The 56304-nt window shown below is 57.9% G+C and carries 55 protein-coding genes (1 of these 55 cut by a window edge); 21 read left to right on the top strand and 34 right to left on the bottom strand.

What is annotated here, in order from left to right; all coding sequences use genetic code 11:
• Window positions 1-61 precede the first annotated feature (61 nt).
• Window positions 62-724 carry a DNA-3-methyladenine glycosylase I gene (locus AC2FGC_RS04780; RefSeq protein ID WP_496724330.1) on the top strand — a complete coding sequence of 221 codons (663 nt, stop codon included), beginning with the start codon at window positions 62-64 and terminating at the stop codon, window positions 722-724.
• Window positions 725-765: 41 nt separating this feature from the next.
• Entirely contained in the window at window positions 766-1458 is a 693-nt protein-coding gene (locus AC2FGC_RS04785) for a hypothetical protein (protein ID WP_282151645.1), read from the top strand.
• A 3-nt stretch (window positions 1459-1461) separates the two neighbouring features.
• On the opposite strand, the gene AC2FGC_RS04790 is transcribed toward AC2FGC_RS04785, so the two are convergent.
• Complete coding sequence (locus tag AC2FGC_RS04790) at window positions 1462-1860, bottom strand: c-type cytochrome (RefSeq protein WP_496724328.1); 399 nt, start codon at window positions 1858-1860, stop codon at window positions 1462-1464.
• A gap of 92 nt (window positions 1861-1952) precedes the next feature.
• Between AC2FGC_RS04790 and AC2FGC_RS04795 the strand changes: the two genes are divergently transcribed.
• Window positions 1953-2390, top strand: coding sequence for a DMT family transporter (locus tag AC2FGC_RS04795; RefSeq protein WP_496724326.1), 438 nt, complete (start codon window positions 1953-1955; stop codon window positions 2388-2390).
• On the opposite strand, the gene AC2FGC_RS04800 is transcribed toward AC2FGC_RS04795, so the two are convergent.
• The 3 genes from AC2FGC_RS04800 to AC2FGC_RS04810 all read right to left on the bottom strand — a co-directional run bounded on the left by AC2FGC_RS04800 (window position 2374) and on the right by AC2FGC_RS04810 (window position 5399).
• A complete protein-coding gene (locus AC2FGC_RS04800) occupies window positions 2374-3060 on the bottom strand; it encodes an ABC transporter ATP-binding protein (protein ID WP_496724324.1) in 687 nt (228 codons plus the stop codon). The two genes, AC2FGC_RS04795 and AC2FGC_RS04800, sit on opposite strands and share 17 nt — an antisense overlap.
• Window positions 3053-4348, bottom strand: a complete 1296-nt coding sequence (locus tag AC2FGC_RS04805; protein ID WP_496767902.1) for a lipoprotein-releasing ABC transporter permease subunit — start codon at window positions 4346-4348, stop codon at window positions 3053-3055. The genes AC2FGC_RS04800 and AC2FGC_RS04805 overlap by 8 nt, the downstream gene beginning before the upstream one ends.
• 64 nt (window positions 4349-4412) lie before the next feature.
• Window positions 4413-5399 (bottom strand): DUF6492 family protein, encoded by a 987-nt coding sequence (locus AC2FGC_RS04810; protein WP_496724320.1) that lies wholly within the window; start codon window positions 5397-5399, stop codon window positions 4413-4415.
• Window positions 5400-5736: 337 nt separating this feature from the next.
• Between AC2FGC_RS04810 and AC2FGC_RS04815 the strand changes: the two genes are divergently transcribed.
• The gene (locus tag AC2FGC_RS04815; protein WP_496724319.1) at window positions 5737-6087 is read left to right on the top strand and encodes a hypothetical protein; all 351 of its coding nucleotides are present in this window, start codon (window positions 5737-5739) and stop codon (window positions 6085-6087) included.
• Window positions 6088-6092: 5 nt separating this feature from the next.
• Here the strand turns inward: AC2FGC_RS04815 and AC2FGC_RS04820 are convergent, their stop codons facing one another.
• Window positions 6093-6986: a glycosyltransferase family 2 protein gene (locus tag AC2FGC_RS04820; protein ID WP_496724317.1), complete on the bottom strand. Its 894-nt coding sequence runs from the start codon at window positions 6984-6986 to the stop codon at window positions 6093-6095.
• The gene (gene proS / locus AC2FGC_RS04825; protein WP_496724315.1) at window positions 6970-8310 is read right to left on the bottom strand and encodes a proline--tRNA ligase; all 1341 of its coding nucleotides are present in this window, start codon (window positions 8308-8310) and stop codon (window positions 6970-6972) included. The genes AC2FGC_RS04820 and proS overlap by 17 nt, the downstream gene beginning before the upstream one ends.
• Window positions 8311-8477: 167 nt before the next feature.
• Here proS and AC2FGC_RS04830 point away from each other — a divergent pair, with 167 nt between their 5' ends.
• The 5 genes from AC2FGC_RS04830 (at window position 8478) to AC2FGC_RS04850 (ending at window position 14265) form a co-directional block, all read left to right on the top strand.
• Window positions 8478-9842 carry an FAD-dependent oxidoreductase gene (locus AC2FGC_RS04830; RefSeq protein ID WP_496724313.1) on the top strand — a complete coding sequence of 455 codons (1365 nt, stop codon included), beginning with the start codon at window positions 8478-8480 and terminating at the stop codon, window positions 9840-9842.
• The gene (locus AC2FGC_RS04835; protein WP_496724311.1) at window positions 9842-10816 is read left to right on the top strand and encodes an isopenicillin N synthase family dioxygenase; all 975 of its coding nucleotides are present in this window, start codon (window positions 9842-9844) and stop codon (window positions 10814-10816) included. The genes AC2FGC_RS04830 and AC2FGC_RS04835 overlap by 1 nt, the downstream gene beginning before the upstream one ends.
• A 90-nt stretch (window positions 10817-10906) precedes the next feature.
• Window positions 10907-11980 carry an AI-2E family transporter gene (locus AC2FGC_RS04840; RefSeq protein WP_496724309.1) on the top strand — a complete coding sequence of 358 codons (1074 nt, stop codon included), beginning with the start codon at window positions 10907-10909 and terminating at the stop codon, window positions 11978-11980.
• A gap of 1 nt (window position 11981) precedes the next feature.
• On the top strand, window positions 11982-12671 hold the full coding sequence (locus AC2FGC_RS04845; RefSeq protein ID WP_496724307.1) for an HdaA/DnaA family protein: 690 nt from the start codon (window positions 11982-11984) through the stop codon (window positions 12669-12671).
• 49 nt (window positions 12672-12720) lie between these two features.
• On the top strand, window positions 12721-14265 hold the full coding sequence (locus AC2FGC_RS04850; protein WP_496781537.1) for a Ppx/GppA family phosphatase: 1545 nt from the start codon (window positions 12721-12723) through the stop codon (window positions 14263-14265).
• A 3-nt stretch (window positions 14266-14268) separates the two neighbouring features.
• On the opposite strand, the gene AC2FGC_RS04855 is transcribed toward AC2FGC_RS04850, so the two are convergent.
• From AC2FGC_RS04855 to scpA, 6 genes are all read right to left on the bottom strand, one after another.
• Complete coding sequence (locus AC2FGC_RS04855; protein WP_496724303.1) at window positions 14269-14643, bottom strand: hypothetical protein; 375 nt, start codon at window positions 14641-14643, stop codon at window positions 14269-14271.
• 37 nt (window positions 14644-14680) lie between these two features.
• Window positions 14681-15676 carry an endonuclease/exonuclease/phosphatase family protein gene (locus AC2FGC_RS04860; protein WP_496777970.1) on the bottom strand — a complete coding sequence of 332 codons (996 nt, stop codon included), beginning with the start codon at window positions 15674-15676 and terminating at the stop codon, window positions 14681-14683.
• Window positions 15677-15679: 3 nt separating this feature from the next.
• On the bottom strand, window positions 15680-16360 hold the full coding sequence (locus AC2FGC_RS04865; RefSeq protein ID WP_058275662.1) for a molecular chaperone DjiA: 681 nt from the start codon (window positions 16358-16360) through the stop codon (window positions 15680-15682).
• 9 nt (window positions 16361-16369) lie between these two features.
• The gene (locus tag AC2FGC_RS04870; protein WP_496724297.1) at window positions 16370-16894 is read right to left on the bottom strand and encodes a GNAT family N-acetyltransferase; all 525 of its coding nucleotides are present in this window, start codon (window positions 16892-16894) and stop codon (window positions 16370-16372) included.
• Window positions 16891-17493: a VOC family protein gene (locus AC2FGC_RS04875; RefSeq protein WP_496724295.1), complete on the bottom strand. Its 603-nt coding sequence runs from the start codon at window positions 17491-17493 to the stop codon at window positions 16891-16893. Before AC2FGC_RS04875 ends, AC2FGC_RS04870 begins: the two co-directional genes overlap by 4 nt.
• 104 nt (window positions 17494-17597) lie before the next feature.
• A complete protein-coding gene (gene scpA / locus AC2FGC_RS04880) occupies window positions 17598-19724 on the bottom strand; it encodes a methylmalonyl-CoA mutase (protein WP_496781538.1) in 2127 nt (708 codons plus the stop codon).
• A gap of 168 nt (window positions 19725-19892) precedes the next feature.
• On the opposite strand from scpA, the gene AC2FGC_RS04885 reads away from it, so the two are divergent.
• Window positions 19893-20339 carry a DUF4174 domain-containing protein gene (locus AC2FGC_RS04885; protein WP_058275658.1) on the top strand — a complete coding sequence of 149 codons (447 nt, stop codon included), beginning with the start codon at window positions 19893-19895 and terminating at the stop codon, window positions 20337-20339.
• 76 nt (window positions 20340-20415) lie between these two features.
• On the opposite strand, the gene AC2FGC_RS04890 is transcribed toward AC2FGC_RS04885, so the two are convergent.
• The gene (locus AC2FGC_RS04890) at window positions 20416-22461 is read right to left on the bottom strand and encodes an ATP-binding protein (protein WP_496781540.1); all 2046 of its coding nucleotides are present in this window, start codon (window positions 22459-22461) and stop codon (window positions 20416-20418) included.
• A 117-nt stretch (window positions 22462-22578) separates the two neighbouring features.
• Window positions 22579-22782 (bottom strand): hypothetical protein, encoded by a 204-nt coding sequence (locus tag AC2FGC_RS04895; protein WP_058275656.1) that lies wholly within the window; start codon window positions 22780-22782, stop codon window positions 22579-22581.
• 650 nt (window positions 22783-23432) lie between these two features.
• Between AC2FGC_RS04895 and AC2FGC_RS04900 the strand changes: the two genes are divergently transcribed.
• Window positions 23433-24590, top strand: a complete 1158-nt coding sequence (locus tag AC2FGC_RS04900; RefSeq protein WP_496724289.1) for a DcaP family trimeric outer membrane transporter — start codon at window positions 23433-23435, stop codon at window positions 24588-24590.
• A gap of 86 nt (window positions 24591-24676) precedes the next feature.
• Here the strand turns inward: AC2FGC_RS04900 and AC2FGC_RS04905 are convergent, their stop codons facing one another.
• The 3 genes from AC2FGC_RS04905 to AC2FGC_RS04915 form a co-directional block, all read right to left on the bottom strand.
• Entirely contained in the window at window positions 24677-25030 is a 354-nt protein-coding gene (locus AC2FGC_RS04905; protein WP_058276835.1) for a hypothetical protein, read from the bottom strand.
• 136 nt (window positions 25031-25166) lie between these two features.
• Complete coding sequence (locus tag AC2FGC_RS04910; RefSeq protein ID WP_496724287.1) at window positions 25167-25652, bottom strand: DUF6497 family protein; 486 nt, start codon at window positions 25650-25652, stop codon at window positions 25167-25169.
• A gap of 110 nt (window positions 25653-25762) precedes the next feature.
• Complete coding sequence (locus AC2FGC_RS04915; RefSeq protein ID WP_496724285.1) at window positions 25763-27295, bottom strand: acyl-CoA carboxylase subunit beta; 1533 nt, start codon at window positions 27293-27295, stop codon at window positions 25763-25765.
• Between the two features lie 183 nt (window positions 27296-27478).
• Between AC2FGC_RS04915 and AC2FGC_RS04920 the strand changes: the two genes are divergently transcribed.
• Together AC2FGC_RS04920 and AC2FGC_RS04925 are read left to right on the top strand one after the other, a co-directional pair.
• Window positions 27479-28684: a multidrug effflux MFS transporter gene (locus AC2FGC_RS04920; RefSeq protein ID WP_496781541.1), complete on the top strand. Its 1206-nt coding sequence runs from the start codon at window positions 27479-27481 to the stop codon at window positions 28682-28684.
• Window positions 28685-28749: 65 nt separating this feature from the next.
• Window positions 28750-30150 carry a helix-turn-helix domain-containing protein gene (locus AC2FGC_RS04925; protein WP_496724281.1) on the top strand — a complete coding sequence of 467 codons (1401 nt, stop codon included), beginning with the start codon at window positions 28750-28752 and terminating at the stop codon, window positions 30148-30150.
• 66 nt (window positions 30151-30216) lie between these two features.
• Here the strand turns inward: AC2FGC_RS04925 and AC2FGC_RS04930 are convergent, their stop codons facing one another.
• The 6 genes from AC2FGC_RS04930 to AC2FGC_RS04955 all read right to left on the bottom strand — a co-directional run bounded on the left by AC2FGC_RS04930 (window position 30217) and on the right by AC2FGC_RS04955 (window position 35993).
• Complete coding sequence (locus AC2FGC_RS04930) at window positions 30217-30456, bottom strand: HP1242/YdcH family protein (RefSeq protein ID WP_496724279.1); 240 nt, start codon at window positions 30454-30456, stop codon at window positions 30217-30219.
• Between the two features lie 91 nt (window positions 30457-30547).
• Entirely contained in the window at window positions 30548-32206 is a 1659-nt protein-coding gene (gene betA / locus AC2FGC_RS04935; RefSeq protein WP_496724277.1) for a choline dehydrogenase, read from the bottom strand.
• A 73-nt stretch (window positions 32207-32279) separates the two neighbouring features.
• The gene (gene betC, locus AC2FGC_RS04940; RefSeq protein WP_496724275.1) at window positions 32280-33788 is read right to left on the bottom strand and encodes a choline-sulfatase; all 1509 of its coding nucleotides are present in this window, start codon (window positions 33786-33788) and stop codon (window positions 32280-32282) included.
• Window positions 33785-34357, bottom strand: coding sequence for a choline-binding transcriptional repressor BetI (betI, locus tag AC2FGC_RS04945; protein ID WP_496777947.1), 573 nt, complete (start codon window positions 34355-34357; stop codon window positions 33785-33787). The genes betC and betI overlap by 4 nt, the downstream gene beginning before the upstream one ends.
• A gap of 87 nt (window positions 34358-34444) precedes the next feature.
• Window positions 34445-35353 (bottom strand): DMT family transporter, encoded by a 909-nt coding sequence (locus AC2FGC_RS04950; RefSeq protein WP_496777945.1) that lies wholly within the window; start codon window positions 35351-35353, stop codon window positions 34445-34447.
• Window positions 35354-35393: 40 nt separating this feature from the next.
• On the bottom strand, window positions 35394-35993 hold the full coding sequence (locus tag AC2FGC_RS04955) for a LysE/ArgO family amino acid transporter (RefSeq protein ID WP_496777943.1): 600 nt from the start codon (window positions 35991-35993) through the stop codon (window positions 35394-35396).
• A gap of 86 nt (window positions 35994-36079) precedes the next feature.
• On the opposite strand from AC2FGC_RS04955, the gene AC2FGC_RS04960 reads away from it, so the two are divergent.
• Complete coding sequence (locus tag AC2FGC_RS04960) at window positions 36080-36976, top strand: LysR family transcriptional regulator ArgP (protein WP_496781542.1); 897 nt, start codon at window positions 36080-36082, stop codon at window positions 36974-36976.
• Here AC2FGC_RS04960 and AC2FGC_RS04965 read toward each other — a convergent pair.
• A complete protein-coding gene (locus AC2FGC_RS04965) occupies window positions 36973-38244 on the bottom strand; it encodes an MFS transporter (protein ID WP_496724266.1) in 1272 nt (423 codons plus the stop codon). The two genes, AC2FGC_RS04960 and AC2FGC_RS04965, sit on opposite strands and share 4 nt — an antisense overlap.
• 156 nt (window positions 38245-38400) lie before the next feature.
• Window positions 38401-39141 (bottom strand): YebC/PmpR family DNA-binding transcriptional regulator, encoded by a 741-nt coding sequence (locus AC2FGC_RS04970; protein WP_496724264.1) that lies wholly within the window; start codon window positions 39139-39141, stop codon window positions 38401-38403.
• A gap of 110 nt (window positions 39142-39251) precedes the next feature.
• On the opposite strand from AC2FGC_RS04970, the gene AC2FGC_RS04975 reads away from it, so the two are divergent.
• The 4 genes from AC2FGC_RS04975 (at window position 39252) to AC2FGC_RS04990 (ending at window position 44378) form a co-directional block, all read left to right on the top strand.
• Complete coding sequence (locus tag AC2FGC_RS04975) at window positions 39252-41024, top strand: SLC13 family permease (protein ID WP_496724262.1); 1773 nt, start codon at window positions 39252-39254, stop codon at window positions 41022-41024.
• Window positions 41025-41040: 16 nt separating this feature from the next.
• The gene (locus AC2FGC_RS04980; protein WP_496781544.1) at window positions 41041-41775 is read left to right on the top strand and encodes a glutamine amidotransferase; all 735 of its coding nucleotides are present in this window, start codon (window positions 41041-41043) and stop codon (window positions 41773-41775) included.
• 72 nt (window positions 41776-41847) lie between these two features.
• Window positions 41848-42705 (top strand): bile acid:sodium symporter family protein, encoded by an 858-nt coding sequence (locus AC2FGC_RS04985; protein WP_496724258.1) that lies wholly within the window; start codon window positions 41848-41850, stop codon window positions 42703-42705.
• An 11-nt stretch (window positions 42706-42716) separates the two neighbouring features.
• Window positions 42717-44378, top strand: coding sequence for an FAD-binding dehydrogenase (locus tag AC2FGC_RS04990; protein ID WP_496724256.1), 1662 nt, complete (start codon window positions 42717-42719; stop codon window positions 44376-44378).
• A gap of 14 nt (window positions 44379-44392) precedes the next feature.
• Here the strand turns inward: AC2FGC_RS04990 and AC2FGC_RS04995 are convergent, their stop codons facing one another.
• From AC2FGC_RS04995 to AC2FGC_RS05005, 3 genes are all read right to left on the bottom strand, one after another.
• Window positions 44393-45133: a YbaY family lipoprotein gene (locus AC2FGC_RS04995; protein ID WP_496696020.1), complete on the bottom strand. Its 741-nt coding sequence runs from the start codon at window positions 45131-45133 to the stop codon at window positions 44393-44395.
• A 98-nt stretch (window positions 45134-45231) separates the two neighbouring features.
• Entirely contained in the window at window positions 45232-47010 is a 1779-nt protein-coding gene (locus tag AC2FGC_RS05000; RefSeq protein WP_496781546.1) for an SLC13 family permease, read from the bottom strand.
• Between the two features lie 90 nt (window positions 47011-47100).
• The gene (locus AC2FGC_RS05005; RefSeq protein ID WP_496781548.1) at window positions 47101-47916 is read right to left on the bottom strand and encodes a TIGR00282 family metallophosphoesterase; all 816 of its coding nucleotides are present in this window, start codon (window positions 47914-47916) and stop codon (window positions 47101-47103) included.
• 89 nt (window positions 47917-48005) lie between these two features.
• Between AC2FGC_RS05005 and AC2FGC_RS05010 the strand changes: the two genes are divergently transcribed.
• Complete coding sequence (locus tag AC2FGC_RS05010) at window positions 48006-48239, top strand: putative hemolysin (protein ID WP_058275635.1); 234 nt, start codon at window positions 48006-48008, stop codon at window positions 48237-48239.
• A 5-nt stretch (window positions 48240-48244) separates the two neighbouring features.
• Here AC2FGC_RS05010 and AC2FGC_RS05015 read toward each other — a convergent pair whose 3' ends face one another.
• The gene (locus tag AC2FGC_RS05015; RefSeq protein ID WP_496724251.1) at window positions 48245-48808 is read right to left on the bottom strand and encodes a 5-formyltetrahydrofolate cyclo-ligase; all 564 of its coding nucleotides are present in this window, start codon (window positions 48806-48808) and stop codon (window positions 48245-48247) included.
• Complete coding sequence (mgtE, locus tag AC2FGC_RS05020; protein WP_496781550.1) at window positions 48805-50199, bottom strand: magnesium transporter; 1395 nt, start codon at window positions 50197-50199, stop codon at window positions 48805-48807. The genes AC2FGC_RS05015 and mgtE overlap by 4 nt, the downstream gene beginning before the upstream one ends.
• A 140-nt stretch (window positions 50200-50339) precedes the next feature.
• Between mgtE and guaD the strand changes: the two genes are divergently transcribed.
• On the top strand, window positions 50340-51629 hold the full coding sequence (guaD, locus tag AC2FGC_RS05025; protein WP_496781552.1) for a guanine deaminase: 1290 nt from the start codon (window positions 50340-50342) through the stop codon (window positions 51627-51629).
• Here the strand turns inward: guaD and AC2FGC_RS05030 are convergent.
• The 3 genes from AC2FGC_RS05030 to AC2FGC_RS05040 all read right to left on the bottom strand — a co-directional run bounded on the left by AC2FGC_RS05030 (window position 51626) and on the right by AC2FGC_RS05040 (window position 54282).
• Window positions 51626-52960 (bottom strand): 8-oxoguanine deaminase, encoded by a 1335-nt coding sequence (locus AC2FGC_RS05030; protein ID WP_496724247.1) that lies wholly within the window; start codon window positions 52958-52960, stop codon window positions 51626-51628. The genes guaD and AC2FGC_RS05030 overlap by 4 nt on opposite strands.
• 114 nt (window positions 52961-53074) lie before the next feature.
• The gene (gene hisN, locus AC2FGC_RS05035; RefSeq protein ID WP_496724245.1) at window positions 53075-53866 is read right to left on the bottom strand and encodes a histidinol-phosphatase; all 792 of its coding nucleotides are present in this window, start codon (window positions 53864-53866) and stop codon (window positions 53075-53077) included.
• 44 nt (window positions 53867-53910) lie between these two features.
• Entirely contained in the window at window positions 53911-54282 is a 372-nt protein-coding gene (locus AC2FGC_RS05040) for a helix-turn-helix domain-containing protein (RefSeq protein WP_109313179.1), read from the bottom strand.
• A gap of 319 nt (window positions 54283-54601) precedes the next feature.
• Here AC2FGC_RS05040 and AC2FGC_RS05045 point away from each other — a divergent pair, with 319 nt between their 5' ends.
• On the top strand, window positions 54602-55558 hold the full coding sequence (locus AC2FGC_RS05045) for an NADPH:quinone oxidoreductase family protein (RefSeq protein WP_496724243.1): 957 nt from the start codon (window positions 54602-54604) through the stop codon (window positions 55556-55558).
• Between the two features lie 7 nt (window positions 55559-55565).
• On the opposite strand, the gene AC2FGC_RS05050 is transcribed toward AC2FGC_RS05045, so the two are convergent.
• On the bottom strand, window positions 55566-56304 hold the 3' portion of the coding sequence (locus AC2FGC_RS05050; protein ID WP_496724241.1) for a LysR family transcriptional regulator. 143 nt of this gene lie beyond the right edge of the window; 739 of the gene's 882 nt are visible here — the last part of the coding sequence; the start codon falls outside the window, past its right edge — the gene reads right to left on this strand; its stop codon occupies window positions 55566-55568.

The following is a 56304-nucleotide window of genomic DNA, read 5'->3' on the forward strand; positions in this document are numbered from 1 at the left end:
CTCTTTGAGACCTTGCAACGAAGCGATCAACAAGCAACTTTATCGGTGGAGGACATGATTTATGCATCATTTCGATGAAATTTTTGTAATGGCTGCCAATCGCCATGGTGGCCCGGATGCGTTGAATGAAAAGTTGAGCAAACCCAAAAGCCTGGTCGAGCTTTCTGAGATGCCGGAAGATCGCTGGCTGTCGATTATCACCAAGACCATCTTTCAGGCGGGGTTCAACTGGAAGGTCATCGAAAACAAGTGGGACGGGTTTGAAATCGCATTTGACGGTTTCGATGTCGGACGCTGCGCCTTCATGGACGATGAGAAATTCGACGCCTTGCTGCAGGATACTCGCATTGTGCGCAACGGGACCAAGATCGCGACCGTTCGTGACAATGCCGCATTTTTGCTGGAGCTTCGTGATGAAGGCGGTGCGGGTCAGGTTCTTGGGGGTTGGCCATCTGACGACTTTGCCGGGCTGCTGGCGATGCTGGGCAAGAGAGGGTCGCGTCTGGGCGGGGCTTCGGCCCAATACGCCATGCGATTTGCTGGGCGCGACAGCTTTATCCTCTCACAAGATGTGACCGCGCGGCTGATTGCCGAAGGCGTGATCGACAAATCCCCCACCTCGAAAAAGGCAATGGCTGCGGTGCAAGCGGCCTTCAACACATGGATGGATCAATCAGGCCGGTCGCTGACGGAAATCAGCAGGGTTTTGGCGATGAGCCTGTGAAAACGGGTTGCAGCGCGGGCGCTTCGCATTAGGCTTTGATTATGGCCTTTCGTATTTTGATGACGCTACTAATTTTGCTTGCTGCCTGTGGTCGCCCTTTGACGGATCAGGAACGCGCATTTGCAAGTGCCGTTCAAGGCGACACGCTGGATCTGGATCGCGTGCGCCTTGTTGAAGGTGCGCCGGTAACGCCGATCACGTTTTACCGCAAGGACCGGCCGCGCCTGGCCTGTCGGGAACGTATCCTGCCACCAACCGAAGAAGGTGTCGTCACCGCAAAACCCGCCGCTGTTGCGTTGTTCAATAAGGTCTATTTTAACAAGGACTGGTACCTTGAGGACTATATGTCCGACTTCCCGGAACAAATGGACCTGATTGCCGGGATGTTGCTTGCACACGAGCTGACACACGTCTGGCAATGGCAGAACCGCCAGTCCACTGGTTACCACCCCCTGCGAGCCGCCGCCGAACATGGCGGAAGCAAGGACCCCTACTTGTTCGACCTGCAGACATCGCCTGATTTTCTATCCTATGGATTCGAACAACAGGGGGCGATCGTCGAGGAGTACGTCTGCTGCCGGGCGTTGGACCCTACCGCGCCGCGGACCCAGCGCCTGCATGACATGTTGGGGACGCATTTCGACTTGTCCCCGCTGCCCGGCGCACAACGCGAGCGTGCCGTTGTCATTCCGTGGAGCGGAGCGAAGGTCGAAGGGATTTGCCGCGAGGGTTAAGCCTTATTGCAGCGTCTCCAGATAAGCCACCAGATCCACAATCGGCTGACTGGTCAGGATCGGCTGACCGTCTGGGGTTTTCATCGTGGTATCCTGCCCGTCGAAATAGGGACCGTAAACCGGCATCGGGCTGCCATGACTGACCAAGGGATCACGCCCGTCGATACGCGCCACAACACGGGCTGTTGGGAATACTCCATCCCCGGATGCCAGCTGGGTCAGATCAGTCGGCTGTATCACCAACACACCAGCCATTGGCCCATGCCCGGTCGCATCGATCCCATGACAAGTCGCACAATAATGCTGATAGAGTTCGGCACCGGTTTCAACGTTCTGCGCCATGGTCTGAGACGCCAACGCAGCTACACTCGCACAAACGGCCCCGAACATCGGTTTGATCATCGCATCCTCCTGTCACGATTGACATTTGCAGGCTTGCCCGCCGGGCGGCTTGGCGCAATGATCCAGATCAACGAAGCGGGAGGATACGGGCAATGACACAATACGCAGCCATTATGCTGGCGGCCGGGATCGGCGTTCCGATTCTGGCGGCTTTGAATGCCGCACTGGGCAAGCTGATCGGGTCCCCGACAACCGCCGGCGTAGTCCTGTTTGCCATCGCGTTCGTGGCGTCAGCCCTGGTCATGCTGCTGTTTCCAGGAATAGAAGCGCTATCCAAGGTGGCCCAAGCCCCGAAACACTTGTTGCTGGCCGGTGTTTTGATTGCGTTTTATGTTCTGTCGATCACGCATGTCGCCCCCCATTTCGGAGTCGGCAACGCCGTGTTCTTTGTTCTGCTGGGACAGCTAATCAGCACGGCGGCCATCGATCATTTTGGCCTGTTTGGTGCTCAGGTCACGCCGCTGACATGGATACGGGCCGGGGGCATAGCCGTGATGGCGGCCGGTGTCGCCATCACTCAACTGGCTTAAGAACACCCGCCTCCAGTCGCAGTTTACGGTCCATTCGCGCGGCCAGATCCATGTTATGCGTGGCAATCAACGCTGAAAGCCCTTCATCCCGGACCAGCGACATCAAAGCACCAAATACCTGATCCGAGGTTTCGGGATCCAAGTTTCCAGTCGGCTCATCCGCCAGCAAAACGCGCGGCTTGTTTGCCAAGGCCCGACAAAACGCAACACGTTGCTGCTCGCCCCCCGATAAGGCGGCGGGGCGGTGATCGGCCCGTGCCGCCACTCCAACGCGGTCCAGCAAGGCCATCGCCCTGTCCTGTGCAGCCTTTTCGGATACACCGTTAGCCAGTTGCGGCAGGGTGATGTTTTCCAGCGCGGTAAACTCGGGCAACAAATGATGGAACTGGTACACGAAACCAACGTCCTTTCGTCTAAGCGCTGTACGGGTTCGATCCCCCCTGCCAGCTACATTCTGGCCCGCGATCTCGACCGATCCTTCATCTGGTTTGTCCAGTAGTCCGGCAATGTGCAACAGTGTCGATTTGCCTGCCCCGGATGGCGCGACCATCGCCACGGCTTCGCCAGCACGCAGTTCCAGATCGACACCGCGCAACACCTGAACCTCGCCCGGAGTGCCCTTGAGGTAGGTTTTGGTCAGACCGTTCAGCCGCATTGTCAGGTCATTCATAGCGCAGCGCCTCAACCGGGTTCAGCCGCGCCGCGCGGCGGGCCGGGAAATAGGTGACGATGAATGACAGCCCCAACGACAGCCCAATCGCCTTGAGCACATCGGAAAGGTGCAACTCGGCGGGTAAGGAGTAGATGCCGCGAATGGACGGATCCCAGACGCCGCCGCCCATGACGTAGTTCACGAATGAGAATATCGGGTCGATATAGATGGCAAACAGGCAGCCGAGGATCACGCCCATAACGGTGCCGATGATGCCTGTGAACGCACCGCAGATGAAAAAGACCCTCAGGATCGACCCTTCGCTCAGGCCAATGGTGCGCAGGATACCGATATCGCGCCCCTTGTTTTTCACCAGCATGATCAGGCCCGACACGATATTCATTGCCGCAATCAAGACGAGGATCGACAGGATGATAAACATCACGTTGTCCTCAACCTCAAGCGCACGCAGAAATCCGCCCGACGCATCCTGCCAAGTCCAGATCTGGCTGCGCCCGCCTGCGGCCTCGAGGATGGGAATCAGAACCGGGGTCATTTCCTCGGGCCGTTCGACCATCACTTCGATCTCGTCGGCCACACCGTCGCGGTTGAAAAAGCTCTGAGCTTGCGTGAACGGCATATAAACGCGGGTGCGGTCGATGTCATACCGCCCGGCCGAGAACACATAGACCACCTGATAAGCGTTCACGCGCGGAGACGTCCCAAAGGCGGTTTTCACCCCATTGGGTGAGGTCAGTTTGACCGTGTCACCAACCGCCGCTCCGATGCTGCGCGCCACACCGGACCCAATGGCAATCACATCCTCTCCGTCTTGAAACTGGGTCAGATCACCGACGGCTTGTTCGCTTTGCGCGACGCCCGGCAGATCGCGCAAGTCGTCGGGGCGGATACCAAAGACCTCGACCCCGCTGCTGCGATCGCGATTGGTAATCAGGACCTGCCCTTTGACCAGCGGGGCCGCGCGTTCCACGCCCGGAACCTGCGCGATCCGGCTGGTCATCTCTTCATATTCCGCGATTGTGCGGTCAACGCGCCCCTGCGCATCAAACTCTCCGGCGGAGTACACAGTCACATGGGCGTTTGCGCCCAGAATAGTGCCGACGAATTCGGACCGAAATCCAGAACGGACGGCCAGAGTGGCAATCAGGGCAAAGACGGCCAGCGTGATCCCGATCAGGGAAATCCACGTCATAACGCTCACGCCACCTTCGGCACGGCGCGCGCGCAGGTAACGCCACGCGATTTTCCACTCAAATGGGGCAAAGGGCGGGGGTGTTCTGGCCATGCCTGCTCCGGTTATTTTGTTGTCGCGACCCTTTCGGCATTTCACCGGATGGTCAAGCCGGTTGTCAGCCGGTCAGCGTTGCCGCGCGGTTTAGCACCTCTTCGGCGCGCGGTCGGGTACAAATACCCCTGTCTTCCAACTCGGAAAACACACGATCCCGCAGATCGCCGGGCAACAGCGACAAGGCGCGGTTATGCAGACCCAACGTCAATGCAGCGGGATCATCCAGCATCGCCAACTGCGATGCCATTTCCTCGGGCGAATAGGTCGGCCAGAGCCCGATATTGCATTGCGCGTGGTCCTCGAACCACTGTGCATAGCCATCCGGCGATTTGAGGCAGAACGCATTCAGCAACATGAACTCGGACGGTCGCCTGCGCGATCCGAACAGCGCCTGAACCGAACCGTAGCGATCATTGATCTCGTCCAACAGCGCCAAGGCCAAGGATCGGCGCATCGCGAAAGGGGTCGCAAATGTCGTGGTCCTTAACCCTTTAAGGTCGGTACCTGACGCGCCCAGCGCATCAAGACTCTCGACCAGCCAATTGCGGTGGTAATCGCTTTGGACGTCGATGAAAGCGATACGCGCCGCACCATTGTCAGCAAAGAACTCAGTCGGGTCAAAGCTGCGCAGAAAGACGTTCTTGGTGTCAAGGATAACCATGTTCTCGGACGCCGCAACGCGCGCGGCACCCAGCTTCAGAACTTGCTGACTGCGATACCCGTTGGACCCGCGCCACCCCTGCCTGCGAATGCCTGGAATACGAAACCGGTTTTCGATCAGGATCCGATCCGACAAGGATCGCCGCGCGTACTGGCCGGACTGCAACAACAGGTCATCGCCGCCCAGGACCTGAACCTTGGATCGCAGTGGGCCGTATGAAGCCAATAGGGGTTCAATTTTTGCCCTGAGCGTATCTTCATCGCAGTCATTCATGATCACGTGAATCGACGAAACTATGTCCGGATCGACAAAACGGGCAAAAGACAGCGCCTGAAGTTCCAGCAGGGGGAAGTCCTTGGAATACACGACGGTCGCGAAACTCAGCACAGCGCGGGCCCTTTCATCGTTTTGCCCGGTTTATCAGCAATTTCGGCGCGGTCAAATTCGCTCTCAAAGCCCCGAAATTGCGAATCAGCAACCCCACCGGTCAAACGGACACTCGAACTTAAGGAGATCATCCGCCATTAAAATATACCGCCGGTTGTGACGCTCTTCACAGACAGCCCGGTATTGTTTCAGGTATGAAGTTAATGTGAGCATGGCGAGGCAAACTGACCTCAAAATGCAACATTTTTAGCGCAATTTTATTTCGCGTTTTGCTTATTTTTGGAAACTTTGTCACCCTGACTATGGGGGAATTCATTTTACAGAGCGGGGGTCGCTCATGAGTATTCGAATTGAAACTGAACAACCGGACGCATTTTCGGTCCGACAAACATCAACAGAACTGGATTGTGAATCCGCAGTTCTTCTGCGCGCAACCATCCTTCCGGTCTTTGCCAGCGCGGCAAGCTGGGCTGGTCTGACCGACATCCTGAACGACAAGGGATATTGTCTGGCGTTCCGGGATGGACGGATGTGCATCACCGATCAAACCACCGGAGACCGGGTTTGCGGTCTGCGTTTCCTGGGCCTTGAATTCAGGGATCTGGTGCGACAGCTGGGCCGTCCGATCGTCGTGGCACGGGGCCATGAGGCCAACGGAGATGTTCTGACTGCCCGACCGACGGTCTGACGCGCCTAAAAGCTGCGCCAGAACTGAACGGATCGGCGTGTGGTCTTCCACAGACTGTGGCGCGCGGCGGCTTTGATGGCATCCGACGTGCCGGGCTTTAACATTCGCTCAAGGATCAGTGCCGCGGGCATGTGACCACGTTGGTAATACCGAACGAAATCGGATTGTGTCAGACTATCGGTCGACCTGTAACCGCCGTAGTAATTCATCCAGACACGGGCGTAGTCTTCCGCTGTTGCGACATCGTCGCTCGTAGCACCCCTGCCCCAGAACATAGATATCGGGTCGTCAATGCGCTCGCCCTGATACCCTTCGGTCAAAAGGCGCAGCATCAGATCGTAATCGGCCGCGACACTAAATTGAGTGTCATGCCCGCCCAGCGCCAAAAACACATCCCGCTTCAGCAACACCGAGTTATGGCAGAACGGCATCCGCTGCAGAATCGCTGTCAGCGACATCCGTTTCTCTCGGCTTTCTGATCCATCCTCGAACCGGCGCAGGGTCGAGCCGAACAGAAAATCCGGCTGTGTCGCCTCAAGCCGATCAGCGACGACGTCCAAAATATCGTCGGACGCCAGCGAGTCATCCGAGTTCAGGAACAACAGATATTTTCCACGCGCTGCCTGCGCGCCCTTGTTCATCGCGTCATACAAACCGGTATCCGGTTCGCTGAACAGCCGGGTGCGCGGTGCGTCCGCAGTCAGGTCCTGTAGAAACTCGACTGTGCCATCACTCGATGCCCCATCCTGAATGACGTGCTCAGCCCTGTCGCAATTCTGACGGGCCATGCACTCGATCACCTCGCGAAAACTGTCCTTCCGCCCTTGCGACAGCAGGTCATAAGTCGCGGTGATGACCGAGATCAGCGGCGCGTCAGAGGTATCAGGCGATGCGCTCATAGATCTCGGCGATCTTGGTAACGGCGGCCTCGGGCGGCAACTCCTCGCTTTCGCCTGTGCGGCGGCAGGTCAGTTCAACCACACCGTTTTTTAGACCGCGCGGGCCAACGGTGATACGCCACGGCAGACCGATCAGGTCCATGGTGGCGAACTTGCCCCCTGCCCGTTCCTTACGGTCATCATACAATGGGTCGAGGCCCAGCGCAGTCAGCGCGCCGTAAATCTTGTTACAGGCGGCGTCGGCCTCGTCATCACCCTGTTTCAGGTTGACGATACCGCAATGGAACGGCGTCACGCCTTCGGGCCAGATGATGCCCTTGTCGTCATGGCTGGCTTCGATGATCGCGCCGATCAGGCGGCTGACGCCGATACCGTGGCTGCCCATGTGAACCGGAACCGGCTTTCCGTCGGGGCCTTGAACAGTTGCACCCATGGCTTCGGAATACTTGGTGCCGAAGTAGAAGATCTGGCCAACCTCGATCCCACGCGCCACGCGGCGACGCTCCTCGGGGACCTGATTGAACAGCGCCTCGTCATGGGTCTCATCGGTGCGGGCGTATTTCGAGGTGAACTCCTCAAGAATGGCCTGGCACTGCTCGGGGCTGTCGTAGTCGATCTGACGGTCACCAAAGGTCAGGTCGGTGACTGCGCTGTCATAGAACACCTCAGATTCACCGGTATCAGCCAGAACGAGGAACTCGTGCGTGTTGTCGCCACCGATGGGGCCGGAATCGGCGCGCATCGGGATGGCTTGCAGGCCCATGCGCTCATAGGTGCGCAGATAGGTGACCAGATGGCGATTGTAGGAGTGCAGCGAATCCTCTTTGGTCAGGTCGAAATTGTAGCCGTCCTTCATGTAGAATTCGCGTCCGCGCATCACACCAAAACGGGGGCGGATCTCATCGCGGAACTTCCATTGGATTTGGTACAAAGTCAGCGGCAGGTCTTTGTAGCTGCTCACATGACCGCGGAAGATGTCGGTGACCAGTTCCTCGGCTGTTGGGGTGAACAGCATATCTCGGTCATGCCGGTCCTTCATGCGCAGCATTTCCTGACCGTAGTCATCATACCGCCCGGATTCGCGCCACAGGTCAGCCGATTGGATGATGGGCATCTGGATCGCGATATGGCCAGCGCGCGCCTGCTCTTCGTGGATGATATTTTCCAGCTTGCGCAGCACTTTGAAACCCAGCGGCAGCCAGGAGTAAATTCCGGCTGAAGCTTGCTTGATCATCCCGGCGCGCAGCATCAGCCGGTGGCTGACGATCTGGGCCTCGGAGGGGTTTTCCTTGAGAACGGGCAGAAAGTAACGGCTGAGGCGCATTGGTGAACCTTTGAAGGTGAATTTGGACTTCAAAGTTGCTTATGCCAAAGCCCCGCCGGGGGCAATCATGCATTGGTTATTTTGCGACCTCGGGTCAGTCGGTTTTTTGATTGACCCGCCAGTCAGAGACTTCGATTGTGACGGAAATGTAATTCCAAGGGGCACCCATGCAGACCATTCAGGAACCCGCTCGTAAGATTCCCGTGGTACACCAAACGGACGTTCTTATTGTTGGATCAGGCCCAGCCGGACTGGCCGCCGCGCTGGCTGCGGCGCGCGCCGGTGTTGAGGTTTCGTTGGTCGACCGCTTTGGCTGTATGGGTGGCAATATCACCGCCGTGGGTGTTGAGGGCTTTGCCTGGTACCGCCACGAACAGACGGTCGAGGCTGGTGGCATCGGCATGGAGTTCGAGACCCGTGCTAAGGACATGGGCGCCGCGGTGCCCGAAAGCCAGTCGCTGAGCTATGAATTGGACAGCGAGGGTTTTAAGCTAGTGGCCGACAAGCTGGTTGAAGAGGCAGGCGTTCATCCAATGCTGCACCGGCAATTCGTCGCTCCGATCATGGAAGGTGACCGGATCACCGGCATCATCACTGAATCCAAAGCTGGGCGCGAAGCGATTCTGGCCAAGGTTGTGATCGACGCCACCGGCGACGCCGATGTAGCCCACCGCGCAGGCGCGCCAACCCACAAAACCGCCCGCGAAGACATGATGGCCGCCTCGGTCATGTTCCATCTGGCCGGTGTCGACAAGCGCGCGTTCATGGAAGGTGTCAAAGCCGATCCGCAGACCTACAAGGATTGGGGCGGCGGCGGCGAGTGGAACATCGAAACTTCGGGCAAAGAAGACGACATGTTCTCTCCCTTCGTGCACAAGCCGTTCCAGCAGGCCATCGATCAGGGCCTGATCCCGCCGCATCTGAACACCATCGCGGGCACATGGGGCGCAATGCACGACACGGGCGAGCTCACTTACATGAACCTCATCCATCTGGGCGAAATCGACGGGACCGACCCCGACAGTCTGACGAAGGGCGAGATTGAAGGCCGCCGCCAATCCATGCTGGCCATCGAAGCGCTGCGCCGGTTCATGCCAGGTTGTGAGAATGCTCGGTTGCGAAATTTCGGTATGACCATCGGCATCCGTGACACACGCAAGATCGACGCAGCCTATAACATGACCGAAGATGATGCCCGCCATCAGGGCCGGTTCGAAGATACGATCGGCATCTACCCCGAATTCATCGATGGCTATGGCATACTGATCCTGCCGACCACGGGGCGGTATATGCAGGTGCCCTATCGCTCGATGCTACCAAAGGGCATCAAAGGCTTGCTGGTCGCGGGCCGTTCGCACGGTGCGGACAAGGTGGCCCACGCCGCAACGCGCAACATGGCCTGTTGCGCGGTCATGGGACAGGGTGCAGGAATTGCCGCGGCCCTGTCGCTGAAAGGCAACCAGGACCTACACGCGATGAACCTTGCCCCTGTTCACGCGGAACTGGACCGGCAAGGCGTGAGGATTCACTGATGCAATCAATCCCGACGATCGACATCTCTCCACTGAAAGACACGGCCCATCCGGACCATGACGCAACCGTTCAGCGGATATTGGACGCCTGCACCGACATCGGCTTTCTCTCCATCACAGGCACTGGGGTTTCACCTGACACCGTTAATCAGGTCCGCGCCAAGACGCGCGCGATCTTTGACATCGATGAACAGAGCAAGTGGGATCAGGCGATCACCCGCGACAACTATCGCGGATATATCCCCATGGGTTTCTTCACGCCCAATGATGGCTCGGGCAAAGCGGACAAATACGAAGGTTACAAGCTGCATTTCGAAGTTTCCGAGGACGACCCGGTTCGCGATGACTGTGCACTTTATGGCCCGAACCTCTGGCCAACTGAAGTACAGGGCGCGCGCGAAGTGATATTGGAGTATTGGTCGCAACTGGACCACGTGGCCGAACTGCTGCTGGGCGCGCTTGAAATTGGGCTGAGTCTGAAGCCCAACGTCCTGAAAGCGGCCTTTGCCACCCCCATGACAAACATGACGCTGTTGCACTATCCGCCGCAGGCAGCGGATGAGGAAGGCTTTGGCATTCATCCCCACAAGGACACGGATGCCCTGACGATTATCGCCCCCGACCCCGTTGGCGGGCTAGAAGTGCAGACCCGCGGTGGCGGATGGATCACCCCGGATTGCCCACCCGGCGGGTTTATCGTGAATATCGGCGACATGCTTGAGCTTTGGTCCGGCGGACAGCTTAAATCCACTCCGCATCGGGTGGTCAATAAATCTGGCAAAGAACGCTATTCCTTCCCATATTTCGCAGTTCCGCGTCATGACGTGATCGTTGAACCGCTACTGCCGCCCCTGCCCGGCTTTGATCGACCATCTGTTCATTGCGGACATTGGTCCGCCGAAATCTGGCGCACCAACTGGCCCGATGAAAATGCCACCGTCGATACACCCGAGCTTGGGACGCTCAGCTCATAATCCTTGGAAATTTCCATGGCATGAACCGCTTGCATCACGTGGCCGCTTACGCCAAGAACACCAGTAAGAGCCAAGAACAAGGGGACGAGCATGGCCTTGCCGGTAAAGGATCAACTCAGATACTGGGGCGTCGCGGCTGTCATTTTTGTGCTTTGCCTATGGGCGCTTGGCGACGTTTTACTACCGTTTGTAATTGGCGGTGCGATCGCCTATTTCCTTGATCCGCTCGCAGATCGTTTGGAAAATCTGGGCCTGTCGCGCATGGCGGCCACGGCGATCATCACAGTTGTCGGCATTCTGGGCTTTGCTCTGGCGATCCTGATGGTTGTTCCCGCGCTGATTACCCAGTTGATCGAACTGGTCGAAGTTATGCCAAGCCTGTTCCAACAACTGCGCAGCTTTATCGAACAACAGTTCCCGTCGCTTCTTGACCGCGAATCCAATTCGCACCAATTCCTCGTCTCACTGGGTGAAACGCTGAAATCCAAAACAGGCGATGTCTTGCAATCCGTCGCTGCCTCATTGGGTTCGGCGATAAACGTCGTGGTTCTGTTGGTTATTGTTCCGGTTGTGGCTGTCTACATGCTGCTGGACTGGGATCGCATGATCGCCCGGATCGGGGATCTGCTGCCTCGCGATCACGCCCCCACGATCAAACGCCTGGCCGGTGAAATTGACGCGGTTCTGGCCTCATTCGTTCGCGGCATGGGCACGGTCTGCCTGATCCTTGGCACATATTACGCCGTGGCGCTGATGGCGGTCGGCCTGCAGTTCGGGCTGATCGTCGGTTTCATTGCGGGTCTGGTCACGTTTATTCCCTACCTCGGCGCCCTGATCGGCGGCACGCTGGCAATTGGTTTGGCGCTGTTCCAGTTCTGGGGGGATTGGGCGCAGATCGGTCTGGTTGCCGGGATCTTTGCGCTGGGTCAGGTAACCGAAGGCAATTTCCTGACGCCAAAGCTGGTAGGTAGCTCAGTGGGTTTGCACCCAGTATGGTTGCTGCTGGCGCTGTCAGTATTCGGCGCCTTGTTCGGCTTTGTCGGAATGCTGATCGCTGTGCCTGTTGCTGCCGCACTGGGCGTGCTGGCGCGGTACGCAACATCGGTCTATCTGGGCAGCCGTCTATATACCGGCCTCGAAAGCGCGGATCAGGAAGACCTCTAAGATGGCCCTTCAGCTAAGCTTTGATCTTCCGGCCAAAACCGCGCTGGGGCGTGAGGATTTTTTCGTCTCTCCCGCGAATGCACTTGCGGTTGCAATGATCTCGGCCACGTCCTGGCCGGGCAACAAACTGGTCCTGAGCGGCCCTGCGGGTGCAGGCAAAACCCATCTGGCACATGTCTGGGCGGCGGAAACCGGTGGTCGGATCATTCAGGCCGCGGATGTGCGTCACGAGGATGTGCCGGATCTGGCACGCGCAGCTGTCGCGGTCGAAGACGCCCCGACGATCGCGGACGACTTAGAACAACAAAAAACGCTGTTTCACCTGCACAATCTTGTGTTGGCCGAAGGCAACGCCCTTCTCATGACTGGACGGCTGGCCCCTAATTTCTGGCAACTTCCGCTGCCCGATCTCCAAAGCCGAATCGAGGGCGCGCATCACGTAGCGCTTGACCCGCCGGATGACGCATTGCTGGGCGCGGTACTGGCCAAGCTGTTCGTGGATCGGCAGTTGAACCCCAGCCCCGAAGTCATCGCCTATCTGGTCAAACATATGGACCGGCGCTTTGAAACTGCCGCCAGTGTGGTGGCGCAACTGGACCAGCTTGCCCTATCGGAAAAGCGCGACATTACCCGCGCCTTGGCGGTGCGTGTTTTGAGCGCAGATTTGGATGATATCCAATCTGGGAATTGACCCACGCCGGGTCATCTCGCATTCTGCACGCGGAATATCTGGAAGAGACATGGATCAAACTGTCGTTACCGAAATCCCTGACTGGGGTCCGTTCGGAAAGCCCCTCTTTGATGGCCCCCAAGCCCGAGCTCTGTCACGCGTGGGCGTGGTTGACGTCGGATCAAACTCTGTCCGGATGGTGATCTTTGACGGTGCCGCGCGCTCACCGGCTTATTTCTACAATGAAAAAGTGATGTGCGAGCTCGGCGCGGGCCTTTCAGACACGGGGCGGCTTAACCCAACGGGTCGCAAACGCGCCTTGGCCGCTTTGGGCCGGTTTGCCCAACTCTCCGATGACCTTGGCCTGCCCGGCCTGCATGTCGTCGCCACCGCAGCCGTGCGTGAGGCCGAAGACGGCCCCGAGTTTTGTGCCGAAGTCAAAGCCGAAACCGGCCTGACCGTATCGGTCATCAACGGCGATGAAGAGGCACGCCTGTCCGCGCAGGGTGTCCTGCTGGGATGGCCAGGTGCGTATGGGCTGATTTGCGATATTGGCGGGTCCTCAATGGAATTGGCCGAGATCGGAGACGGCGGTGTCGGTCGGCGCCTGACCTCGGCGCTGGGGCCGCTGAAACTGCGGGACATCAAAGGTGGGCGGCGTGCGCGCAAGGCACACATCAAGGTCACGATGGAGGATCTGCGCGACCAGATGGGGCCGCAACGAGATCGCCTGTTCCTAGTGGGCGGAAGCTGGCGAGCATTTGCGCGTCTGGACATGCTGCGTCGGGGTTATCCCCTGAACGTGCTGCATGAATATCGCATGACCACCAAGCAGGTGCGCGAGACCATTAAATTCATCGAAAAAGGTGACCCGGAAAAGCTGCGCAGCAAAGCCGGTGTGTCGGGATCACGGATGGCACTGATCCCCTATGCGATGGATGTGCTGGCACGCTTGATCCGCACGTTCAAACCCAAGGATATCGCCATTTCCAGCTATGGTATCCGCGAGGGTCTGCTTTACGAGCAGATGCCACAAAACCTCCGAGACCGCGATCCGTTGATCGAGGCGAGCCGTTTTTCCGAAGCCAAGGACGCCCGCCTGCCCGGTTTCGGAAAACATCTGCTCGATTTCGTGATGCCGCTGTTCAAATCAGCCCCACCCGCGCGCATCCGCCTGATAAAGGCGGCCTGTCTGTTGCACGACGTCAGCTGGCGCGCACATCCTGACTATCGCGCCGAGGTCTGTTTCGACTACGTCACACGTGCCAATCTGGGCGGCTTGAAGCACTCGGAGCGAGTTTATATCGGGCTGGCCCTGCAACACCGGTATCGCAACAAACGCGAGGGCAACCGGTTCACCGCACTGTACGAACTCCTAGACGAGAAAGACCAGAAACAGGCCGAGATTTTGGGAAAGGCCATGCGGTTTGGTGCTATGCTGTGGATGCAGAACGATGCGCCGATGGCGACTTTGAAATTTTACCCCAAGAAGCAACAACTGGACCTGTTCTTGCCAACTGCAGCACGCCCCCTGTTCAACGAAGTGGCCGAGGCACGGCTAAAGTCACTCGGCAACGCTTTGAAATCCGAGACTCGCGTCATCATCCTGGGCTAGATATCAAATCTCGGTTTCGCCCTCGGGCGGGCCTTCAGGGATCTCTGGCTGTATCTCTGGGTCCTGCGGCGGCTTTTTGCGGATAATTATATCGCCGTTAGGCAGGATCTCGGGTGCTTCATAGGCGCTCCAATCCTCAATCTCATCTGCCATCTCGGCCAAGGCGGGCCCCATTTCCGCAATAAATGACTGCATTGCAGGGCCAAACTGTTCGGCCAGGCCCAGCAGTTCATCCAATGCAGGCTCCATCTCCTGGCGCAAGCCTTCAAAGAACAGCTCTGCCCCCTGCTCTATCAGGGATTTGTTCCCCTCTTCCTCGGCAAAAGCCGGAAGGGCCATAGTGACGGTCAACGCGCAGATTGGAATGAAACGTTTCATATCGAAAATATAGGGCAACTGAAACGCGGTTGAAAGATCACAGCTCGATATCCAGAGTGACAGGGAAATGGTCAGACGCGGTTAGCAACGCTGCATGTAGATCCTGCGCATCACGGCAAGCCGGATCGCGAAACGGATGCCATATGCGCCAGTCCGGGCGACGATCCTTTAACCCATCGCTGATCATAATATAGTCCAGCAACGCCTCAAGATACCCGCGATCTTGGGGCCGATAAAAGCGCGCGGTCGACGGGCGTTCACCCGGTTCTGACCCAAAGGCCGTATCCGCGTGGGGGTCGAACAACCCCGATTGCAGCAGGATTTCAACCGATGAGCGACCAAACAAGTTTTCGAATTCGTCCAGCCCCGGACCATCGTTCAGATCGCCCATTAAGATCAACTGTTCATCAGCCGCCAGATGCGCCTTGATCCGCCTGCTCAGCCAGATCGCCTGAGCCAGCTGTTTCCGACGATTGGCGATCGAGATGCGGATCGCCGCATCGCGGGTTTCCGCCCCATGAGGCGCCTTTGACTTCAGATGCGCGCCAATAAGACGGAACCGTTCGCCTGCCTTGGTTTCAACTGCCAATTCCATCGGCGGCTTGGAAAACTGCACCTGATCCTCGGTTGCGTCGATGTCGAGGTCGATGTGAAACACCTGATCGAAACGCGGGGCCCGTTGGCCTCCGTCCTTTGGATCATGTCGCACCGTCAAAGAGTGCGGGTCGTACAGCAAGGCCAGTTCCTGATGCGTATCGTTGGCAAACCCCATCACGGCTTCGCTAGTGCGCAGATCGAATGCCTCGGCAAAGTTCTGCAGCGCACGGACCGTGTTCTGAGATTTCCCTGTGTTTGGCGCTTCGACAACCAGCACAGCATCCGCATCGATCGCCGTCAGAACCTTGGCGATAGCCTCGATCTGCTGCGCTTTGGTGACATCATGGCGACCTGACCAACTGTCATCGGCGATCAGTTCGTCATGACGATCAAACAGATTGGCGAACCACTCGATGTTATAAGTCGCGAGGCGCATGCCTCAGGCCTGCGCGCCGTTGATTTCGTCCCAGGCACGGTTGATGTCGATCATCTTCTTTTCAGCCAAACGTACGGCCTCTTCTGGGACACCACGTGCCAACATCGCATCGGGATGTGTTTCGCGCACAAGTTGCCGCCACACCTTGCGAATATCGGGCAGCGGCATGTCGCGAGGCACCCCAAGAACCGTGTAAGGATCGTTGGGCGCATCAGGTACAAAACGGGCACGCAAGGCCATGAACTGCGCATCGGTCTGGCCGAAAATATGGCTGACCTCTTCCAGAAACTCGTTTTCGTTGGGGTGATAGAACCCGTCCGCCATGGCGATGTGGAACAACCCTTCCATCAGGTCGCACAGCGTGGTGCTGTCTTCGGAAAACATGCGCGCGATCTTGCGGGCATAGTCCTGATATCCCGCAACATCCGTGCGGGCCATGTTGAACACACGCGCCGCGCCTTCCTCGTCATCACGCGCGATCTGGAATACGTCGCGGAAAGCGGTGACCTCATCTCGCGTCACTTGCCCGTCAGCCTTGGCCATTTTCGCGCCCAGTGCGATCACGGCGATGGTGAAGGCCACCGACCGTTCAGGTGGCGAGCGCAGCTTTTCAAAGACTGCGGTAAGGCTTTCACCCTGGGCAAGCGCGCTTAGCGCATCGGATATACGGATCCAGATCGACATGAGCGCACCCTAGCGTCCCAAATCGGGACTGTCAGGTGCAACCAAACCGTCTGTGGCAAGAATTTTCTGCATCAGCACAAGGTCCAGACGTTTCCCCCACTTGAACCCAACCTCGGGCATGCGTCCGACTTCGACAAAGCCCACAGCCGCGTGAAAAGAAACTGCCCCCGGATTTGCCGAAGAAATCCCCGCCACCAGCGCATAAGTTCCCTCTGCCCGGGCGGCGGCCTCAAGCGCCCGCATCAAAGCGCCCCCCGTACCTTGTCCGCGCGCGTCAATGGCCAGTTGGATGGTCAGCTCGCGGCACTGCGCGTATCCCGGACCGGATCGAAACGGACCATAGGTGGCAAACCCAAGAATCTGATCGTCCTGTTCCGCCACAAGATAGGCCGGACCACGCGCTTCGATGTCACGTGCAATGCTGTCCACGCTGCGTTCGTCGGTTGTGAAGGTTACCAACGTGTCGCGGATGATTGTATTGGTGATCGCAGCTATCTCTTTGGCATCCGCAGCTTTGGCTTGTCTGATTTTCATTCCAAAACGCGTTTCCCATGCGGTGTTTCGAACTCTGCCTGCAATGCGGCCGGGCCTGTGTCGAATACCACAGCGTCCATTTTGCCTAGCAGCTTGGCTAGCTCCAGCGCGTCCGGGTGAAAAACCACCAATCGACGCAAACGGCAGCCGCTATCCTGCAGCATATTTGCCGGATGCAAATCTCCGTGCCACTGAATAAGCGCCGGGAACAGATTGTCGAAGGGCAGACGCCCGTTTGGCGGAACCGCCATTTGCCAGCGTAACGCCCCGCGGGCCAGGTCGATCGGGTGGCCCACCCCATCCGGAAACACGGTCAACGAGGCTGAAATGTCCGGGACCCGGCATATCCAGTTGGTAAGGCGCGGCGCGCCCTTGAACCGGTCCAGATCGAACCATCTGGTTCTTTGCGGATTCGGTGCCTGTGGGTCAATCGCGATGGCCTCAAGATACAAGCCGTCTCGCAACCCCAACAAGCGGTTATATGTGCCGAATCTTTCATGCTTGCCGCCGTCCTGCAGCGGTACTCCCAATGCCTGTTCGACATGGGCAGACGCTTCTTCGAGCGTTTCACCCGCAACGGCCAGATGATCCAGTAACACGCGGTGCCTCCTATGAAAAACGACCAGACCCTTTCGGATCTGGTCGCATGTTTTCCCTAAAGGCGGTGGATCACAAGATTTTTCGACGAAAATCTTTGAAAGCCTCAGCCTTTCGCTTCACCGATCAGGCGCAGGATGTCCTGAGCGGCTTCTGGGATATTGGTGCCCGGGCCAAAGATCGCTTTGACGCCGTGATCATAGAGGAATTGATAATCCTGCTGCGGGATCACCCCGCCGCAGATAACAAGAATATCCTCGGCACCGGCTTTCTTCAGCTCTTCGACCAGTTGCGGTGCCAATGTTTTATGACCCGCTGCCTGCGACGAGATACCGATGACATGCACGTCGTTGTCCACTGCATCCTGGGCAGCCTCGGCGGGCGTCTGGAACAGCGGGCCAACGTCCACATCAAAGCCGATATCTGCAAAGGCCGTTGCGATCACCTTGGCACCGCGGTCATGCCCGTCCTGCCCCATCTTGACCACAAGCAGGCGTGGACGGCGGCCTTCGGCCTCGGCAAATTCTTCGATGGATTTCTGGATCGCTGCAAAGCCTTCATCGCCTTCGTAGGCCGCGCCATAGACACCGGCCAGCGTTTTCACTTCGGCGCGGTGGCGACCGAATTCTTTCTCCATTGCCATGCTGATCTCTCCTACGGATGCACGGGCGCGGGCGGCCTCAACGGCAGCAGCCAGCAGGTTTCCACCCTCGCGGGCGGTCTTGGTCAGAGCATCCAGTGCCGTTTGACAGGCGGCTTCGTCACGGGTTGCACGGATACGTTCCAATCGCGCGACCTGAGCTTCGCGCACGGCCACATTGTCGACGTCCAGAATGTCGATCGGGTCTTCCTGTTCCTTGCGGTACTTGTTGACGCCGACGATCACCTCGTCACCCCGGTCAATCATGGCCTGACGGCGGGCGGCGCTTTCCTCGATCCGCAGCTTGGGCATACCGCTGGCAACGGCCTTGGTCATGCCGCCCATTTCCTCGACCTCTTCCATCAAGGCCCAGGCTTTTTCGATCAACTCGTTGGTCAGGCTTTCGATGTAATACGAACCGGCCAGCGGATCGACCACATCGGTCACACCGGTTTCCTCTTGCAGAACCAGCTGCGTGTTCCGCGCGATACGGGCCGAGAAATCAGTGGGCAGCGCAATCGCCTCGTCCAGCGCGTTTGAGTGCAGAGACTGGGTACCGCCTAGAACCGCGCTCATCGCCTCATAGGCGGTGCGGATCACGTTGTTATACGGGTCCTGTTCCTGCAGCGACACGCCCGAAGTCTGGCAATGAGTTCGTAGCATTTTGGAGCGTTCGGATTTCGCGCCAAAATCCGTCATCACCCGGTGCCACAGCGTACGCGCGGCGCGCAGTTTGGCGATCTCCATGAAGAAGTTCATGCCGATGGCAAAGAAGAACGACAGACGCCCAGCAAACTTGTCCACGTCCATTCCGGCCTGAGTTGCAGCCCGCACATACTCACGACCATCAGCCAGCGTATAGGCCAGCTCTTGCACAAGGTTCGCCCCGGCCTCTTGCATGTGGTAGCCAGAGATCGAGATCGAATTGAATTTCGGCATCTCATTCGATGTGAATTCAATGATGTCCGAGATGATCTTCATGGAGGGTTCTGGCGGGTAGATATAGGTGTTGCGCACCATGAACTCTTTCAGAATGTCGTTCTGAATGGTGCCGGACAGAACAGATTTGTCGTGCCCCTGCTCTTCACCCGCAACGATGAAGCTTGCCAGAATAGGGATCACAGCGCCGTTCATCGTCATCGAGACCGAGACCTTGTCCAACGGAATGCCGTCAAACAGGATCTTCATGTCCTCAACACTGTCGATGGCCACACCGGCCTTGCCCACGTCACCAACCACGCGCGGGTGGTCACTGTCATAGCCGCGGTGTGTCGCCAAATCGAAGGCAACCGACACACCCTGCTGACCGGCGGCCAGATTGCGGCGATAGAACGCGTTCGATTCTTCGGCGGTCGAGAAACCCGCATATTGGCGGATCGTCCAAGGGCGGCCCGCATACATGGTCGCCTTCACACCGCGCGTGAACGGCCCGAACCCCGGCAACGATCCCATATGCGGCAGCTCAGCGGTGTCTTCCTGCGTGTAAAGAGGTTTGACGTCAATACCTTCCAAAGTCTCTTTGGTCAGGTCGTCCAACGGGCGTCCGCGCAGCTCTTTCTCGGCCAGCGCCTGCCAGTCTTTCGTATCAGTCATTGCGTATTCCTTTTCTCAATTCGGGTCGCGAACAGGCATTGCCTGCGCGTTTTAACGTTCGGTGCCGCGCGTCGCGGCAGGTGTAAACGCGTTATTTTGAAGCCTGCGTGCATTTCGCCAGTCGCATTCACCGGCGCAGAGGCTATATTCAAACGAACAGGAGGCCCTATGACACGAACGCTTGCCCTTGTTTTCTCGGCACTATTCCCGCTGGTCGCCATGGCGGCAGATGGGTCTGCGCCCGCCGATGAAGATTTTGTCCGCCCCGCTGGTGATAGCGAGCTGAGCGAATACTTATGGGTCAACCGGCCCATCGTCGTCTTTGCTGATACGCCTGCCGATCCGCGTTTCCGGCAGCAAATCGACATGCTTTTGGAAGGCGAAGAGGCCATGCGCGACCGGGATGTAGTCGTGCTGACCGATACCGATCCGTCCGCCCGATCTCCGATCCGGTCACAATTGCGCCCGCGCGGCTTCCAGATGGTGTTCGTCGACAAGGACGGCGTGGTCAAACTGCGCAAACCTTCGCCGTGGAGCACACGTGAAATCGGCCGTTCCATCGATAAAACGCCCCTGCGCGAACGCGAAATCCGCGAACGACGCGAGGGCGGCTGAGCGCTTTCGCCACGTCCAAAGCTCCCGGCGCGAACCGCCGGGAAACCATGGAGATATGGTGAAAACGCGATCATGATCACTCGAACTCGATGATCACGTCGTCCACGGCGAGGTTGTCGCCGGGGCCTGCGTTGACTTTGGACACGACACCTTTCTTCTCGGCGCGCAGGATGTTTTCCATCTTCATCGCCTCAACAGTGCACAGCGCCTGACCTTCCTGTACTTCCTGCCCCACTTCGACATCGATCTTCACGATCAGGCCGGGCATCGGGCACAGCAGCATTTTCGAAGTATCCGGCGGCAGCTTTTCGGGCATCATACGGGCCAGTTCGGCCTGACGCGTCGTGCGGACATGGACTTTGAGGTCTGCACCCCGGTTACGAATACGGAACCCGCCCGAGATTTTTCCGACCTTCAAAACCAGCGGACTGCCATCGACGTCTAGCACCGCCAAATGATCGCCCGGCGTCCAGTCCGAAGTGACCCGTACGGTATTGCCGTCCGACAACGTCACGGTTGACCCATCGCGATCCGCATCAATCTCAACCGCATATTCCTGCCCTTGCAGTGTGACGACCCAATCAGAGCCGACCTTGCGTTCATGATTGTCCATCCGGCCAGAAACGCGGGTGCGGCGAATCTCGGCCACGCGGTGCATGGCTGCGCAGGAAGCCGCGATGCGGCGCAAGTCGGCCTCGGACAGTTCAACGCCTTCGAAACCGTCGGGATATTCCTCGGCGATAAAGGCCGTGGTCATGTCCCCGCTGACGAATTTCGGATGGTCCATCACAGCCGACAGGAATGGCAGGTTGTGGCCGATGCCTTCGACCTCAAAGCTGTCCAGCGCTACGCGCATCGCCTCAATCGCCGCCTCGCGGGTCGGGGCCCAGGTGCATAGCTTGGCGATCATTGGGTCATAGTACATGCTGATCTCGCCACCCTCATAGACGCCGGTATCGTTACGAACGGCCGCCTCACCTTCGGGCGCTTCGCCTTGCCATTTGTCGTTCACCAGCAGAGGACCAGAGGCGATTTCCTGTGGCGGACGATAGCGAGTCAAACGGCCAATCGAAGGTAGGAAGCCGCGATACGGATCCTCGGCATACAGGCGGTTTTCGATGGCCCAGCCGGTTAGGGTCACGTCGTCCTGTGTGATCGACAGCTTTTCACCCGCCGCCACTCGGATCATCTGTTCGACCAGATCGACGCCAGTGATCAGTTCGGTGACCGGGTGTTCCACCTGCAGTCGAGTGTTCATTTCCAGAAAGTAGAAGTTCTTTTCGCCATCGACGATGAATTCAACCGTACCGGCGCTGGCATAGTCCACGGCATTGGCCAGTGCCACGGCCTGTTCGCCCATCGCCTTACGGGTCGCTTCGTCCAGGAAAGGTGACGGTGCTTCTTCGACCACTTTCTGGTTCCGACGCTGGATCGAGCATTCACGCTCGCCCAGATAAATCCCGTTGCCGTGGCTGTCGCATAGAACCTGAATCTCGATGTGACGCGGCTGGGTCACGAATTTTTCGATAAAGATCCGGTCATCACCAAACGAATTCGCGGCCTCGTTTTTGGACGACTGGAAGCCCTCGCGTGCCTCTTCATCATTCCACGCGATCCGCATGCCCTTTCCGCCGCCACCGGCACTGGCCTTGATCATGACCGGATAGCCGACTTCGTTGGAAATCTTGACGGCCTCTTCTGCGTCTTCGATCAGCCCCATGTAACCGGGAACGGTGGAAACACCGGCTTCTTGTGCGATCTTCTTCGAGGTGATCTTGTCGCCCATGCTTTCGATTGCCCGAACCGGTGGACCAACAAATGCAACGCCTTCGGCCTCAAGCGCCTCGGCGAATTTCGAGTTTTCCGACAGGAAGCCATAACCAGGATGCACCGCCTGGGCCCCACTCTGGCGAATGGCATCCATGACCTTGTCGATCACGATATAGGACTGGTTCGCAGGCGGCGGGCCGATATGCACCGATTCATCCGCCATCGACACATGCAAGGCGTTCTTGTCTGCATCCGAATAGATGGCAACGGTGCCGATACCCATCTTGCGGGCTGTCTTGATGACCCGGCAGGCGATCTCGCCCCGGTTGGCGATCAGGATCTTGTTAAACATGGAACGTCCTTTGTCTTGATGTTCTGAGAACGCAAAACGCCGCCGCAGGGAACGTTCCCCACGGCGGCGTGATGCGCGATGACGGTCGGGGCGACGCGCGCCCCGGAAAACCCGGTATTACCTACAGTTGTTTTGTGTTTTGCAGTACAGGACATTGCCTGCCGCGCCGACAACGGCACCGAACAATGGGTCCGCGCTGACAACAGCTGCTCCGACCGCGCCTGCGCCGCCGCCAAGCAGCGCTTGTTCGCCCGTCGTGTCGCCACAGGCGGCAAGACCTGCGCAGGTCGCCATTGCAAGAACGAGTTTCGAGATTCGCATGATATCTGCCCCTTTTGGATTCTTGATGCGTTCCGGGGCAGATGTCCGGTTTCGGCCTTGTTATTCAATAACAGGCAGTCCTGAACAGAGATTTGCGCAAATTTGTGCCGCTTTACGCCTGTATATTGCGCAAGGAAAAACGCGGGCAGGACTTTGTGAACATCACAAGCCTGCCCGCGGAAGGAAGGGGTACGGAATAGTAGGTGCTTGTGCGACGCAGGCAAAGTAGAGCCGCACGGCTTGGTCAGGTTGCTTGGCACAATCAAATGCGTAAACAACGTATTGTTTCCGGTCAGGATTCCGGCTGGAAATCGCCCATTGGGCGAATATGCGCGCAGATTCGTGCCGAGATCAGGTGCGGTTTTAAGTGAGAAACGCGAGGCCAATGCCGTCACGTTGCTGTTACTTTTCCTCAGCAATTGGTCTGTTTCTGCGCCTGCAACATCACGGGTTGCGGAAAAGGGCCTCAGAAATTCTCTTCTCAAACGCAAAGGGTTAACCGATCTGTTCACCATAGGGTGAAAACGGTTCGGAAATTTTGCACGTTTTCTTGAGAAACTAGGCGCTTTCCATCCCGTTCTCGTGATTTCCTTCAAGTTCCCTTGCGTGGAACGGTGCCCGTGCACACTCGCACACAAGGAAACATCCACATGATTGCAAAGAGAAAAACGGCGTTGCTGCTTGCCGTATCCGCGCTTGGCATATCCGGCGCGGCTGCTTTCGCCCAAGACGCCCAGACGCAAACGGAACTTGATGCCCTGCGTGCCCGCGTCGAGGCCCTCGAGGCCGCAAAACCCGGCGCTGGCACTGGCGATCTTCGAATCGGAAACACCACGCTTGATGTTTATGGGTACGTTAAGGCTGATTTCTTCTACGACACCGACTTTGAACTGGGCGACCTTGCCGATGCGACCCGAATTGGCGAGCCAGCAAACGCCACCAGCGGCACCTTTGGGGCCACCGTGCGCCAATCGCGCATCGGGCTTCGGACCAATACGCCGTCTGCCATCGGCGATATTGCGGGCCAGCTGGAACTGGACCTGTTTTCCGGCGGGACGGATGGGCCTGCTGAACTGCGCCTGCGCCACGCCAATATCCGCATTGGCGACAACTGGTTGATCGGTCAATACTGGACCAACTTCCAGCCGCTCGACACCTACCCGACAACCGTCGAATTCAACGGCCCCGTTGGCATTCCTTTCGCTCGCGTTCCTCAAGTGCGCTATACGAACACGCTGGGCTCTGACACAACCTTTGCGGTGGCGATCGAGGAGAACGTTGGCGGCTCGGATTCGAATGATCCCGTCCTGACCGGCTCCATCGAATACAACAACGGCACCTACCTGGCCCGCGCCTCGGCTTTGTACGGTAAGGCACAATCCGGCGCGGTCGAAGTGGATCAGACCGGCTATACCCTCTCGGCTGGCATCCGGCCCTGGCAAGGCGGTCTGTTTCAGGTCAACTATGTCGACGGCGAGGCTTTGGGCCCCTACCTGATCGCTGCCGGTGACGCCATCGTCAATGGACAGGCCAACGACGTGGATGGATTTACCGTGGAATTCCGCCAGGAACTGAGTCCCAAATGGAATGTCGGCATCGCCTACGGGCAAGAAAACTATGATCTGCCGACCTCGACCGGGACCCTGTCCTTTACCGAAGTTGAAACGATCCACGTGAACGCCTTCTACAAGGCGACCGACAATCTGACCCTTAGCGCCGAATTTTTCTACGGCGAACGAAACGACGCACCGACCGGGCGCACATTTGACAGCAATCGCATTCAACTGGCAGCCCAGTTGAACTTCTGACCGCACATTCCGGCCCTGCCCCGATGTGGGCAGGGTTCCGGGCTCTGACGGCACCACGAAGGTATGTGCGACAGCGGTTTGCACGATCAGCGCACCCCGTCGAAAATTTCGGGGAAGGAAATCCGGCCCACATTCGGATCAATTACCAAAAGCGCATCATAACTAGCCGGATCAAACGGATCTTCGGCCGGAATGACCTCGCGTTCGAAAAGCCAGCAAAGACGACCGGCATCCAAATTGCCCCGCTCAAACGGTTGGTCGCCAAAATGCGCCCACAGGGCTTCCATAAAGGCTGCATCCGCGCGCTTATCCGCGGGTTTACGATCTCGAAACCGCTCGCGGCGGGTCAGGGGCGTCACGCCTTTGGGATTGGCCCGACGAATGATGAACTGAAAGTCAGTACCCGGCAGGCGCCCGGGAAATCCGCGATGTTTCAGCATGGTTCCACCTCAGTTGCACAAGGGGTCATGGGGATCAGATATTCACATCCGTCACAGGATGATGTCATGGTGCGCACCTCCAAAGCCGCGTAGCTGTTCAGAAATGCCCTGACGAGATGAATAGAGGGATTCATGGTCAAAGCCCCTCCCAGATACACCGGGATTGTTCCAGCCGGTAGGCTTCAAAGAACTGCGTGGCATCATGGGATGTACGGCCAAATTCGATGGGTCGGTCAGACAGGGAAATGACCACCCGGGCGGCGTCCAGTTCGTATTTGGCCACATAGGTAACCGCCAGCGTCTGGCACAGATGTTCCATATCGACCGAGGCGACATCGTACCCGATCCGGCCAATATCCGAACCGATCTTGGGCGCAATAAAGCGAAACCGCACCCAAAGTTCACCGGGGTTGTTGTCCAGCAGAACGTCGCTCAGATGCACTGGCTGTCCGGACGGAACCGGCAACAGGTTTTCGGTATCAGCCAGAACGGGGACCGCAAAAATAGACAGTACAACAGCTAAGGCGCGATCCCGGACCCGCCTCAGGCGAGCTCCTCTCTCCGGGATCGCGCGCGCCTGGCTTTCGGCCCGCGCTGTTCTATGTCTGATTGGGCAACTCATTAGCAGTTGTGGCCTCAAAGTCAATTTTGCACCCAAGTAATCTGCCCTGACCGGTTGTCCGAGACGCCGCCCAAACCGTTCCGGCCGGGCAGATTTCTTGGCATATTCCCTTAAAGGGGAATGTTATCGTGCTTTTTCCACGGGTTCTTCAGCTGCTTGTTCCGCAAGCTGGCAAAGGCCCGCGAAACGCGACGGCGGGTCGATTGCGGCATGATCACCTCATCGATAAAGCCCCGCTCGGCCGCGACAAACGGGTTCGCAAACCTGTCCTCGTAGTCCTGCGTGTGCTGTACAATTTTCTCAGCATCGCCCAGATCGGCACGGTGAATGATCTCGGTCGCGCCCTTTGCGCCCATCACCGCGATTTCGGCTGTAGGCCACGCATAGTTGAAGTCACCGCGCAGGTGCTTGGACGCCATAACATCATAGGCACCACCATAAGCCTTACGGGTGATGACGGTAACTTTTGGCACCGTGGCTTCACCGTAGGCAAACAACAGCTTGGCGCCGTGCTTGATCACTCCGCCATATTCCTGCGACGTCCCCGGAAGGAATCCAGGCACATCTACCAGCGTCAGGATCGGAATTTCGAAGCAATCGCAGAACCGCACAAACCGCGCGGCCTTGCGCGAGCTGTCGATGTCCAGACAACCCGCCAGAATCATCGGCTGATTGGCTACAACGCCCACTGTCTGCCCTTCAAGCCGGATGAACCCGGTAATGATGTTTTTGGCAAAATCCTCCTGAATTTCGTAGAAATCGCCCTCATCCGCCACTTTGGTGATGAGTTCCTTCATGTCGTACGGCGTATTAGGGTTGTCGGGGATCAATGTATCCAGCGAGGTTTCCAGACGGTCGGGTTCGTCAAAGAACGGGCGCACTGGCGGTTTTTCGCGGTTGTTGAGCGGCAGGAAATCAACCAAACGGCGCACCTCGGCCAGTGCTTCAACGTCGTTCTCAAACGCTCCGTCAGCAACTGAGGATTTCTTGGTATGGGTCGACGCCCCACCAAGTTCCTCGGCGGTAACGACTTCGTTTGTGACCGTCTTGACCACGTCGGGGCCGGTCACAAACATGTACGAAGTGTCTTTGACCATGAAGATAAAGTCGGTCATCGCCGGGCTGTAGACTGCGCCGCCAGCACAGGGTCCCATGATCACGCTGATCTGCGGAACCACGCCTGACGCCATGATGTTGCGCTGGAAGACCTCGGCGTAACCAGCCAGCGACGCCACGCCTTCCTGAATTCGCGCCCCGCCCGAGTCGTTGATGCCGATCACCGGTGCACCGTTCTGAACGGCCATATCCATGATCTTGCAGATCTTCTGAGCATGGGTTTCCGACAGTGAGCCGCCAAAGACTGTAAAGTCCTGGCTGAACACATAAACCATGCGACCATTGATCGTACCCCAGCCAGTAACGACACCGTCACCCGCTGGCCTTTGCTTCTCCATCCCGAAATCGGTACACCGATGGCTGACAAACATGTCGAATTCTTCAAAGCTGCCTTCATCCAGCAACAGTTCGACCCGTTCGCGCGCAGTCAGTTTGCCGCGCGAGTGCTGTGCGTCGATGCGCTTTTGTCCACCACCCAGCCGCGCGTTGTCGCGACGGTCTTCAAGTTCGGAAAGGATGTCTTTCATAACGATGATCCCCTGTAAAATCTGGCCGGACACTATACGCTGATGCCGCGAGACCAAAGTATCTTTCGGCAAATTTGCAAATCTTTTCCAATCACCTTCGTGAATATTGTAAACTTGCTAATTTTCACTCGCAAAACGCATGATGGATGGCATTCCCATCCGTGGTGACTATACACGTGAACCATGCAGTTTAGTTCTTCGTCGGCGCATCGCTCGCCTCCTAAAATTACCACTCTGGTTTTGCTGTCCGGATTGTCCGCGCTCAGCCTCAATCTGTTTTTGCCGAGCCTGCCCAATATGGCACTGCACTTTCAGGCCGACTACAAGGTCATGCAACTGTCGATTGCCCTGTACCTGCTGGTCAATGCGGTGCTTCAGATCCTGATCGGACCAATTGCCGACAAGGCGGGGCGCCGTCCCGTTTTACTTTGGGGGTTGGTCCTTTTTTTGGCGGCGACGTTGGGCTGCATCTATGCACCCAACGTCCAGGTCTTTCTTGTTTTCAGAATGTGTCAGGCAATCATCGTGGTCGGCATGGTTCTTAGCCGTGCGGCGGTTCGGGACCTATATGATCAGGACCAGGCGGCGTCGATGATCGGTTACGTAACGATGGGCATGGCCATTGTCCCCATGATCGGACCCGCGATCGGAGGCCTGTTGGAGGAGAGCTTTGGCTGGAAAGCCAACTTCTGGCTGCCCTTCGTTCTTGGCGTAATGACGCTGGTGCTAACTTACTTAGATTTTGGCGAAACCTCAGCCAAGAGCGGCAAAACACTGGTTCAACAATTCCGGGAATACCCCGAACTGCTGGGTTCCCCGCGATTTTGGGGCTATTCGCTATCATCCGCGCTGTCGTCTGGCGCCTTCTTTGCCTATCTGGGCGGCGCTCCTTTTATCGGCACCGAACTATTCGGCCTCAGTGCCGCCGAGGTCGGCATCTACTTTGGCGCCCCAGCCGTAGGATACTTTTTTGGCAATTTCTTCAGCGGTCGCTATTCCGTTCACTTCGGCGTCAATCGAATGGTACTTTGGGGCTGCTGGCTGAACGCAGCAGGCGTTGCAATGTCCGCCATCTTGTTTCTGGCCGGCTTCGGAACAGCGCTCAGCTTTTTTGGATTCATGACCTTCGTCGGCATTGGAAACGGCATGACGATTCCCAACGCGACATCCGGCGCGCTTTCGGTGCGACCGCATCTGGCCGCCACAGCATCCGGACTGAGTGGAGCGATCATGCTGGGCGGCGGCGCGGGCCTCAGCGCCCTTGCAGGAGCTTTGCTAACGCACGAAACCGGTGCAATGCCCTTGCTCTGGCTAATGCTGACAACCTCGGTCCTGGCGGTCTGCGCAATTTTGTCTGTCATTCGACGCGAACGGCAACTAGGCCTTTGACACGGCTTGCCTATGACGGTTTGCAAAGTTAGCTTACCGATTTAGGAAAGTTGCAAAGGCTCAACATGGCGACTCAGAAACTTTATGCAGGTGCAAAGCTGCGTGAAATGCGTACGCGCTTGTCACTTACCCAAAAGGAATTTGCCGCTAAACTGGGTGTTTCCCTGCCCTATCTGAACCAGATGGAGAACAACAACCGTCCGATTTCGACTACGGTCGTTCTGGCGCTGGCGCAAGAATTCGGAATGGATGTCACCGAGTTGAGCACCGGCGACAGTGAGCGTCTGGTCTCGGACATGCGCGAAGCATTGGCCGATCCGGTCTTTGACGACGCTGTTCCACCGCTCGCCGATCTCCGCCTCACGGCTTCAAACGCACCTGCTCTGGCACGGGCCTTCATTGCCCTGCACCGCACCTATCGTCAGACGCATGAACGCCTGGCCTCCCTTGACGAAGCATTGGGGCGCGAAGACGCACAAATCCAGGCTAGCCCATGGGAGGAAGTGCGGGACTTCTTCCACTATTGCGACAACTACATCGACGCGGTGGACCGCGCGGCTGAACGATTTGCCGGGCGCGCCGGGGATGCAGGCGGCATACGTGCGGCAGCCCTGGACAGCCTCGCCGAGCGCGGCATTCGGGTACAATTCCCGGACATCGATGAAACCCGAAAGTACGACGCAGAGAACAAAACACTGCGGCTTTCGTCCAGAACCGCACCACAAACTCAGGTGTTTCAGTTGTTGTTGCAGGTTGCACTGATCAGCCAGGATAAACTTCTTGAAGCAACGCTGGATTTTGCCAAATTTCACAGCGACGAAGCCCGTGCCATTGCCAAGATCGGGCTGGCAAACTATTTCGCCGGCGCATCGTTGATGCCTTATGCCAAATTTCTGGCCACAGCTCAGGAATATCGTCACGATCTTGAACTGCTTAGCAACCGGTTTGGCGCGTCAATCGAACAAGTGGCGCACAGGCTTTCGACCCTGCAACGCCCTGGCGCCAAAGGCATTCCGTTTTTTTTCGTGCGCGTCGATCAGGCTGGTACGATCACCAAAAGACACTCGGCCACGCGCCTACAATTTGCCCGGTTCGGCGGCGCCTGCCCCCTATGGAACGTGCACCGCGCTTTCGAAACACCCGGCCATTTCCTGCGACAACTGGCAGAAACACCCGATGGTGTTCAGTATATATCTTTGGCTCGGGACGTGTCGAAATCGGGCGGCTCATACGGCGCACCTGTGCGCCGTTACGCGATTGCACTAGGTTGCGAGGTGCGCCACGCCGAGGCGCTGGTTTATGCCGACAATCTGGATTTTAACAACGCCAGCGCTTACGAGCCAATTGGCATATCCTGCCGTATCTGCGAGCGGCCGAATTGTCATCAGCGATCGGTCCCGCCATTGGAAAGACGTCTGACAATCGACGCCCATACCCGCGGCACCTTGCCCTATGAAGTCACCTGATCTTCACCTGACCTAAAATATCCCGCGGAAGGCGTGCCGCGACGGGGGCAGAGCCCCCGCTGTTTTTCAGGGCTTGGACAAGATCGCCCAGATCTCGTCTTTCAGAACCGCACGTCTTTTACGCAGATCTGTCTCAGCGATATCATCCATCGGTTCGACATTGGTTTCGGCACGATGAACCTCGCGGTTGATCTCATGATACTCGTCCGCCAGCCGTGAAAAATGAGCGTCTGTTTGCTTAAGCTGGCTCATCAGCTCAACCTTGTCCGGAAACTCTTCGGCCAGTTCGTGCGGGGTATGGGACATTCCTGTTCGCTCCTCAAAATATGTTGTTGCGATTCAAGTCTATTCGTCCGGTCCCCGTCAATCTTTGACGCGGATCAAATCATGCTTTCGATCATCGCTGCGCAACCGCCCATTGGGGATTAATCCAAGGTTGGTCATTGGCTGCTGGCAGGGCATCCTTACCCAGCAGATGATCGGACATCTTCTCACCCACCATGATAGACGGCGCGTTTAGATTGCCATTGGTAATCTGTGGGAAGATTGAACTGTCGGCAACGCGCAGACCGTCCACGCCAATAACGCGTCCCTCGGGATCGACCACAGCGTTTTTGTCATCTGCCCGACCCATCCGGCAGGTTCCACAAGGGTGATACGCGCTTTCGGCATGTTCCGCGATAAAGGCATTGAGCGCTTCGTCAGACTGCACGTCCGCACCCGGCTGGATTTCTTTTCCCGAATAAGGTTTGAACGCATCCTGCCCGAAAATCTCACGCGTCAGGCGAATACAGGTGCGGAAATCCGCCCAATCCTCTTCATGGCTCATGTAGTTGAAGCGGATCACCGGCGCGTCTTCGACCTTGGCCGACCGCAGCGTCACCGCCCCGCGCGACGGCGAGCGCATCGGCCCGACATGCGCCTGGAAACCATGACCTTCGGCTGCGGCCTGGCCATCATAGCGAACGGCAATTGGCAGGAAGTGATATTGAATATCCGGATATTCTACGCCCGGCTTGGAGCGAATAAACGCCGCACTTTCGAATTGGTTGGATGCACCCAGACCGGTCTTTGTGAACAGCCACTGCGCCCCGATCAGACCTTTGCTGATCAGGTTCCAATGTTTGTACAGCGTGATCGGCTGCAAGGACGCTTGCTGAATGTAAAGCTCCAGATGGTCCTGAAGGTTCGCACCCACACCCGGGCGATCTGCGACAACGTCTATCCCGTGTTCAGCCAAATGCGCCGCCGGACCGATGCCAGACAGCATCAGCAGCTTGGGAGAGTTGATGGAGGACGCGGCAAGAACCACCTCGCGCCGGGCGCGGATGACCTCTGTCTTGCCACCTCTGATCAATTCGACCCCGATTGCGCGGCCGTTTTCCATGACCACCTTTGAGGCCAGTCCGCGCACGATATCGCAGTTATCGCGCTTGAGCGCAGGTTTCAGATACGCATTCGCCGCCGACCAACGCCGTCCTTTCCAGACGGTTTGCTCCATCGGGCCGAAGCCTTCCTGCTTTTCACCGTTATAGTCGCCGGTAACTTCGTATCCCGCCTGCTGTCCCGCATCGACGAAAGCCTGAAACAGCGGGTTCTCGCGCGGTCCGCGCGAAACATGCAGCGGTCCATCGGTGCCACGCCATGTCGGATCGCCGCCATGGCCACCATCATGCCAGGTCTCCATGCGTTTGTAATAGGGCAGCACATCCGCATAGGACCAGCCATCGGCACCCATCTCGGCCCAAGTGTCAAAATCACGCGCGTGGCCACGAACGTAGACCATGCCATTGATCGAAGACGATCCACCAATAACCTTGCCGCGCGGACAAGCCAGTTCGCGGTTATTCAGGTGCGACTCGGGCTCGGACTTGTAACCCCAATCGTACATCGGCATGTTCATCGGATAGCTCAATGCCGCTGGCATCTGGATGAACGGACCAGCATCAGTCCCGCCGTGTTCGATCACCAATACCGAGGCCCCGGCCTCGCTCAGGCGATACGCCATTGCGCAGCCTGCCGATCCTGCGCCAACGATGACGAAATCTGCTTCCATTTTCTGGTCTCCATATCCAGCCGAACCAAATTTCTGATCGTCCGGCAGGCGTATTTTCGAAAAGGTGAAGAGGTTACTCGCCGCGCGGGAAGCGGGCGTTTTCCTCTACGACATTCAGATCCATGTGATTGCGCATGTAGCGCTCAGATGCCTTCTGCAGTGGCTGGTAGTCCCACGGGTAATACCCACCCTGCCGCAACGCCTCATAGACAACCCAGCGGCGCGCTTGACTGGCACGGACGTCGGCATCGAACTGGTCCAGATCCCAGCGTGCCTCGGATTTCGCGCGCAAAGTTTCCAGCGTGCCTGCGTGTTCTGGGTGTTCCGCAAGGTTTTCCAATTCATGCGGATCATTTTCCAGATCGTACAGTTGATCGGGGTCCAGCGCGCAGCGATTGTATTTCCACTTACCATAGCGCAGCGAAACCAGCGGCGCATATGAGGCTTCGGCCGCATATTCCATCTTCACCGGGGCAGTTCGTTCGGTGCCATTGGCCAAAGGCACAAGGTCTTCGCCATCGGTCCACGGCGCGATCTCGGCCATATCTACGCCCGCCAGTGCGCCAAGGGTTGGCGTGACGTCGATTGTCGAAACCGGCGTGTCGATACGGCCTGCCGGTATATCCGGCGCGGCAATCATCAACGGCACGCGTGCCGACCCTTCGTAGAAGTTCATTTTAAACCACAGGCCCCGTTCACCCAGCATGTCGCCGTGATCCGAGACAAACATGATTATCGCCTCTTGCCGGGTTGTTTCCAGCACCTCGAGGATTTCACCGATCTTGTCGTCCAGATATGAGATATTGGAAAAGTACGCGCGGCGCGACTTGCGAATGTCTTCTTCTGTGATGTCGAAGCTGCGCCAATCATTGGCATCAAAGATACGCTTTGAGTGCGGGTCCTGATTGTCATAGCCAATGTCTGCAACCTCGGGCTGCAGGTGTTCGCAGTCTTCGTACAGATCCCAATACTTGCGGCGCGCCACGTAAGGGTCATGCGGGTGGGTAAAGCTGACGGTCACACACCACGGGCGGTCGTCCTTGCCGCGAGCCAGATCGTACAGCTTGGCTTTAGCGTTGTATGCGACCTCGTCGTCATACTCCATCTGGTTGGAAATCTCGGCCACGCCTGCGCCCGTCACCGAGCCCATATTGTGGTACCACCAGTCAATCCGTTCACCGGGCTTGCGGTAATCCGGCGTCCAGCCAAAATCAGCCGGGTAGATATCGGTTGTCAGGCGGTCCTCAAACCCGTGCATCTGATCTGGGCCGACAAAGTGCATCTTACCGGACAGGCAGGTGTAATAGCCCGCGCGCCGCAGATGGTGCGCATAGGTCGGGATGTCGCTGCGGAATTCTGCGGCGTTGTCATAAACACCCGTGCGCGAAGGCAGCTGACCGGACATAAAGCTGGCCCGCCCCGGCGCGCACAGAGGCGACGCGGTATAGGCGTTGGCAAACCGGGTCGACCGTTCAGCCAGCTTCTTCAGGTTCGGAGCGTGAAGCCAGTCAGCGGGACCGTCTGGAAAGAGGGTCCCGTTCAGCTGATCCACCATCAGGATCAGAATGTTCGGTTTTGTCATTTTTCAGCCTCGAGCAGAGTATTGAGGACACGCATCGCGTGATTGACCGCCAGCTGCGGTTCTTCCGGCGCGCTGAGTGCGGCGCGGATATATAGCCCGTCGATAAGGGCGATCATGTTTTCGGCCGCTTCGGCCGGATCGTTCAACAACGGGCGCAGGGCGTGGGTCAGGTTCGACCGGATACGCGCCTGATAGATTTGCCACAGGCGCAAGGCGTCATCATTGGTTTGGGCCAACACGTAAAATGTCATCCACGCAGCGATGACATCCGGTGTGAAACATGATGGTGCAAAACAGGCCCGGATAATGGCCTGCGCTCGTTTCTGCGGAACAGCATTCTTCAGCTCCTGTCTAGCCTCGTCGGCAAAGTCCGACAGGATGCGGCGCATGGCAGCCAGAAATATCTGATCTTTGCCACCGAAATAATGATGCGCCAGCGCGCTGGACATACCTGCCCGTTTGGCAATCTGGCTGACAGTCACATCAAGGGATTTCTTCGACCCGAGTTCGGCAATTGTTGCCTTGACGATCGCGTCACGGCGGATTGGCTCCATTCCGAGTTTCGGCATCACTATCCCTCACTAAGTATAGTGAGAAAACGCTAAGGGCTTTTTATTGACTCGTCAATCAATAACGTTTCACGCGACCGCCAATGATCAGAGTTTGGGTGCGATGCTGGGGGTCGTCAAGCTGCCGCGGTTCAAAACCGCTTCGCGCCAGGCAATGAAACTGACCGCTAGCAGAATCACCGTTCCACCCGCGACAACCCAAATGTCGATGCTTTCGTTGAAGACCAGCGCGCCCAACAGGGTGGCCCAGATCAGCTGCAGGAATGTAACCGGCTGTGTGACCGCGACCGGGGCCGCCTTAAGTGCGATCGTCATGAAATAGTGGCCCGCCGTGGCAAAACTGGCCACCAGAAACAGCACGCCGAGGTCGCGCAAGCTGGGCGTGGTCCAAACCGCAACTGCAAAAGGGATCAAAGCTATGGTCACCCAGATCGACATATACGCCACAACAACTGACGGCGGCAGATCACGCACAAGCACTTTGGCAATCAGATAAGACCCGCCTAAGGTCAGGGCCGTGCCCAGCATGGTGATATGGCCCAGTGAAATCTCACGAAAACCCGGCCTTAGGATGAACAGAACGCCAACCAGTGCCACGCCAATCGCGGCGACCCGACGGATGGCCAGCTTCTCGCCCAGAAACAACGCGGCCCCCAGCGTGACATAGACCGGCGTCATGTAGTTCATCGCCGTAACCTCGGCCAGCGGGATCTGTGTCATCGAGAAGAACCACAGCATCACTGCAAATGCGTGGACAACACCGCGCGTCCCCAGCAATACGATGTGGCTGCGTGTAAGTTGCGTTTTCAACACCAGGCGCAACGTCGGCAACAGAAAGATCAAGCCGAAGGCAAACCGCAGGAACGCAGCCTGCGTGGGGTCCATTGTGGGGCCCAGCGACTTTACCAATGCGGTCATGACCACAAACGACAAGCCTGCCGAAAACATCCAGAGCATGCCAGCCACGGGGCGGGGTTGGGCGGTCAAAGTTGACATGTTAACGGTTGAACACCGAATACTTGGCAGAGGCAACCCGTCACATCAATACAAGCTTTGCGGCAATTGCCAGCATAACCACGCCGATTATTAAATCCAGCACCTGCCACGCCCGTGGTCTTGCAAAAATCGGGGACAGCATCCCTGCCCCGTAGCCCAGCGAAAAGAAAAACACAAAGCTGGACGTCATTGCACCAAGCGCAAAGGCCAGCCGATCCTCATACTGCGCCGAGATTGACCCAATCAGCACAACTGTATCCAGATAGACATGCGGGTTCAGCCATGTGAACGCAAGAACGGTCAGCAGAACAGATTTCAGGCTGACGCGCTTACTCTCGCCGATCTCCATCACCGCTCCGCCGCGCCAGGCCGAACTCAGGCTGCGCAAACCGTACCATATCAGGAAGATCGCCCCGCCATACCGCATGACAGTCTCGAACCAGGGCAACGCGTGCGCCAATGTTCCGAAACCCGCAACGCCTGCGGCTATGAGAATGGCATCAGACACCGCGCAAGTCAGGCACAGTGGGAATACGTGCTCGCGCCGCAATCCCTGACGCAGAACAAAGGCGTTTTGCGCGCCAATGGCGAGGATCAGGCTGAAGCCAAGCACAAAGCCTGCAATCAAGGATGTGGACATGAAACCTCCGATAGTCTGCGGCGTTGACTACTTACTTACAAAGCATCTATCAAATTAAAGAAACTGACCTGAAATAAGCCTGACTAATGCTACTGGATCCAAACCACCTGACTGCGCTTTCTGCCATCCTGCGTCATGGCAGCTTTGACGCGGCCGCCTCAGAACTTGCGGTGACGCCTTCCGCGGTTTCACAGCGGATCAAAGCGCTGGAAGACCTTGTTGGCGCAACCCTGATCAATCGGGGAACGCCCTGCACGGGCACTCCGACGGGTTTACGTATCGCGCAACATGCCGAGGACATCGGGTTACTTGAGACGCATCTGGCCCGCGAACTGACGCTTGATCAAACCAACGGCCCCGCGCGCGTGCGCGTCGCCGTGCCAGCCGACGTTCTGGCGACGTGGTTCATCAATGTCATGTCTCAGGTTGACGGCCTGCTGTTCGATCTGGTCGTTGACGATCAGGATCATTCGGCGGAATGGCTGAGGCGCGGAGAGGTCAGCGCCGCCATAACGGTCGGAGGTGATACAGTCCCAGGCAGCGACGCCGTCGCCCTTGGCGCCCTGCGGTACATCCCCACGGCCAGCCCCGATTTCATACGCAAATGGTTCGCGGACGGTGTAAATGTCGAGACGTTGTCCCGCGCCACCTGTTTGACATTCAACCGCAAGGATGGGCTGCAAAAAGCCTGGATTACCCGGCAGACAGGTCAACGGCTATCACCCCCTTCGCATTTCCTGCCGTCCTCTCAAGGGTTTGTAGAAGCGGCCATTGCGGGGATTGGTTGGGGAATGAATCCGGAAAGTCTTGCGCGCCCAGCGCTGGAAGATGGCCGGTTATGCCCTTTGGTACCGGGCGCGCGGCTTGACGTAGGGCTGACCTGGCAGGTGGGTCGTGTGCTATCCACGGCGTTGGCCCCGCTGACTAACGCAGTCAAACGCGCCGCCAATGGTGCCCTGCTTCCTGCTGACACGGCAGACTAGGACTGAACCGCTTTTTTCTCGCTGGGTACAACCACACGGTAACAGGCGACCGCCGCGAAAACGCTTGTGGCGACGATGAAGGCGATTGCCCAGGCGACCTCGTGCAAATGCGCAACGCCTGCCAACGCGGCCGAGAGCAATACGCCAGAGATCCGGCAAATGCTCTTGATCGCTGCGGCACCTTTGACCCTCTGATCTTTTGGGGCAACGTCCAGGAAGTACAACTTGCGGGCACTGCTGATCCCTGTCACCGCAACAGTGACAACGAACAAGGCAATGGCGTGTAAGTGAACGTCATGGTCCATGCCCAGAAAGTGCACGGACAAAAGCGCACCGCCCGTCAGTGCCACCATTAGGTTCCCGGTGACCATCACGGCGCGATGCGATTTCATGTTCACCAATTGCCACAGTGGGGCAGATACAAGATACCCCGACGCCGACGACACGATCATCGCCGTCAGCCCTCTGGCCGAGTCGTGGTGCGCTTCGGCTGCGATCAGCGCAAAGAACGGTACGGACAGGGATACGACAACAAGCGGCATGCGCATGATCATGTAACGGCGGAACCAGCGCTGATCAAACATTGCGGCGATATCGGTGAAGTTATCGAGGAACTTTCGCTTCTTGACCCGTTGCGCGCCCTGTTCCTGGGTGGGACCGACGGTTTCGGACATCATTAGAATCGACAGGCCGGACAGGACAAAGAATGTTACCGAAACGGCGATGACTGCGGAATGGCGCGAAAACGGTGGGTTTTCTTTGGTGATCTCGTGAACCAGCAACGCCAATCCGATTGCGCCCAACCCACCCACCCCCAGCTGCAGATAATGCATGATCATCCGCGATTTGGAGCGCACCTGATTGCCCAGCAGATCGGTATACATCAGCGACTGAATTTCTTCGATCAAACCGATCATGAAAAATGCCGCGACAAAAGCCACACCTATGACCGGAACGACACCTGTTGAGGCCACCAACAAAGCCAAAATCAGGCAGGCACCGATTGCGACCTCAGTCATCGCGATTGCACGTTTCTTGCGGTCACGCGCTGCGATGGGATACGCGAGGAAAACATCCGAGATCATGCTGCCAACCATCCGCACCGACACCAGCGCGCCGGCTATGAACATCGGAAGCTCAAGCGACACGGCCAGAAATGGCAAGACCACGGATGGGCTGCCTAGGGTCCACGCCACCTGAGACAGAATGCTTTGCCCAGCCAGGACCGGAACGTTTCTTTTCGATGTGTCCAGTGACTTGTCAGTCATTTGCGCGCTTGGGTTCCTCGGCTCGCAAAAGGGCGTGCCACTTGGGTTTGACCAATCCATGGTACTCAGTTCCACGCAACCGGCCAAGAACCCCCTGTGTCAAAAATGAAAAACCCGGCCAAAGACCGGGTTTTCTTTCTTCTTTTTTGACTTGGATCAGAGCTGAGCCATGACCTCGTCCGTGGCTTCGAAATTCGTCGTCACACGCTGAACGTCATCGTCGTCTTCCAGCGCATCGACCAGTTTCATCAGTTTTTGCATGTCTTCCAGACCCAGCTCGGTTGTGGTCGTGGGCTTCCAGACCAACTTGGTGGAATCGGTTTCCCCCAGCGCAGCTTCAAGGGCGCTCGACACTTCGTTCAGGTCGGTATCGGCACACCAGATGATATGCCCTTCTTCCGAGCTTTCGACATCTTCGGCACCGGCTTCGATTGCGGCTTCGAACACGGTGTCCGTGTCGCCAACGGAACCCGGGTAAACCACTTCGCCCTTGCGTTCGAACATGAAGCCAACTGAACCGGTTTCGCCCAGGTTGCCGCCGTTCTTGGAAAAGGTCGAGCGCACAGTCGAAGCGGTGCGATTGCGGTTGTCGGTCATCGTCTCGACGATCACCGCCACACCGTTCGGGCCATAGCCCTCATACCGGATCTCTTCGTATTCATCGCCTTCGCCCGCCGTCGATTTCTTGATCGCGCGGTCGATGACATCTTTTGGAACCGACTGTGACTTGGCTTCTTTCACGGCCAAACGCAGCCGTGGGTTTTTTTCAGGATCCGGGTCGCCCATCTTGGCAGCGACGGTGATCTCTTTCGACAGTTTGGAAAACAGTTTGGACCGCGCGGCGTCCTGACGCCCCTTGCGGTGCTGGATGTTGGCCCATTTGGAATGGCCTGCCATATTGCGTCCTCGTCATCGTGATTGCGTATTCGGCGCTCATATAGACGTTTGCGGGGCCAAGGATCAAGAGAGCGGCTTGCGACAGGCGCCGCGAAGGGTATGGTGACCGCATGACGACAGACCAGATTATTCTTTTTTCCCTTTTCGCCACTGTGTTTGGAATGCTGCTTTGGGGGAAGTTCCGATACGACCTTGTGGCCTTCACCGCGCTATTGATCGGAGTTACGCTGGGTGTTGTGCCGGTCGATGACGCCTTTGCCGGGTTCGGACACCCCGCTACGATCATCGTCGCTTTGGTATTGGTTGTCTCGGCCGGGTTGGTGCGTTCGGGCGCTGTTTTCCTGATCACCCGCACGCTGGTCGATGCCTCGCGCGGGCTTGGCGCGCACATCGCGCTGATGGGCGGGATTGGCGCTGTTCTGTCGGCTTTTATGAACAATGTGGCCGCGCTGGCGCTGCTGATGCCGGTCGATATCCAGACCGCGCGCAAGGCGGGGCGGCCGGTCGGACTGACGCTGATGCCGCTGAGCTTTGCCACTATTCTGGGTGGCATGGCCACGTTGATTGGAACGCCGCCTAACATCATCATCGCATCGATCCGGGCTGAGACTTTGGGTGAACCATTTCGCATGTTCGATTTCGCCCCCGTCGGTGGATTGGCAGCGATTGCCGGGCTGGCATTTGTCGCGCTGGTCGGATGGCGGTTGATTCCCAATCGCGGAACACAGGAAGAGGCCTCGGAAACCCTTGCTGAATACATCGCGGAACTGACGGTCCCGCCAGAATCGCCGCAAATTGGGAAGCGTGTCAGCGAGCTTTATGAGGCCGCCGAGAAATCCGACGTGGCCATCATCGGCCTTATTCGAGATGGCAAACGGCGCTATGGCCGGTCGGCCCATGCTACAATCAAACCGGGCGACGCATTGGTGTTAGAGGCCCGCCCCGAGGCGCTAGACGAATTTCGCACCGCGCTGAACCTCGATTTCTCGGATACCCGCCGTCAGGAACTACTAAAAGCCGAAGGCGATGGTCTTGAAGTGATTGAGGTTGTTGTGCCGCTAAACGCACGCGTCACCGGTCGTACCGCGCAAGGCCTGGGATTGGCCTGGCGTCAAAGCACCGTTTTGATGGGGATTTCACGTCAGGGCCGTCGCATTACCGAACAGGTCCGCAAAACTCAGATTGAGGCGGGCGATATTCTGTTGCTGCTTTGCCCGCGTGACCGCAGTGCCGATGTAACGGAATGGCTGGGCTGCTTGCCGCTGGCCGAACGCGGCTTGAATGTTACCGCCAACGAAAAGGCGTGGCTGGCCATTGGTCTGTTTGCCGCCGCCGTGCTGGCGGCCAGTGTCGGGTTGATCTACCTGCCTATCGCCCTGGGGCTGGTCGTCGTCGCTTATGTGCTGACCAAGATCATGCCGATTGCAGATATCTACAATCATATCGAGTGGCCCGTTGTCGTTCTGCTAGGTTCAATGATCCCGCTAGGCAGCGCATTGGAGACGTCAGGCGGTACAGAACTGATTGCGAATGCGTTGATTCAATTGACCGACGGGCTGCCGGCATGGGCCATTCTGACCGTTTTGATGGTGGTTACCATGACCCTGTCAGACGTGCTGAACAACACGGCCACGGCCATTGTTGCGGCTCCGGTCGGTATCCAGATGGCCCGAACGCTTGAGGTTTCACCCGACCCATTTCTGATGACGGTTGCCGTTGCTGCCTCAGCCGCGTTCCTGACGCCGATCGGGCATAAGAACAATACGCTGGTGCTGGGGCCCGGAGGGTATCAGTTTGGTGATTATTGGCGCATGGGGTTGCCGCTGGAAATCCTGATCATTGCGGTTTCCATCCCCGCCATCCTTGTGTTCTGGCCTTTGTGACGGATAAGAGCCATTCATGACACGATTTCTGATCCTGCAACTGCGCCCTGAAACCGATGCTTCGGATGCCGAATATGCCTCGATCCTGGACAAAACCGGGCTGAAACCCGAGCAAATCCATCGCATTCGTCTGGATTGCGAGGAATTGCCTGCGGATCTGGATGTCACGGACTATGCCGGGGTGATCGTCGGCGGTGGACCGGGATGCGTCAGTGACGATCCAGCAACCAAATCGGAAACCGAGGCGCGTACCGAGGCGGCCATCATGGGATTGATGCCGCAGATCATCGCATGGGATCATCCCTTTATGGGCTGCTGCTATGGGCTGGGCATTCTGGCCGCCCATCTTGGCGGTGACGTCAGCAAAGAGAAATACGGTGAACCTGTCGGACCTTCGACTTGCCACCTGACTGCAGACGGAGCGCAAGACCCGCTAACGGCAGGGCTGACCGGAACATTCGACGCCTTCGTGGGCCACAAAGAGGCCGTGCAGGCGCTGCCGAACGGGTGCATCCATCTGTTGGCCTCGGACCCCTGCCCGTTTCAGATGATCCGCTGGGGGCAGAATGTTTATGCCACGCAATTCCACCCCGAGGCGGACGCGCGCGATTTTGAGCAGCGCATCAATATCTACAAGAACCACGGCTATTTTCCGCCCGAAGACGCCCAGCGCCTGATCGACATTTGTCACGCAGCGGACGTCACGCAACCGGCCGAAATCCTCCGCAGATTTGCCGAACGCTATGGGTGACCCAACGGCGTTATTGCCTGATCCGCAACCGCTCGCTTAGGCTGGCCCGAACGGCTTTGGGAGGAGTTGTTCTTGGATCTTCTAATAAATGTCGGCCTGCCGCTGTCGCTGGCCATTATCATGCTGTCTCTGGGCGTTGGGCTCGAAGTCGCTGATTTCCGCCGCGTGCTCAGCCGGCGCTATCCTTTCGCCATCGGCGCGTTGTGCCAGGTTGTGTTGCTGCCGGTCGCGGCATTTGTCACGGTCACACTTTTTGCGTTGCCACCCGAGATCGCTGTCGGCTTCATGATCCTCAGTTTTTGCCCCGGCGGTGTGACCAGCAACATCCTGTCGAAACTGGCCAAAGGTGATGTCGCCCTTTCGGTCAGTTTGACGGCCGTCATCAGCCTGCTTTCGATGGTCACCGTGCCCTTTCTTGCCGCGTGGTCAGTGAACTATTTCATGGGCGATGCGGCACCCGAGGTTTCCATCACGGGGTTGGCCATTGCGATGTTCCTGATCACTACGTTGCCCGTGGCGCTTGGCGTCACACTGCGCGGCTTTGCAACTGACTTTGCAAAGCTGCTTGAGCCTGTGCTGTCCAAGATTGCAACTGTCCTCTTCATGCTGATCGTTCTGGCGGCGCTGGCTGGTAACTGGCAGCTTTTTGTCGATAACCTGGGAGTTATGGGCGCGGGTTTGATCTCATTGAACATCGCATTGTTGCTGATCGGTTTGGGGCTGGCGCGCGCAGCAAACCTGACGTGGGACGAAAGCAAGACGGTCTCCATCGAAACCGGAATACAAAACTCGACACTTGGGATTACACTGGCTGCATTGATCACGGCGACGGAAAGCGGGTTCAGCCCGTTGGCTCTGCCGTCGGCTGTGTACGGAATAACGATGTATGTTGTGGCCTTGCCCTTCATCCTTTGGTTCCGCAGCCGCTGAAAGGAAAAGACATGGCGAATAACTCTGCCGATGCCATCGTCGTGGGGGCTGGGCTGGCCGGGTTGGCCGCCGCAGCTGAACTGGGCGACCGGGGCAAAAAGGTGATCGTGGTCGATCAGGAACCCGCGCATTTCCTGGGCGGTCAGGCGTTCTGGAGCCTTGGTGGGCTCTTTATGGTCGACACGCCGGAACAGCGGCGCATGGGGATCAAAGACAGCTATGATCTGGCACTGCGCGACTGGATGGGCAGCGCGCAGTTCGATCGTGACGAGGACGCATGGCCCAGGAAATGGGCCGAGGCCTATGTCGAATTTGCCGCCGGCGAAATGCGCCCTTGGCTGCATGACATGGGCCTGCGCTGGTTTCCGATAGTCGGCTGGGCCGAACGCGGTGGATCATATGCGGATGGTCACGGCAATTCTGTGCCCCGCTTTCATATCACCTGGGGCACCGGCCCAGGTGTTCTGGAACATTTCAAACGCCGAGTGCGTGACCATGTCAGCAATGGGTTGATCGAGCTTAAATTCCGCCATCAAGTCAGCCACATCATCATGCAGAACGGCGCGGCCAAGGGAGTGTCGGGCGAGGTTCTGGCCGACGACACCGCACCCCACGGCGCCAAGACCAACCGCGATGAAGTCGGCGAGTTCGAATTTTACGCCCCGGCCGTTATCGTCACGTCCGGCGGCATCGGAGGCAACTTTGAAATGGTGCGCAAAAGCTGGCCACGCGACCGTCTGGGCGAGCCGCCAAAAGACATGGTCGCTGGCGTGCCATTCCACGTCGATGGACGCATGATCGGTATCAGCGAAAAGGCTGGCGGTCATGTCATCAACGGCGACCGGATGTGGCATTATACCGAGGGCGTTCGTAACTGGAATCCGATCTGGCCATCGCACGGCATTCGCATTCTGCCCGGCCCAAGCTCGATGTGGTTCGACGCTGAAGGCAACCGGTTGAAACCGCCGTGCCTGCCGGGTTTTGATACATTGGGGACGCTGAAGGAAATCCTGAAAACCGGCCATGAATACAGCTGGTTCGTCCTGACCCAGAAGGTAATCAAAAAAGAGTTCGCTCTGTCCGGGTCTGAACAGAACCCCGACATGACGGACGGTGGATGGAAAGAGGTTCTATTCCAACGCATTCTGACAGGCTCCAAGGCCACTGCTCCGGTCGAGGCGTTCAAGGAGCACGGCGAAGACTTCATCGTCGCCAATACCCTGACCGAGCTTGTTAACGGCATGAACCATCTGGGCGGAGGGCTGATCGATGAGGCGCATCTACGCGCCCAGATCGAGGCGCGGGATTCCCAGATCGACAACCCGTTCACCAAGGATGCGCAGATGGCCGCCATTCTGGCCGCGCGCAACTACCGTGGTGACAAACTGATCCGAACCGCCAAGCCGCACAAGTTCCTTGATCCGGCCAATGGCCCGCTGATCGCGGTGAAACTGCACGTGCTGACGCGCAAAACGCTGGGTGGGCTTCAGACCAATCTGGACAGTCAGATGGTGGGCGCAGACGGCAAGGTCATTCCCGGCCTATTCGCAGCCGGAGAGGTCGCGGGTTTTGGCGGCGGTGGCTATCACGGCTACAACGCGCTCGAAGGTTCATTCCTGGGCGGCTGCATTTTCTCCGGCCGCAATGCAGGACGGTCAAGGGCCGTCGCGTGACGGCCCCTTAAACCCTACTGTTCACGGGCAAACTGAACGACGGATTGCCCAGCACTGTCCAGCAACACCAGCGTATCGCCTTTGAACGCATATGCTGTCACCCCTTGTAGGGCTTTGAAAAATTGCCGCTCAACTTCATCCAGTGGGGGCGGACAGGCCATTAGGGTGGCAGCCATGTTGTCGGGGAATTCAATATTGTTGCCCGCAATCTCGGCTTGGCCGGAAAACCGGTTACATCCACCGCTGCCTGAGAACGCGCCATCATTGGCGAATGAAAGCGCGGGGCGCCTTTCGGTCTCAAGTGCTGCGCCATTCAGGCCGGTTGCAGTCCAGTTGGTGTTCTCCAGCACGGCTGCCCCGGGCGGTTGTACTTTGACCAGCATCAGATCGGTCGTGTTCCCGGCCCCATTCGTCAGAACAGGGTAGGCAGTATCGGTTGTGAACAACAGCTTGTCGCCCTGAAAGATCGAACCACGCACCACGTAGCGCATCCCCTCTTGAATAAGGGCGTCGTCATAGCTCAGCTCAAATTGTGCTGGCACTCCGGTCAGCGCATAGCGCTTTGCCGACAGGGTCACCGACGGTGCGTCCGCGCGCGAGACGTCTTGCAATTGCACGTAAAGCGTCGCATCCGGAGGTACGGCGATACGCTCGCGATATGCTGCAGTGCCTTCGATCGTTCCGCCGATGGCCGCGCCGCTCAGCAGGACTGATGTGGCCGCAACCGTAAGCGCAGTATATCCGGTCTTGAGCATTGGCGTGCTCCTTTTCGCAAAATCACTTATTCAAAACATTGTATGAGGTTTTGATTTTACAAGGACTTCGCCGGAAAACCAGCGGTTCCGTGCCGAACTCAAAGCGGCCAGATCAGAGGGATCAACAGCGAAGCCAGCAAACCCACAGTCAGATTCAGCGGCACGCCAACCTTCAGAAAATCTGTGAACCTGTACCCACCGGGGCCGTAAACCATCATGTTGGTCTGATATCCGATCGGCGTCGCAAATGAAGCCGAGGCTGCCACCATGACCGCCACCACCAGAGGACGCGGATCAACGCCCACGGCCTGCGCCAAACCGATGGCAATCGGCGTCACCACAACTGCCACGGCGTTATTCGACACTAGCTCTGTCAGCACAGAAGTCAGCAAATAGACCGCCCAGATGATCAGGAATGGTGGCAGGGCACCAAGACCCGGCGCCACGGCTTCGACAATTAAGGAAACTGCACCGGATTTATCCAAGGCCGCGCCTATGGCCAGCATTGAGAAGATGAGGGCCAGCAATCTTCCTTCGACAAAGGAAAACGCCTCATCCGCGTCGATGCAGCGCGTAATCAAAACTACCGCAACAGCCAGGATCGACAGCAGCAGGATGGGCGCAACGCCCAGCGCGGCCAGCACAACGATCCCGGTCAGCGCCCCGATGGCAATCGGCGCGTGGCTGCGGCGGAATGCGCGGGCAGAAGGTTGGGTCACATCGACCATATCCATATCAGCAGCCAGTTTCCGGATATCTGCAGGTGAACCCTCCAGCAGCAGCGTGTCACCGACCCGCACAACCAGATCATCCAATTGCCGCCCGATATTCTGGTTTCTCCGATGCACCGCCAGCACATAGACGCCATAACGGCGGCGTAAACGCATCGCGCCCAACGTCCGCCCCACCATGCGGCAACCCGGAGTGATCAGCACCTCGACCGTTTTCGTCTCAACCGCCGAGACCTGATCAACACGCTTAAGCTCCCTATTGGTTTGCAGGCTCAGCAGTTCCGTCATCTCAGTCCGAAGAACGACACGGTCGCCAACTTTCAAAGCGACGCCCTTGAGGTTGCGCCGCAACGACTCGTCGCCGCGCACGACGTCGATCAGGCGCACGCCAGGACGTTTGAACAGCTGCACGCCCGTCACCTCACGCCCGATCAGGTTGCTGTCGGGGGGAATGACAGCCTCGGTAAAGAACTTCATCTTCGACCGATCGCTAAGCATTGTCGCCATGCTGTCCCGTTCCGGCAGCAGGCGCGGCGCGACAAACCGCAGGTAGAACATGCCGTAAATGACCAGCGCGATGCCCAGGGGCGTGACCTCGAAGATCGTAAACGGGGCCATCCCCTGGGACCGCGCGACACCATCAACCAACAGGTTGGTCGAGGTGCCGATCAAGGTCAGCGTGCCACCCAGAATGGCCGCATAACTAAGCGGGATCAGCAGTTTCGAGGCCGACACGTTCAGCGTCCGCGCGATCTGAACGAATACGGGGATCATAACGACCACTACGGGCGTGTTTGAAACCACCGCCGAGGCAAAGACAACAAAGGCCATCAGCGTTGCGATTGCGACCTTGGGACTTACCTGTGCCTGTTTTTGCGCGGTCGATGTGAATGCGTCCAGTGCTCCGGTACGCACCAATGCTCCCATGATGATGAACATCGCGGCAATCGTCCAAGGGGCCGGATTTGACAGAACGGCAAGTGCGCTTTGATAGGGCAGAATGCCCGTCACCAGCATCAAGGCCACGCCACCAATTGCGACCACTTCAGTCGGATAGGATTCGCGCAGGAACATGATGAACATGCCTGCAACGACCAACAGCGCCAGTATCGCGCTTCCCATTTCTGTCAGTTGAAGGAATTGCATTCTTGGTTTTCTGTCCGAACCCTGGCTTGGTTTACGCGCCCGTCAGGCAGTTTCACGCATTGCGCGCGACAGAGCAAGCCTGACGTGCCCTTACAGTGGGCCAGCTTGCTGTAGCCGCCCGCCAACGCGCACCATTTGAACAGATTTCGCCTGACCGTCCCGGTCGTCGGTTTCAACGAACACGCCACTTAGCGTGGCCTCGCCATTAGCCGGAGTGAACCGGGCCTTGGGCATGCCAGTGATAAACCGGCGCATCGGTTCCAGTTTGTCCATGCCGATGACCGAGTCATAATCGCCGCACATGCCCGCATCCGTCAGATATGCCGTGCCACCCGGCAGGATTTGCGCGTCCGCGGTTGGCACATGCGTATGCGTGCCCACAACAAGGCTGGCGCGTTTGTCGCAATAGTGGCCCATGGCCATCTTTTCGGAAGTCGCTTCACAATGCATATCGACGATGATCGCCTGCGCTTGCCCGCCACGCGGGTGCGACTTCAGGATTGGTTCAACAGCAGAGAACGGATCATCAAAGGGGCGTTTCATGAAGACTTGCCCCAACACCTGAACAACCAGAACCTTGCGCCCGCCCGGCGCGGTGTACAACCGGTGGCCCCTGCCCGGCGCGCCCTTGGCAAAGTTCACCGGGCGCACGATACGGGGTTCACTTTCGATGAATTGCAACATGTCTTTCTGGTCGAACGCGTGATCGCCCAGTGTCAGGCAATCGGCCCCGGCATCCAGCAGCAGCTTGGCGTGATCCCCGGTCAGACCCATCCCGTTTGATGCGTTCTCGCCATTGACCACGACAAAATCCAACCGCCATTCGTCGCGCAGACGCGGCAAATGTTGCTGAATGGCCGCGCGTCCGGCGCGGCCCATCACGTCACCTAGAAAAAGTATCCTCATTCGAACTGTCCTAAGTGTGGTATCTCTCAAGCACAAGTGGTTAAGCTGGCAGAATAAACCGCCAAAGCACATTATGCAGGAGATTTCCCATGCGCCTTGCCCTTCTGACCGCCGCCAGTTTGACCGCGCTTTCAGCTTGCGACCAACCTGCTTCAAACGACTCGTCCACCCAGCTGGCGAACCCGGCAGCAACCTTTTGCGTTGAAAGCGGCAATCGTTACGAAATCCGAGATGGCGAAGGCGGCCAGATCGGTATCTGCATCCTGCCCGATGGCACAGAAGTGGACGCGTGGGAGTACTTTCGCGAAAACAGCCCGACCTAAGGCGGTCAGGCCGAGAACGTCAGTACTCGGCTTTCAGTGATGACCATATCCAACGGCTGATCCGTGGGTTCCAACGGCAGCCCCTCGGCTTCTTGTGCGTCAAAGGCAAAGCCGATGGCCAGTGTGGGGCGCTTGGCGCGCAATCCCTCCAGCGTGCGGTCATAAAAGCCACCGCCATATCCCAGTCTTCCGCCTTGCGCGTCAAAAGCAACCAGCGGCACAACCAGAATCTCGGGGTCAAAATAGTCGTCAATTTCGGGAACCTTAGCGCCGAACGGGCCATCCTTTAGCCCGCCCTCGGGCGTCCAGCGCGAAAACCGCAACGCCTGCCCGGCGGCCTGAATGACCGGCACACCGACCGGGCCATAAGCCGCGGCCTCGGCCATAGCAGGCAAAGGATCAATTTCGGTGCGGATCGGCATGTACCCCGACATCGGGACGCCACGATGCCCCGCAAGCACTTCGGACAAACGTCCGGCTGCACCCGGCAAACGCGCATCGAATGCAGCCTTCCGGCGCGCAAATGCCGCCTTACGGGCGACGGCCTTGATTTCAGTCAGATCGGTCACAGAAGCACCACGCTGGCAAGCCCAAGAAAGATGAAGAACCCCATGACATCCGTTGTGGTGGTCACGAAAGTCCCTGACGCCAGCGCCGGGTCAATGCCCAGACGATCCAGCACAACCGGTACTACCGTACCTGCGAAGCCTGCGATCGCCATATTCACGACCAAGGCCGAGCCGATCACGACACCCAACAAGGGTGAATCGAACCACATCATGCCGACTGTCCCCAAAACGGTCGCAAAGCACAGACCATTGAGCACACCCACAAACAATTCTCGCCGGATAACACGCGCCACGTTCGATCCGGTCAAGTCGCGCGTAGCAAGCGCCCGCACCGCAACCGTCAGCGACTGCGTCCCGGCATTCCCCCCCATGGACGCAACGATCGGCATCAGGATTGCCAGTGCCACCAACTGATTGATCGCCGCTTCGAACTGCGAGATGACCAGTGACGCGCATATTGCGGTACACAGGTTGACGGCCAGCCAAGGCAGGCGCCGCCTACTGGTCGCGGCGACACTGTCGGACAACGAGCTTTCGTCGCTGACGCCGGCAAGGCGTAACATGTCCTCTTCGTATTCTTCATCCAGAACAACCATGGCGTCATCAATGGTAATCACGCCGACCAAACGCCCATCGGCATCGACCACTGGGGCGGAAATCAGGTGGTACTGGTTAAAGGCGTAGGCCACATCCTCTTCGTCCTGATCGACAGGGATGGTGTGAAATTCCTCTTCGGCGATGTCGTGCAACGGCACTTCGCGCCGGGTTGCCATCAGCTTGCCAAGCGTGACCTGTGCCACCGGTTTGAGCCGCGGATCAACCAGAACAACGTGATAGAACTGTTCCGGCAAGTCATCATTGGCGCGCATGAAATCGATGGTCTGCCCCACGGTCCAATGCTCGGGCGACATGACCACCTCGCGCTGCATGAGGCGACCGGCCGAGTTTTCCGGAAAGGACAGCGCCTGTTCTGCGGCGATCCGCTCGGAATCTTCCAACGCGTCCAGGATGGCTTCTTGCTGCGGCTCTTCAAGGTCTTCCAGCAGGTCGACGACGTCATCGCTCTCCATTTCCCGCACGGCGTCGGCCAGAACGTCGGGGCGAAGGACACTGATAACCTCTTCGCGGACGGACTCATCCAGTTCGGATAAGATATCGCCGTCAAATTCCTTGTCGTAAAGACGGATCAAACGCCCACGGTCATAGGGATTAATCTGTTCAAGGAGGTCGGCAATGTCCGCAGGGTGCAGCGGCTCCATCAGCTCGATCAGCTTGTCGCGATCTTCCACATCAACCGCATACAGGATCGCGGCAACCATCCGGCGATCCAGCGCATAGGCGTCATCGTCGCTTGCGGAATCGATTACGGGTTCATCATAGCCTGTCGTCATGTCTGCCCCCGGTTGGTTCGCGCATTGACCCCTAATTAGAAGAAGCAGCTACCGGAAAACAATGACAATGCGCCGATTTACCGACAAGTTTCGCCCCACTATGCTGTTTCGCAGTCCCATACAGGCGGAGATGAACGGAAATGGCGCAAAAAACGCTGCTGAAAGGGCGTGTCCTGAGCTTCAACGGATCACCATTCGAAGGTGAGCCGACAGAGGCTGTGACAATCAGCGAAGCGGTCCTGATCGAAGACGGCCGCATATCTGCAGTCGGCGAGGCCGACAGCTTGATATCCGCGAACCGCGATGCCGAAGTTGTAAACCACGGTCAACACGTGATCATGGCTGGCTTTGTGGATGCGCATGTCCATTACCCACAGACCGCGATGATCGCCAGCTGGGGCAAGCGCCTGATCGACTGGCTGAACACATATACTTTCCCCGAGGAAATGAAGTTCGGGAATCCCGACTATGCAGCCGAGATCGCCAATCGTTATCTCGACCTGACGGCCTCGCACGGCACCACAACGATGTGCAGTTTCTGCACCATCCACCCCGAAAGTGTCGATGCGTTCTTCACGGCTGCCCAACAACGCGGGCAACGTGTTGTGGCGGGGAAAACCTGCATGGACCGCAATGCGCCCGAAGGGCTGCGGGATACTCCGCAGACGGCCTATGACCAATCGCAGGCGCTGCTTGAGAAGTGGCAAGGTGTCGACCGGATATCCTACGCCATCACACCGCGGTTCTCCCCCACATCCACGCCCGAGCAGCTTGAGGCAATGGGCGCTCTGTGGGCCGAACACCCGCATTGCCTGATGCAAACGCACCTGAGCGAGCAGACAGACGAAATCTCATGGGTTCGTGAGCTTTTCCCTGATGCGAGGGACTATCTGGATACCTACGAAAAGTTCGGGCTGCTGGGGTCGCATGGCGTTTACGGCCATGTCATCCACCTGGAATCGCGTGAACGCGATCGGCTGCGCGAGGTTGACGCCTCACTGATCCATTGCCCAACCTCGAACACCTTTATCGGATCCGGCTTGTTCGACATGGACGGGCTGATGCGCGAAGGGCACCGGGTTGGTCTGGCAACAGATACCGGCGGTGGGTCGAGCTTTTCAATGCTCCACACGATGGCTTCGGCCTATGAAATCGGGCAACTGCGCGGCTCGCCCCTGCACGCGGCGCAACTGCTGTGGCTGGGAACGGTTGGCTCGGCGCGTACGCTGCGGATGGATGATTGCATCGGCAATGTCGCACCGGGGATGGAGGCTGATCTGGTCGTTCTCGACCTAGCCTCAACCCCTGCAATTGCCCAGCGTGAAGCCTGCGCCGATGATCTGTGGGAGGCGGTCTTTCCCACGATCATGATGGGCGACGACCGGGCGATTGCCGAGGTTTGGATCGCCGGTCGCCGCGTGTCTTCCTAAGCCTGCAAAGCGCGGGCCAATTGGGTCTGCCGTTCGATCACGCGCGGCAGGTCCAACGTCGTGACATGCCCGTCGCGCACGATCTGGCGGCCTTCGACAAACAGGTGTTTCACCTTCATTGGTCCGGCCAGCAGCAGTGCGGCCGGGTCCCAACTGCCCGCGCTTTCGATCCCGCGCGTGTCCCATATGGCAATGTCGGCGCGCTTACCGGGCTCAAGCCGACCGCAATCGGGGCGGTTCAGCACATCTGCACCGCCACGCGTGGCAATCTCCAACGCTTCGCGTGACGACATTGCATCTGCGCCATTGGCAACGCGCTGCAGCAGCATGGCCTGTCGGGCCTCGAGGATCAGACTGCCGTTATCATTGCTGGCCGAACCGTCTGCGCCCAGACCCACCGGAACCCCGTGGTCACGCATGGCCCGCACTGGGGCGATACCCGATCCCAATCGACAATTGGAGCAAGGACAATGGGCTACACCCGTTTGGGTTCTGGCAAACAGATCAATCTCGGCCCTGTCCAGCTTGACGCAATGCGCGTGCCAGACGTCTGATCCGGTCCACCCCAAGTCTTCGGCATATTGACCTGGGCGGCACCCGAACTGCGCCTGCGAATAGGCAATATCTTCATCATTTTCCGCCAGATGGGTGTGCAGCATCACGCCCTTGTCGCGCGCAAGGATTGCTGTGTCGCGCATCAGGTCCCTGCTGACGGAAAAGGGAGAGCAGGGCGCTAACCCAACCCGGCACATCGCCCCTTCGGATGGGTCGTGAAACGCGTCGACCACACGGATCATGTCGTCAAGGATTGCCGATTCGACTTCGACCAAGGTATCTGGCGGCAATCCTCCGTCGCTCTCACCGATACTCATCGCGCCACGGGTCGGATGGAACCGCAGGCCAATTTCAGCGGCAGAGGCAATCGTGTCGTCCAGACGCGTGCCATTGGGATACAGGTATAGGTGATCAGAGCTAAGCGTGCACCCTGACAGAGCCAATTCCGCCAGACCGATCTGAGCCGACACGAACATCTCTTCGGGACCGAATCTAGACCAGATCGGATAGAGTGTCTGCAACCAACCGAACAGCAACGCATCCTGCCCCCCTGGCACGGCCCGCGTCAGGGTTTGGTACAAATGGTGGTGGGTGTTCACGAGGCCGGGGGTCACAACACAACCCGCGGCATCGTGGAGCTCTCCGTCTGTTTGCAGGTTGTGGCCGATCTGCTTGATCTGACCACCAGAAATTAGAATGTCCGCGCCCGACAGTTCTTGTCGCGCGTCATCCATCGTCAGTATGGTATCTGCATTTTTGATAAGGATTTCAGTCAATTCGCCCTCCTGCATTAGCCCGTCTCATGCAAGGAGTGCAAAGGCTGGCGGAAAACGGGCACAAGAACCAGCCGCGTAGAACCTACCCGACCGGCCAAATCGCGGCAACCGGTTTCAGTAGTTGCGCAGGATTTCCAGTGCGACCGCGTGCAGTTCGGGATTCGCCGCCGCCAGAGCCCGCCCGCCATTATGGGCCGGACCGCCCCGCCAGTCAGTCACAACCCCACCAGCAGCCTCGATCACTGCAATGGGGGCCTGAATGTCATAGGCGTTCAAGCTGGATTCGATCACCAGATCAACCTGCCCCGCCGCCACCAGCGCATAGGCATAACAATCCATGCCATAACGGGTCAGCTTTGCTTGCCGGGCCACCGCTTCGAACCCTGCACGGTCCTCAGGTGTGCCAACCTCTGGGAAGGTCGTAAAAACAACCGCCTGATCCAAAGCGGATGTCGAGCGTGTTTTCAACGGTACCGTTCCGGATGGGCCGGTGACCTGCGCGATATCCGCCGAACCCACAAACCGTTCGCCGATATAGGGCTGGTCGATCACCCCCATGATCGGGCCTTCAGATGTGCTGAGAGCAATCAGAACCCCCCAAGTCGGCGTACCGCTGATGAACCCGCGGGTACCGTCAATGGGGTCCAGAACCCAGGTCCGGCCGCTTGAGCCTTCTTCGCGACCAAACTCTTCGCCAAAAATGCCATCTTCGGGCCGATGACGCGCCAGAACCGCGCGCATCGCCGTTTCGGCGTTGCGGTCAGCAATGGTTACGGGGTCAAACCCATCTTCCAGTTTGTTCGTGGTGTCCAGATTGGTTTGCCGAAAATACGGAAGAATGGCCGCACGCGCCGCGTCGGCCATTTCTTCGGCAACTTCCAGATCGCTTAGAGAGGTCTCTTGCATGCGTAACCCGTGAGGTGCGCACGGTTTGGAGTCAACCCGCTAATTTATGCTACGTCGCTGAGAACCCGAGCAAGCTCGAACAGGCGGCGGCGCTGGTTTTCGGGAATCGCGTAGTAGGACCGCACGAGGTCCAGCGCTTCCTTGTCCCCCATCAGATCGGCAGGAACCGACTTTTTGCCAGAGGTTTCCTTTTCGGCCTCTTCCAGACCTTCAAAGAAAAAGCTGACGGGAACGTCCAATGCTTCGGCAATGTCCCACAGGCGAGACGCGCTGATCCGGTTGGCCCCAGTTTCATACTTTTGAATTTGCTGAAACTTAATACCAACTTGTTCCGCCAGCTGCTGCTGGGTCATGCCAATCAGCCAGCGGCGATGCCGGACGCGCTTGCCCACATGGACATCGACGTGATGGGTCATTGGTATTCTCCTCTTTTACACACAACTACCTGGGGCGCGCGTTGCTTTTTATCGCAACACTAGCGAGTCGCACTTAACCACTCCCTAATTTGGAACATACCCCCAAAACAGCACCATAGCGCAATATTGCCGCATTTGGGTAATTTTTCAAGAAGGTTGAATCTGTTTCGGGCCACAAAGATTTAGGGTTGTGTGTTTTTTATACTGGGATAGTCCCCACGCCCACCATGTGCACTTGAAACGAACCGAATTGGCCGGGGAATAGATTGACAAACCCTGGCTGAAAAGAATCTATGCCCCAAAATTACGGAGCGCGATCATGCAGGCATTCACGATACAATCCCAGGGAAGCGCCGCCCAATTGGCTGATATTGACCTTCCCGAACCCGGCACCGGGCAAGTACGCATCGCGATCAAGGCCTGCGGATTGAATTTTGCCGACTTGCTGATGCAGAAGGGTACGTATCAGGACACGCCCGAGGCTCCGTTCACGCTGGGTATGGAAGTTGCGGGTGTTGTCGACAAGCTGGGTAACGGTGTTACGCGCTTGAATGTCGGGGACCGTGTTGCCGTTTATTCCGGTCAGGGCGGACTGGCGGAATATGGCGTTTTTGATGCGAGTCGCGCGATTCCCCTGCCCGATGCAATCAGCTTTGAAAGTGCCGCGGCCATTCAGATCGCTTACGGCACCAGCCACATCGCCCTTGATCATCGGGCGCATCTCCGGCCGGGGGAGACCCTTTTGGTGACCGGTGCCGCAGGTGGGGTTGGACTTACCGCCGTCGAAATTGGCAAGCTGATGGGTGCGACGGTAATTGCCCATGCGCGTGGGCAGGAAAAACTGGATGTGGCCCGCGCGGCTGGTGCGGATCACCTGATCGACGCCTCGGAAGACCTACGCGCACGCGTCAAGGATCTGGGCGGCGCGGATGTCGTCTATGACGCTGTCGGAGGGGATGTCTTCAAAGCCGCGTTCCGGGCAACCAACCCCGAAGGCCGTCTGTTGCCCATCGGGTTTGCGGGCGGCGACGTTCCCCAAATTCCGGCCAACCATCTGTTGGTAAAAAACCTGACTGTGATTGGGTTTTACATCGGCGGCTATCTGAGATTCCGACCGCAGATTGTACAGGACAGCTTTGACACGCTGTTCGGCTGGCTCGCCGAAGGGCGGATCAAGCCGCATATCAGCCACGTTCTTCCACTGGCCGAGGCCGACAAAGGCATGCAACTGCTGCGCGACCGCGTGGCCACCGGCAAAGTAGTTATTACCCCCTGACGGGCGCTTACCCCACCACAGCCTTGAGCGGGGCACTGCCCAGTATACGAAAATTCTGACGCACCAGCGCGGCCAGCGATTCGACGACAGCGCCGCGCCCGGTCTCGCCCCCATACAGATTGATCATGTGGGCCGGCAGTTCCGGCAAAGCCCCTCCGGTATCGATCTGTTCAAGATGTGCGGGTTCGGTCCCGTCCAGCATCGCGTGAACAGCCAGATCCGCGCTGACTGTCGCCTCGATCGTGCGGTCGTTTTCTGTTTCGACCGACAGTTCCCACGGGATACCTTCCGCATCGAGGGCCGAGATCATCTGGGGCCGGAACGCGCACCGCCGTCCGACGGCCAATGGAATCGGATTCTTACGCCATGCTGACCCGCCCGGCGCCCCAATCCACCGCAAGGGCAACTCAGCGACGGTCTCAGATCCATCACTGGCTGAGGCTTCGGTTGTCAGGATCAGATCGCACTCGCCGCGTTTGAACATTTCTTTCAGCTGAAGTGAATATGACGAAATCAGCTGCACCCGAACCCGCGGGAAGTCAGCATTGAAACGCTGCAAGACCCGCGGGATGGCCGGGTAGACGATGTCATGCGGAACGCCCAGAACGACCTCGCCTTCATAGGCCTGATCCGTGAGCTTTGAGATTACTTCGTCATTCAGAGCGATCATGCGTCGGGCATAGGCCAGCAGCTGTTCACCGGATGCAGTCAACGCAATTGTGCGCCCACTACGGTCCAACAATTCA

Source organism: Ruegeria sp. CDSC054, from assembly GCF_059610645.1.

What these genes read in the sequence shown, in the direction of transcription:
- AC2FGC_RS04780 (WP_496724330.1), top strand. Translation starts at nt 62, where the DNA reads ATGCATCATTTCGATGAAATTTTTGTAATGGCTGCCAATCGCCATGGT.
- AC2FGC_RS04785 (WP_282151645.1), top strand. Translation starts at nt 766, where the DNA reads ATGGCCTTTCGTATTTTGATGACGCTACTAATTTTGCTTGCTGCCTGT.
- AC2FGC_RS04790 (WP_496724328.1), bottom strand. Translation starts at nt 1,860, where the DNA reads ATGATCAAACCGATGTTCGGGGCCGTTTGTGCGAGTGTAGCTGCGTTG.
- AC2FGC_RS04795 (WP_496724326.1), top strand. Translation starts at nt 1,953, where the DNA reads ATGACACAATACGCAGCCATTATGCTGGCGGCCGGGATCGGCGTTCCG.
- AC2FGC_RS04800 (WP_496724324.1), bottom strand. Translation starts at nt 3,060, where the DNA reads ATGAATGACCTGACAATGCGGCTGAACGGTCTGACCAAAACCTACCTC.
- AC2FGC_RS04805 (WP_496767902.1), bottom strand. Translation starts at nt 4,348, where the DNA reads ATGGCCAGAACACCCCCGCCCTTTGCCCCATTTGAGTGGAAAATCGCG.
- AC2FGC_RS04815 (WP_496724319.1), top strand. Translation starts at nt 5,737, where the DNA reads ATGAGTATTCGAATTGAAACTGAACAACCGGACGCATTTTCGGTCCGA.
- AC2FGC_RS04820 (WP_496724317.1), bottom strand. Translation starts at nt 6,986, where the DNA reads ATGAGCGCATCGCCTGATACCTCTGACGCGCCGCTGATCTCGGTCATC.
- proS (WP_496724315.1), bottom strand. Translation starts at nt 8,310, where the DNA reads ATGCGCCTCAGCCGTTACTTTCTGCCCGTTCTCAAGGAAAACCCCTCC.
- AC2FGC_RS04830 (WP_496724313.1), top strand. Translation starts at nt 8,478, where the DNA reads ATGCAGACCATTCAGGAACCCGCTCGTAAGATTCCCGTGGTACACCAA.
- AC2FGC_RS04835 (WP_496724311.1), top strand. Translation starts at nt 9,842, where the DNA reads ATGCAATCAATCCCGACGATCGACATCTCTCCACTGAAAGACACGGCC.
- AC2FGC_RS04840 (WP_496724309.1), top strand. Translation starts at nt 10,907, where the DNA reads ATGGCCTTGCCGGTAAAGGATCAACTCAGATACTGGGGCGTCGCGGCT.
- AC2FGC_RS04845 (WP_496724307.1), top strand. Translation starts at nt 11,982, where the DNA reads ATGGCCCTTCAGCTAAGCTTTGATCTTCCGGCCAAAACCGCGCTGGGG.
- AC2FGC_RS04850 (WP_496781537.1), top strand. Translation starts at nt 12,721, where the DNA reads ATGGATCAAACTGTCGTTACCGAAATCCCTGACTGGGGTCCGTTCGGA.
- AC2FGC_RS04855 (WP_496724303.1), bottom strand. Translation starts at nt 14,643, where the DNA reads ATGAAACGTTTCATTCCAATCTGCGCGTTGACCGTCACTATGGCCCTT.
- AC2FGC_RS04860 (WP_496777970.1), bottom strand. Translation starts at nt 15,676, where the DNA reads ATGCGCCTCGCGACTTATAACATCGAGTGGTTCGCCAATCTGTTTGAT.
- AC2FGC_RS04865 (WP_058275662.1), bottom strand. Translation starts at nt 16,360, where the DNA reads ATGTCGATCTGGATCCGTATATCCGATGCGCTAAGCGCGCTTGCCCAG.
- AC2FGC_RS04870 (WP_496724297.1), bottom strand. Translation starts at nt 16,894, where the DNA reads ATGAAAATCAGACAAGCCAAAGCTGCGGATGCCAAAGAGATAGCTGCG.
- scpA (WP_496781538.1), bottom strand. Translation starts at nt 19,724, where the DNA reads ATGACTGATACGAAAGACTGGCAGGCGCTGGCCGAGAAAGAGCTGCGC.
- AC2FGC_RS04885 (WP_058275658.1), top strand. Translation starts at nt 19,893, where the DNA reads ATGACACGAACGCTTGCCCTTGTTTTCTCGGCACTATTCCCGCTGGTC.
- AC2FGC_RS04890 (WP_496781540.1), bottom strand. Translation starts at nt 22,461, where the DNA reads ATGTTTAACAAGATCCTGATCGCCAACCGGGGCGAGATCGCCTGCCGG.
- AC2FGC_RS04895 (WP_058275656.1), bottom strand. Translation starts at nt 22,782, where the DNA reads ATGCGAATCTCGAAACTCGTTCTTGCAATGGCGACCTGCGCAGGTCTT.
- AC2FGC_RS04900 (WP_496724289.1), top strand. Translation starts at nt 23,433, where the DNA reads ATGATTGCAAAGAGAAAAACGGCGTTGCTGCTTGCCGTATCCGCGCTT.
- AC2FGC_RS04905 (WP_058276835.1), bottom strand. Translation starts at nt 25,030, where the DNA reads ATGCTGAAACATCGCGGATTTCCCGGGCGCCTGCCGGGTACTGACTTT.
- AC2FGC_RS04910 (WP_496724287.1), bottom strand. Translation starts at nt 25,652, where the DNA reads ATGAGTTGCCCAATCAGACATAGAACAGCGCGGGCCGAAAGCCAGGCG.
- AC2FGC_RS04915 (WP_496724285.1), bottom strand. Translation starts at nt 27,295, where the DNA reads ATGAAAGACATCCTTTCCGAACTTGAAGACCGTCGCGACAACGCGCGG.
- AC2FGC_RS04920 (WP_496781541.1), top strand. Translation starts at nt 27,479, where the DNA reads ATGCAGTTTAGTTCTTCGTCGGCGCATCGCTCGCCTCCTAAAATTACC.
- AC2FGC_RS04925 (WP_496724281.1), top strand. Translation starts at nt 28,750, where the DNA reads ATGGCGACTCAGAAACTTTATGCAGGTGCAAAGCTGCGTGAAATGCGT.
- AC2FGC_RS04930 (WP_496724279.1), bottom strand. Translation starts at nt 30,456, where the DNA reads ATGTCCCATACCCCGCACGAACTGGCCGAAGAGTTTCCGGACAAGGTT.
- betA (WP_496724277.1), bottom strand. Translation starts at nt 32,206, where the DNA reads ATGGAAGCAGATTTCGTCATCGTTGGCGCAGGATCGGCAGGCTGCGCA.
- betC (WP_496724275.1), bottom strand. Translation starts at nt 33,788, where the DNA reads ATGACAAAACCGAACATTCTGATCCTGATGGTGGATCAGCTGAACGGG.
- betI (WP_496777947.1), bottom strand. Translation starts at nt 34,357, where the DNA reads ATGCCGAAACTCGGAATGGAGCCAATCCGCCGTGACGCGATCGTCAAG.
- AC2FGC_RS04950 (WP_496777945.1), bottom strand. Translation starts at nt 35,353, where the DNA reads ATGTCAACTTTGACCGCCCAACCCCGCCCCGTGGCTGGCATGCTCTGG.
- AC2FGC_RS04955 (WP_496777943.1), bottom strand. Translation starts at nt 35,993, where the DNA reads ATGTCCACATCCTTGATTGCAGGCTTTGTGCTTGGCTTCAGCCTGATC.
- AC2FGC_RS04960 (WP_496781542.1), top strand. Translation starts at nt 36,080, where the DNA reads ATGCTACTGGATCCAAACCACCTGACTGCGCTTTCTGCCATCCTGCGT.
- AC2FGC_RS04965 (WP_496724266.1), bottom strand. Translation starts at nt 38,244, where the DNA reads ATGACTGACAAGTCACTGGACACATCGAAAAGAAACGTTCCGGTCCTG.
- AC2FGC_RS04970 (WP_496724264.1), bottom strand. Translation starts at nt 39,141, where the DNA reads ATGGCAGGCCATTCCAAATGGGCCAACATCCAGCACCGCAAGGGGCGT.
- AC2FGC_RS04975 (WP_496724262.1), top strand. Translation starts at nt 39,252, where the DNA reads ATGACGACAGACCAGATTATTCTTTTTTCCCTTTTCGCCACTGTGTTT.
- AC2FGC_RS04980 (WP_496781544.1), top strand. Translation starts at nt 41,041, where the DNA reads ATGACACGATTTCTGATCCTGCAACTGCGCCCTGAAACCGATGCTTCG.
- AC2FGC_RS04990 (WP_496724256.1), top strand. Translation starts at nt 42,717, where the DNA reads ATGGCGAATAACTCTGCCGATGCCATCGTCGTGGGGGCTGGGCTGGCC.
- AC2FGC_RS04995 (WP_496696020.1), bottom strand. Translation starts at nt 45,133, where the DNA reads ATGCTCAAGACCGGATATACTGCGCTTACGGTTGCGGCCACATCAGTC.
- AC2FGC_RS05000 (WP_496781546.1), bottom strand. Translation starts at nt 47,010, where the DNA reads ATGCAATTCCTTCAACTGACAGAAATGGGAAGCGCGATACTGGCGCTG.
- AC2FGC_RS05005 (WP_496781548.1), bottom strand. Translation starts at nt 47,916, where the DNA reads ATGAGGATACTTTTTCTAGGTGACGTGATGGGCCGCGCCGGACGCGCG.
- AC2FGC_RS05010 (WP_058275635.1), top strand. Translation starts at nt 48,006, where the DNA reads ATGCGCCTTGCCCTTCTGACCGCCGCCAGTTTGACCGCGCTTTCAGCT.
- mgtE (WP_496781550.1), bottom strand. Translation starts at nt 50,199, where the DNA reads ATGACGACAGGCTATGATGAACCCGTAATCGATTCCGCAAGCGACGAT.
- guaD (WP_496781552.1), top strand. Translation starts at nt 50,340, where the DNA reads ATGGCGCAAAAAACGCTGCTGAAAGGGCGTGTCCTGAGCTTCAACGGA.
- hisN (WP_496724245.1), bottom strand. Translation starts at nt 53,866, where the DNA reads ATGCAAGAGACCTCTCTAAGCGATCTGGAAGTTGCCGAAGAAATGGCC.
- AC2FGC_RS05040 (WP_109313179.1), bottom strand. Translation starts at nt 54,282, where the DNA reads ATGACCCATCACGTCGATGTCCATGTGGGCAAGCGCGTCCGGCATCGC.
- AC2FGC_RS05045 (WP_496724243.1), top strand. Translation starts at nt 54,602, where the DNA reads ATGCAGGCATTCACGATACAATCCCAGGGAAGCGCCGCCCAATTGGCT.